The organism is Hydrogenophaga sp., from assembly GCF_019264445.1.
Lineage (GTDB): Bacteria > Pseudomonadota > Gammaproteobacteria > Burkholderiales > Burkholderiaceae_C > Hydrogenophaga.
This window is the reverse complement of the sequence record NZ_JAHVAB010000067.1, coordinates 1-55653: the sequence shown is the minus strand read 5'-3', so window position 1 is coordinate 55653 and position 55653 is coordinate 1. Positions and strand designations below refer to the sequence as shown.

The window sequence follows — 55653 nt, the reverse complement described above, 5'->3', positions numbered from 1 at the left end:
GCGCCGAGCAGCTGAACCTGAGCTGGGTGCTAGAGGGTGTTCGCTGCTACGAGGCAGGCGCCCTTGATCCGGCTGCGGCCATTCCGGGTCGGATTGACGCAGCGGCTGGCGCTTCAGCAGTGGCATGTGCCACCGCGGCCATTCAGGCGGCATAGGCGGGCACTTGCGACGCTGTCATTGCCTGCCCGCACCATGAGACAGCGATCGCGAAGGCAGGCATCACATTCAGCGGATAGCCTCCACTTCTTCGGAGATGCTCGTCAACCCTAGGAGAACTGGTCGAGCGCAAGCGGCGACACAAGAGCAGATCGCTAAGCTTGAACGCGAGACGGCCAACCTACATGAGCGCTATCGCATAGTGGAGCAAAATTACGGAGATGACGTGCTGAGCCTCTCGCTCGTCAGGGGCTACATCAAGAAGCTTCTCGAGAACCAGGCGATCGCAGGGTTTTTGCAGAAGCGTCACCCGGACTTCTTGCAGGAGTTCAACGCCTTGGCTCAAGTTGCTGCTCTTGACCAATGAAAGTGAACTTCCCAGATCTGACCTTGCGTCAATCAACTTCTAAGATGGCGGAGTGGTTGAGCCGCCGTATGATGTCCTCCGTGAACTTACCGCCCGGGAATCCCACATTGCTCCGGCACCCCGTGCCGGATGGGATTCCATTCCCGGTAGAGACGGTGCTCAAACTGCCAGCAGCTGAGTATCAAGTTGAGCAACACGGTAATTGGTGGATCGTACGGGTCGTGACAACCGGCGAAGCCGTTTACCAAGGTCCAGGCCCGGTCGAAGTTTTAGTATCCGAGGTTCCATTCTGATGGCCGAGCACCCCACGTTGCTGTGGCATCCAACGGCTCACGGCTTGCACAGCTTCCGCGAGGTATCTCTTCCAAGGGAGCCAGCTGACTACCACGTCATCGAATTGAACAGCCTGAAGATCGTGATCGTGGTTGCGGTTGCAAACGGGGAGGTGGTCTATAAGGGCCCAGGGCCAGCGAAGGTTTATCGCTCGCCTACCCCCTCAGCAAATTGACGGAGTCACTTAGCTTGGCTCGTAATTCTGCTTATAAGTTTCCCGTGCTTTGTGAGGTCTCAACCTAGAAACTTCGCGCTGCAAATTTGACGAGCATTCGTCGGTGGCCCATAGGCAGCGGGATAGTAGGGACCAATACGGTTGACTACTGTCATCTCCTGAGCGAGACGCGCTACTTTGTAGCCTTGGTCATGACGTTGTTGATCCTTCTTGTGGGTGTGGCGGGATGCTTGTGGATGTATCTCACGTTTGGGCAGTGACTTCGGAGCGCGGACCATGCGTTGGGCAATAGAGATTCAGAGCACGAAACTAGAACGCAGAAATCTGGAGGACCTGCTGGAGAGGCTGGGACTTGTTGTCGTGGACGAGGCGCCACATGTCGCGTTCACATCCGGTCAGATAGATCAGTGTGCGACGGCTTCCGAGGCGTTTCAAATTGCCAAGAAGGTGCAAAGTGCTTTTGCCGGAGCAGCAAACATCGATACCTCATTTGCCTTGGGATCTGTTATTGACTACTCAAGACGTCCCGCCAGCCGGCATGCATTCTTGGAGATCCACGAAGCCATTCACTTTCATGCGACCTCCGACGCCACGTTGACGGTGAGTCCAGGCCCAGGGCTTTCAGAGGACGCACTGAGGATATGGTACGAGCAGAGAGCCGAGGCTGAGTACCAAGCGAAATTGGAGTCACAGCTTTCTTTGCTCGAACCCGCCTACTTCAGTCCAAAGGGTGCGAAGGTCTTGGAACTTTTGGCCGCGGAGGTTCCAACCGGCGAGACACTATTCAAAATCTACGAACTTATGAGAGGGCCAAGGGCGAATGCCGCCGCTTTTGGGCAGCAGTATGGGATCACTGCTGAACAGTATCGACGCTTCAGTGACGTCGTGCACAACGACACTGTGAGCGGCGATTGGGCACGACACGCCCATGGCGATCCGCCATCGACGAGCAATCCAATGACGAGGGTGGAAGCAGAGTCGTTCGTTAGAACGATTGCCCAGCAGTGGCTTCAAAACAACCGCTCAGCAAGGGGTTCTTAGCCTGTGGACGACGATCATTGCGACGTCACTACGCATTCGGTGACAACATCTGCGCCTTCCTCAAACGTCACGATCTAGCTCTTATGCCCGCTCGCACAAATGCGTTTCAGCGACTTGTTGCACTGCTGACAGCGACTTTCGCTGGACAAGCGAAGGTTTCTGAATCCGCCATGTTGCTTGATCGTGTTACAGGCGAGTTGCGTGAGGTCGATGTCATCGTCATTTCCAACACCGCGAGCTATCAAGTTCACTTGAGCTTGGAGGTGGTTGCTTGGAGCCGGCCTGCGGACACGCCTTGGATCGAGAAGATGCATGCGAAGCACCAGAACCTCGCAACAGACAAGCTGATCCTTGTGTCTGAAAGTGGCTTCTCCAAACCGGCTCTCCGAAAGGCGCAATTCTTGGGGATCGAAACCCTCACCGTTGAAGAGGCTTGTGGCGCCGACTGGCCCATGATCGCTGCTCTAGAAGGGTTGGGCGTGTTTGATGTGGTGACGATGAATTTTGATGTCGCTGCTTTGTGTCAGTTTTCGAACGGAGCAAAGGAACATTTGCCAATTCCTGCGACGGACGTTCTTCCCACGCGCATCGGCCCCATGTCTATGGATGCGTTCGTGCGTCGCCTTCTGAATACAGACCTCGTGCAAGAAACAGTTCGCGCGCACGTGAAAGGAGGCGAGGAGCGTGTTTGTCATCTCACCTATACCGACTCCAACGGGTTGTGGAAGATTGACGATGGTGCGCGGTCGGGGGAAATTCTTGAGCTTGTCATCGCTCTGAAGGTTGTGCGAACCACGTCACCAGTGCGCTACGCGGCTGGGAAATTTCGATCGGTTCCGTTCGTGTCTGGTATCACTACTGAGCCTGCCGGCCAGTTGCAGTTTGTACTTGCGCGCAACCCTGATGGAAGTACATCAGGGTATTTAATCAACTCAAGCGGAATGCAGGCGTTGTCCGCTTAACCGTAGCGCTCCACCAGTGCCGACTGCGCCGATTCGCCAATCAATGGCTGGCCACGGGAGCAACGCGGACACGTGCCATTGGGGTGGCATGGCCGAGCGCCGGCGGCGTCCCCTCGAGCCAACCTAGGGCGCCCTCAGGCACCACCCGCGCCGGACCTTGGCACCTACCCCGCGCCCTGGACTCGAATGCGCCTCGCGATGTCCTTTAAGAAATCTGAGGGGGCTTTGGCCTTAGGCCGAGCTGATCTCTCCTGTAGCCACTTCTTCGTACTCGTTAAGCACAGCATCCTTTAGCATATTGAGATGCTTTAGCTCGCTTGAAGTCCCCTCGATTTCTTGAGCCAGTCAGAAGTAGAGGTTGGGGAACAGTTTGACCCGTCCAGCTGTAGGTGAAGTCGGCCACCCACTTCGGGTTCGGGCCGTCGGCCTGGAACTGGCGGTCCAGCACGTTGTCGGTCACAGCACTGCGCACGCTACGGTCCTTGGGACGCCATCGCCGGCGGGGTCCGGCGCGCAGCGCCTGTTCTCGCATGAGCCGCTCGACGCGATGCAAACCACAGGTCTGGCCTTGCCCCAGCACGTCGTGCCACACGCGGCGTGCGCCGTAGGTACGGTCGCTGCGAACGAAGCTTTGGCGCATCTGCGCACTCAGGATCTCATCGCCGAGGCTACGTCGGCTCCCGGGACGCGTGCGACCTGGCGCCCGAGCGTGCAGCGATAAAATCCTCTCTACAGCAACCTCGTGGTGCAAATGCGAGGGGCTTAGCCGGTGGCTCATAGTGAGTAGGAGAGTTGGGGTCAATCCCCGCCAGCAGCACCATCTCTATCTCGGGTCCAGCATGGAACCGCTAACGGCAGTCAGTCTGCTCTGATCTTTTGGCGGCATCCGATCTACTTGCGCAGAATTCGAACCCGACCAGATGCACCCACTGGCGCACTCTTGTTGAACTTGAGAAGCCATTGCCGCACATCGCCTACTCGCCACGCAGTCACCCGTTCTGAAAGCTTGACTGGTGCGGGAAATGTGCCAGCGCGGACATGACGCCAAAGCGTTGACTTGCTGAACGGTAGGAGAGCGGGGTCGTTCTCTCTTGGTCTTGTGACGAGATCTGATTCGCGAACATAGGCCGAGTCGGGAAGTTGATCAAAAGAACGATTGGATTGGACCACGCGATACCTCCCGTTGTCTGTACGTTTTACTGCCTTAATGCGCGTCCGAGAAGGTCGCGCTCTTCAAGATTCGAACCCGCTTTGTTGTCTCTGCGGGTGCGAAGGAGGGTTGGATTGGCTTTGCAAGTATGCGCACTCGGTGGCCTCGGACCTCGACCTTCTGCGCACCTTCTTTTTGGGCATCTAGGTAGTCGGCCCAACGCTGCATCATGAGTTGCCTTGCCTCAAGGTGACTCGTACGGTTGTAAGCCCGCCCGTTAGGGTCTTTGACTGCGTGTGCAAGCTGATGCTCAATTAGATCAACCCGTTCGCCCAGAATTTCATCAAGCATCGTCCTGGCGGAGGCACGAAAACCGTGCGCAGTATGGGTGTTACCTGGATAACCTAAGTTGCGGAGCGCAGCGTTCAGCGTGTTGTCGCTGATGGGACGCGTCCGAGTTCTGAGGCCTGGGAAAAGGTACTTCCCGTTCCCCGAAATCGGCATCAAGTTTTTTAGGAGTTCACAGGCTTGTCTGGACAAAGGGACGAGGTGAGGCAGCTTCATCTTCATCTTCTCCGCGGGAATTCGCCATTCCCGCCTTTCTAGATCGACTTCACTCCACTCTGCGTGGCGCAGTTCACCGGGACGTACAAACACGAGCGGCGCGAGTTTCAGCGCAGATGCAACCACAGGATTTCCTCTGTAACCCTCAATGGCTCGAAGCAAGGCCCCAAACGGGGCGGGATCCGTGATGGCCGCGTGGTGATTCTTGGGGACTGCACTCAGAGCACCTCGCAGATCCACAGTGACGTCTCGATCGGCTTGCCCTCCCGCGACTGCAAACCGAAAGATGCGGCTGCAGAGTTGAAGAATACGATGGGCTGTATCGATTGAGCCCCGATCTTCGATTCGCCTGACAACCGCCAGCACGTCACGCGGTCCTAACTCCGAGATCGCACGGCGGCCTAGCGAGGGGTATACGTCGCGTTCAAGCCAGCCGACCAGCTTGTCATCAGTAATTGCTTTTCTTGTGGCTTTTGTCTTCTTTAGCCATGCACGCGCAACCGACTCAAACGTGCTGTCCGCTGCTGCGACTGCTGCTTGTTTGCGTTCGCGCTTGGCGGCCATGGGGTCGATGTTTTCGACGAGCAGTGACTTTGCCTCGTCTCTCATGCGTCTTGCCTGCGCCAAGGACACTACGGGATAAACGCCCAATGCGAGCGTTTTTCGTCTCTGTGCGTATGTGTAGTCAAGGCGCCAGTAGCGGCCTGGTCCATCGATGAGGAGGTATAGGCCGCCAGAGTCAGCCAATTTTTGTCGGCGCGCGTGCGGATTTGACTTCAGCTGTCGAAGAGCGGTGTCAGTGAGTGGCATGTTGCCCTTTACGGTATCTGGATACCGCTAAGGCACATACCGTTAGCGGTACCGCAAATATATCGGGCTGGCGGGGGCCGAAGTGACACCCTTAAGTGGCGTTCTCATAGGGGAAACGCCGAGATGGGCGGCCCAATGAGACGATAAGGATCGCTTGGAAACGATCACTTGGTGCCCGGGGTCGGAATCGAACCGACACTCCTTTCGGAACCGGATTTTGAGTCCGGCGCGTCTACCAATTTCACCACCCGGGCTGCCAGAAGGGAGACTCGAAATTATGGCACAGTGCGGGCATGAACTACCCGACGATTGAAGACGCCATTGGCAAAACGCCTCTGGTGGCGCTGCAACGCATTGGTGCAGCGGGCAACCAGGCACGCGGCAATGTGATCCTGGGAAAGCTCGAAGGCAACAACCCCGCGGGCTCCGTGAAAGACCGGCCTGCGGTATCGATGATCAAGCGCGCCGAGGAGCGCGGTGACATCAAGCCGGGCGACACGCTCATCGAGGCCACGTCGGGCAACACCGGCATCGCGCTGGCGATGGCCGCAGCCATCAAGGGCTACCGCATGGTGTTGATCATGCCGGAGGACCTCTCCATCGAGCGTGCGCAGACCATGAAGGCCTTCGGTGCGGAGCTGATCCTCACCTCCAAGAGCGGCGGCATGGAGTCCGCCCGCGACCTGGCCGAAAAGATGCAGGCCGAAGGCAAAGGCCGCGTGCTCGACCAGTTCGCCAATGCCGACAACCCGCGCATTCATTACGAGACGACCGGGCCGGAAATCTGGGAGCAAACCGGTGGACGCATCACGCACTTCGTGAGCGCCATGGGCACCACCGGGACGATCACGGGCGTGTCGCGTTTCCTCAAGGAGAAGAACCCTGCGGTGCGCATCGTGGGTGCGCAGCCCAGCGAGGGCTCGCGCATCCCCGGCATCCGCAAGTGGCCCACCGAATACCTGCCCAAGATTTACGACCCGAGCACGGTCGACGAACTGGTGTACGTCAGCCAGGGCGATGCGGAGGCCATGTGCCGCCAGATGGCACGAGAGGAGGGCATCTTTGCCGGCATCTCGGCGGCTGGCGCGTGCTGGGTCGCGCAGCAGATCGCCAGCCAGGTCGAGAACGCCACCATCGTGTTTGTGGTGTGCGATCGCGGCGACCGCTACCTCTCCACCGGCGTTTTCCCGGCCTGACGGCCTGCGGTCGAACATGAGCACCGAATTCCGGTTCTGTCCCGCCTGCGCCACGCCCCTGGCGCTCATTGGCCAGGAAGAAGACGGTGGCTTCACGCAGCGCTTGCGCTGCCCGGCATGCGGCTTCACGCACTGGAACAACCCGACCCCCGTGCTCGCGGCTATTGTGGAGATGGATGGCCAGATTCTGCTGGCGCGCAACGCCGCCTGGCCCAGCAAGATGTTCGGGCTGATCACCGGCTTCATGGAGGCGGGCGAGACGCCGGAAGAGGGTATCCGGCGCGAGATCGCAGAAGAAACCTCGCTGGCGGTTGACACCCTGGAGCTTGTGGGTGTGCACGACTTCCAGCGCATGAACCAGATCATCATCACCTACCACGCGCGTGCCCATGGACAGGTGCGGCTGTCGCCGGAGCTGGTTGAGTACAAGCTGATGCCACCCGACAAGGTGCGTTGCTGGCGCGCGGGCACCGGGCTGGCGCTGGCGCAATGGCTGCGCCAGCAGGGCCATGAACCGGTGTTCATGGAAGATTTGCGACAGAAACCCGCCGTGGGTCCGACCGAAGGCGCCGGCTAGCGAGGAGGGCCGCGCACGCAGCCCCTGCGCTGTGCGGCCTGACCCTTAGAATCACGACAACCCAGGAATACCCCCCACCCCATGACTGCCGACAAAGAACTCGACGCCCGTGGCTTGAACTGCCCCTTGCCCATTCTCAAAGCGAAGAAGGCGCTGGCCGACATGCTCAGCGGGCAGACGCTCAAGGTGATCGCCACCGACTCGGGTTCCGTGCGCGACTTTCAGGCCTTTGCCAAGCAGACGGGCAACGTGCTGGTGCAGCAGGAGACGGTGGGCGGTGATCACATTTCCATTCTGAAGCGCCGCTGAACGCTCACAGGCGCGATCCGGTTTTTCCACTTCTTTCAACGCCCCACTCACCCGACATGGAAGTCCTGCTCCTGGATCCGCTCGTGCCCGAGGCGCTGGCCTGGTTGCAGGAGCGTCATGAGGTGAGTTTCCGGCCCGAGCTGGCCGACGATCCCGCCGAGCTGCGCAAGAGCACCTACAAGACGCGCGCCATCGTGCTGCCGCCGCATGTGGTGGTGTCTGGCGAGTTTCTGGACTTCGCGCCCAAGCTGGAGATCGTGGCGCGCATGCAGATCTCCAGCGACAACACCGATCTGGACGCATGTGCGCGGCGCAATGTGCGCGTGTTGCAGGCCCGCAGCGCCACGGTGCGCTCGAACGCTGAGTACCTGCTCTACGGTCTGCTGATGCTGTACCGCCGCGGCATGATCAGCGCGCTGCTCGGGCGCAAGATTTCCCAGGTGCGCATGGGGCGCGAACTCTCTGGCAGCACGGTCGGTTTGCTGGGCCTGGCGCCTGTGGCGCACACGCTGGCGCCCATGCTGCGCAGCCTGGGCGTGCGCCTGCTCGGCTACGACCCCGCCATTCACCACGCCGCCGACATCTGGGACAAGCTCAAGGTCGAGCCGGTATCGCTGCAGGAGCTGCTGGGTCATTCGGACGCCATCTCGTTGCAGATGGTGTATGCCTCGCGCTTCCGGGGCTGGATCAACGAGCGCATGCTCAACCACTGCAAGCCCGGTCAACTCTGGGTGGGGGTGAGCCGCAGTTCGCTGTTTGACGCCGAGGCGCTGGCGCTGGCCTTGTGCGATGGCCGTATCGATGCCTGTCTGCTGGACGGCGCCAACCCGCAGTTTGCCGCTGAAGGCACGCCGCTGCATGGCATTCCCAATCTGCACCTCACACCGCGCCTGGGCTCGCACACGCGAGAGGCCAAGCTGCGCGCCAGCTGGTATGTGGCGCATCGCATGCACGAGACCCTGTCTCCGGGCGCCGCGCACCAGGAGACCCGCGTGAGCGACTTCTCGGTGCTGGACAACCTGGACTTTCAGGAAACCAGCGATCCGCAGGCGGTCTCACCGTCGCAGTGGAGTTCGATCGCGATGCATCGCGGGTGATTGGGCCCCCCCCGCGCCGCACCTGCGGTGCGTCACCCCCCAGGGGGCAATGCCTGCGGGCTGGCGGAGCCAGACCCGCGGCATTCTGGACCAGGAACCCTTCCGCCGGCTTCGCGTCTTGCTCAGGCGCCCAGCCGTTGCAGCTGCTCCCGCACCTTGGCCAGCGTGGCGCTGAAGTCGGCCACGCGTTTCTTTTCCTGGTCGATCACGGCGGGCGGTGCCTTGGCGACGAAAGCCTCGTTGGAGAGCTTGCCGTTGGCCTTGGTGATTTCGCCCTCCAGGCGCGCGGCTTCCTTGCCCAGGCGGGCCTTCTCGGCAGCGATGTCGATCTCCATGAAGAGGCACATGCGCGCTTCGCCCACCACCGCCACAGGTGCCGCCTGTGCTGCAGCGGCCCACGCGCCCTCGTCTTCAAACACGCGCACTTCGCTCAGCTTGGCCAGCGCCTGCAGCACCGGTCCGGCGGTTTTCATGAAAGCGGTGTCTCCCAGCACGTAGAGCGGCAGCCGGGTGGCGGGTGACACGCTCATCTCGCCGCGCAGGTTGCGGCAGGCGTCCACCAGGCCCTTGAGTTTGACGACGTGGGCGATGGCCGCTTCGTCGATCTTGTTGGGCTGCGCTTGCGGATAGCGCGCGATGCTCACCGACTCGCCAGGGAGGCCGGCCACAGGCGCGACCTTTTGCCAGAGTTCTTCGGTGATGAAGGGAATGATCGGGTGCGCCAGCCGCAGGATGGCTTCCAGTGTGCGGATGAGCGTGCGCCGTGTGGCCCGCTGCTGTGAGGCGTCCCCGGTCTGGATCTGCACCTTGGCGATTTCCAGGTACCAGTCGCAGAACTCGTTCCAGACGAAGTCGTAGATGGCGTTGGCGACGTTGTCCAGGCGGTATTCCGCGAAGCCCTTGGCCACTTCGGCCTCCACCTGCTGCAGCACCGAGCTGATCCAGCGGTCGGCCTGGCTGAAGCTCAGGTAGCCGTGGAAGGGTTGGCCCACCGCGCATTCGGCTTTGGTGTGTTCCTGCAGGCCGCAGTCGTGGCCCTCGCAGTTCATCAGCGTGAAACGCGTGGCGTTCCAGAGCTTGTTGCAGAAGTTGCGGTAGCCCTCGCAGCGCTTGCTGTCGAAGTTGATGCTGCGGCCCAGCGAGGCGAGAGCCGCAAAGGTGAAGCGCAGCGCGTCGGCGCCATAGGCAGGAATACCTTCGGGAAATTCCTTCTCGGTCTGCTTGCGCACCTTGGGGGCGGTTTCGGGCTTGCGCAGGCCGGTGGTGCGCTTCTCGAGCAGCGGTGGCAACGCAATGCCGTCGATCAGGTCGACCGGGTCGAGCACGTTGCCTTCGCTCTTGCTCATCTTCTGGCCCTGCGCGTCGCGCACCAGACCGTGGATGTAGACGTGCCTGAACGGCACGCGGCCGGTGAAGTGGTTCGTCATCATGATCATCCGGGCGACCCAGAAGAAGATGATGTCGTAGCCGGTGACCAGCACCGTGCTGGGCAAGTAGAGGTTGAAGTCCTCGGTGGCGCCGTTCTTCTGGTTCGGCCAGCCCATGGTGCTGAACGGCACCAGCGCCGAGGAGTACCAGGTGTCGAGCACGTCGGGGTCGCGCGTGAGCGTCTGGCCAGGTGCCTTGGCCTGGGCTTCGGCTTCGTTGCGCGCCACGATCACGTTGCCGGCTTCGTCGTACCAGGCCGGGATCTGGTGGCCCCACCAGAGCTGGCGGCTGATGCACCAGTCCTGAATGTTGTTCATCCACTGGTTGTAGGTGTTCACCCAGTTCTCGGGCACGAACGTCACCTGGCCCGACTGCACGGCATCGATGGCCTTTTGCGCAATGCTCTTGCCGCTGGGGTCGGATTCGCTCACCTTGCTCATGGCCACGAACCACTGGTCGGTGAGCATGGGTTCAATCACCTGGCCGGTGCGCGCGCAGCGCGGCACCATGAGCTTGTGCTTCTTGGTCTCCACCAGCAGGCCGGCGGCTTCGAGGTCGGCCACCACGGCCTTGCGGGCCACGAAGCGGTCCATGCCGCGGTACTTCTCGGGCGCGTTGTCGTTGATGGCGGCGTCGAGCGTGAGCACGCCGATGATGGGCAGGCCGTGGCGCTGGCCGACAGCGTAGTCGTTGTTGTCGTGGGCGGGCGTGACCTTGACCACGCCGGTGCCGAAGGCGCGGTCCACGTAGGCGTCTGCAATGACGGGAATCTCGCGATCGCACAGCGGCAGCTTCACCTGCTGGCCGATCAGCGCGGTGTAGCGCTCGTCTTCCGGGTGCACCATCACGGCGACGTCGCCCAGCAGCGTTTCGGGTCGGGTGGTGGCCACGGTCAGCGAGCCCGAGCCGTTGGCCAGCGGGTACGCAATGTGCCAGAGGAAGCCGTCTTCTTCCTCGCTTTCCACTTCCAGGTCGGAGACGGCGGTCTTGAGCACCGGGTCCCAGTTCACCAGCCGCTTGCCCCGGTAGATCAGGCCCTGCTCGTACAGGCGCACGAAGGTTTCGGTGACCACGGACGAGAGCTTGTCGTCCATGGTGAAGTACTCACGGCTCCAGTCCACGCTGTCGCCCATGCGGCGCATCTGCGTGGTAATGGTGTTGCCGCTGTGCTCTTTCCATTCCCAGACCTTGGCCACGAAGTTCTTGCGCGCTTCGGCGGGCGTGGGGCCCATGTCGTGGCGGCTGATGCCCTGGGCCTGCAGCTGGCGCTCCACCACGATCTGCGTGGCAATACCGGCGTGGTCCGTGCCCGGCACCCACACGGTGTTGGCGCCCGCCATGCGGTGGTAGCGCGTGAGGCTGTCCATGATGGTCTGGTTGAACGCATGGCCCATGTGCAGCGTGCCGGTCACATTGGGCGGCGGCAACTGGATGGCGAACGAGGGTGCGTCGGCCTGGGGTGCGCCCGTGCCACGAAAGCCGGCGGCGCCGTAACCGCGCTGCTCCCACTCGGGTCCCCAGCGGGCTTCGAGCGGTGCGGGTTCGAACGATTTGGCCAGGGATTGCAAGCCAGGCTGGTTCAGGGTGTCGGTCATGGGCGCGCCAAAAATGGAAACGGCATCCCGCAGGATGCCGTCTGGGAGATCAGGGAAGGTCCTGATTTTAGCGAGGCGCCTGCGCCGCCGCGTCGATGCAGGCCTTGAGCACGCCTGGGTCGCCGATCTGGTTGGCCAGCAGCAGGATCAGGCGCGCGTTGAAGAGCTCGGCGTCTTCCCGGCTCAGGCCCTCGTGCGCGTCGAGCAGCTGTTCATAAAACGTGTCCGCGTCCTGGAAATTCAGTTCCTGTTTCATGCGGTTTCTCCCTGCAGACTGAGCGCGCGTTCGATGGCAGTGAGCAATGAGGCGTTGATCGATTCGCCTGACGCTGCGAGGTAGCCGTCGGGGCGCACCAGCGCCCAGGCTTGTCCAGTCGCGTGACAAGCGCCCTGCAATTGCCCTTTCGGGTCACGCACATGCTCCTGGGCTTGCGCGGGCGTCGGCGCATTCAGCACCTGCACGCTGCGCACGGCGTGGTTCAGGCTGAGGTGTCGCAGGCGCTTCAGCGAGGCGGGTGACTGTGCGCCGAACACCAGCAGCAGCAGGTCGCCCTTGGCCCAGTTCAACAAATCGTGCAGATGGCCGCGTCGGCCATTGGCCCAGGTCAGCGCCACGTTCTGCACCGACTCGCCGGCCGCCGAGCCCGGCCTGTACGTGCAGACGGCCGATCGGCTGTAGGTGTTGGCCACCGCCATGCGGCCGGTGTTGATGAGACTTCGCGCAAACGGATACTGCTTGGCCAAGCCGATGGCGGCGTGGCGGAACACGCGCTCGCTGCCGTCGGCCGGGCGCAGGAAGCGCGCGGTGCGATTGGTGACGCACACGTTCTGTTGCGCCGCCTCGAGACGCTCGTCGTGGTAGCTCTGCAACAGGGTCGCACCAGCCTTGCCGCGCAGCACGGCTGCCAGCTTCCAGGCCAGGTTGTCGGCATCCGAGACACCGGTGTTGCCGCCGCGGGCGCCGAACGGGCTGACCACTTTGGCGGAATCGCCCATCAGGTAAACACGACCGTGACGCATGGCGTGCACACATTCGCTGCGGTAGGCATAGGGGCCCACCCACACGATCTCGACGTCGACATCCTTGCCGAACTGCCGCGCGAGACGCTCGCGCACGACGTCTTCGCGACTGACGTATTCCGGATCGGCGTTGGGTGCCATCTGGTAGTCGATGCGCCAGACGTCGTCGGCCATGAGGTGTTGCCACACAGCGCGGTTTTCATTGAAGGGCGCTTCGATCCAGGTGTGGCGTTCGGTGGGAGGCTGGGTGGTGAATCGCACATCGGCGATGCACCAGCGGTCGTCGCCGCGGCGCGAGTCGAAAGGCACCTGAAGCCACTTGCGAAGCGGGCTGTGTGAGCCGGTGGCATCGATCACATGCTCGGCCTCGATGCGGTAGCTGCCCGCGGGGGTCTCGACAGTGAGCGTGGCAAATTTGTCGTTCTGCTCGAAGGCCGTCAGGCGGTTGTTCCAGCGCAGCTCCACGCCGCCGAGCTCCTGGATGCGATCCACCAGAAACGCTTCGATGTAGAACTGCTGGATGTTGATGAACGGGGGCTGGCTGGACAGGTGGAAGTTGCCTTGTTGGCGAAGGTCGAAGTTGTAGACCTCGTCGTCACCCGCAAACGTACGGCCCACGCTCCATTGCGTGCCCTTGGCCGCGATGCGCTCGAAGATGCCCAGGCGTTCGAAGATTTCCAGCGACTTCTGCGTGTAGCAGATGCCACGGGAAGAAGCGCCTTTCACGCCCACCGTGTTGTCCTCGTCGAGCAGCACCGCCTGCACGCCCAGGCGCGCCAGCGAGCAGGCAAGCGTGAGGCCTGAGATACCACCGCCCACGATGACGATCGGGTGGCGCACGGTGGCCGTGCTTTGCAGCTCGGGCGGTGCGAAGAAGGGGTATTCAGGCAGGACATAGCCCGCCCCGCTGGTGAACTCGTAGTTGTTGGTGAGCGCGGTTTCGCGGTAGGTGGTCATTCGCGAGCTCCGTTCAGGCTTTGGCGCGAGCGACCACTTCCGGGCGGTCGTTCTGCTGGGGTTTGAGCGGCGCTGTGGTGTTGCCCTCGGCGCGCTCGCGGCGCCATTGCTCCTTGCGGGCGTTCCATTCGGCCAGACGCGCGTGCGCGGTCTTGCTTTCCTGGAGCATGGCGAACTCGTCGGCCAGTTGCGCAGTGAGTTCCAGGCGGATGCCGTTGGGGTCGAAGAAATAGATGCTCTTGAAGATGTGGTGGTCGGTGACGCCCAGCACCTCGATGCCGCTGGCCTCCAGGCGCGCTTTGGTGTTCTCTAGTTCCTGCACGGTGTCCACACGAAAGCTGATGTGGTTCACCCACTTCGGCGTGTTCGGGCTGGGCAGCGCGGCTTCGTCGTCGCCGAGATCGAAGAACGCGATGAACGAGCCATCCTGCAGGCGGAAGAAGAAGTGGGTGTACGGGCAGTACTCGCCCGTGCTGGGCACCACGTCGCTCTGGATGATGTGATAGAGCGGAAGCCCCAGAATGTCTTCGTAGAAACGCCGCGTTTCCTCGGCGTCCTTGGCCCGGTAGGCGTAGTGGTGCAACTGCTGGATGGGCGCCGGCGGCGGCAGGGTGGCGGGGGTGGGCATGTCGGTCTCCTGTGTGGACAAAAGCGGGCCTTGCGATTCACCATTATGCAACGAATTTCACTTATCGTAATTTAAAAGGCCTTCGGCGCACTCCGGTTTGTCGGGGAGATGGCGCGCGTGTATGGTCTCGCACGCTATTGGAGTGTTGTCAACCATGTCTATTTTCAAAAGCGCCCACGCCGCAGCCCCAGGAACGCCAGCGGCACCCGCCGCGCGAACGCCGGCACATGCCCCTCTTTCTCAGGGGCGCCTGTGGCTCAACCTCAGTTTTGCGGCGGACTGGGGGCGCGACAACCCATTTCTGGATGTGATGCGCTACGCGCGCGAATGGCGCGCGCAGACCGCCTCCGCCTGGAGCGACGCGGCTGCGCTCAAGCGCATGCAGGCGAACGTGGACGCCGATGGCTACCCCACCGTGCTGCCCGCCGGTACATCGGCAGGCACCCTGGTGCTGACCGAACAAGCCCCCGAGACCGCACCGCTGTTTGGTGGCCGGTACCGACTCGAATGGCAGGGCTCGGGCACGGTGGTGGTGAATGGCGTGCAGGGCCAGACGCGTGGCGCCAACTGGATCGAGTTTGACTACATGCCCACCGGCAACAACATGGTGGACATCCAGATCACGGCCACCACCGCGGGCAACCACGTTCGTGGCATGCGCTGCTACATGACGGCGCACGCCAAGCTGGTGGCAGAAGGCAGACGGGTGCACCCGGGCTTTGCGGGCGTGTGGGGCGGCGTGAAGTTGCTGCGCTTCATGGATCCGATGAGCGCCAACACGGCACCGTATGTCAACTGGAGCGAGGCTCCGACGCTCACGTCCATCGGCCGCGGGCCTGCGCTGGCCGAACTTGTCGACATGTGCAACGAACTGGGTTGCGACGGCTGGTTCACCCTGCCTTACCAAGCCAACGCCGACTACGTGACTCGGGCCGCCACGCTGGTGCGCGACCGGCTCAACCCGGCGCTCAAGGCGTATGTGGAGTACTCCAACGAGTGGTGGAATTTCGGCTACGGGTTCAACACCTCCGCCTACCTGGAAGCGCTGCGCAAGACCAAACGCTACAACTGGGCCGAGCAAGCCGGCGGGCGCAGCACCGAAACCATGTTGGCCTGGTCAGCGGTGTTTGCCGGCCAGATGCACCGCACGGTGCGTGTGGCAGGCCTTCACACCGGGTGGCAGGGGCTGGAGCACAGCTTCCTGCATGCGCCTGGCTGGGTGGCCGAGGTGCCGGGCCGCGTGGTGCCGCACACCGTGCACGATGCGATTGCGATCACCGGCTATTTCTATGTGCCTGGTGAGAAATGGCCCGAGGTGATGAAGGCCGCGGCGTCCAACTACGAAGCGGGGCGCGCCCTGCTGGTGGACAAGCTCAACGACAACATTGGCCAGCTGACGAAGTCGACGTTCCCGTACTTCCGCGGTGTGGCCAACGGCCTGCGCAAGAAGCTGGTCATGTACGAAGGCGGCACCCACCTGCAGGCCCCGGGCGATCTGCCCAACATGGCGCTGGCCAACCGGCTGGTCAACGACGTGAACAACGGTGCGCTCATGTACCCGATGTACGCCCGCGTGATGACGGCCTGGGACAAGGTGGGCGACGGTGGTTTCAACCAGTATTCGTCCGTCACAAGGCAGGCAGATGCCGGCACCTTCGGCGCCCAGTTCCACCTGCGCGACGTGAGCCAGTCGCGCTTTCGCGCCTGCCAGGACTACAACCAGCGCAAGCTCGTGGTCTCGGGTGTGGAAGGCACGCCGGTCGGCGGCAAGACGGTGCATGCCTACGCGTACCTCAACAGCCTGCACAACCACGCGCACCCCACGTCGGCGCAAAACGCCAGCACCCGCGTGTCCAACTGGGTCGCCCGCATGGCGGCGCGCGCGCCGGGCGGCGGCAACACCTACACCGTGGGTGCGCAGTTCGGCTACTTCACGCAGTGGACGGTGCCCCCCGCCGCCGGCAACATGTTTGAAGAGGTGTCCACGCCGCACCTGGACCCGTGGACGCCCGGTTGGGAGGGGGCTTCGAAGATCGATGTGGTCGAGATCGTGCCGGACAACTTCGATGCGCCGCACGTCGATCCGGCGGCTTGCACGCGCATGGGGGCGTCCTACGAAACCCGGTTGCTGCAGCTGATCGACGAGTGGGAAACCCACGCGCCGAATCCGGAGCGGCGCTATGCCGTTTTCGCCGGCTGGCCTGCCTTGCGGCCGGACAGCGGCAGCGGTGCGTGTGCCATCTCGCCGGCCATGTGTTCGGCCTGGGTGGCTGATGGCCTGGGGGCTTACCAGCAATGGATGGAGCTGCTGGTGGCCCGCCTGCAGGCCGCCCGCCCCGCGCTCGACATCCGGCTGCACGCGATCAGCAAGGCGTCGCTGATGGCCTACCGCGACACGGTGCTGGGCACCGTGCCACCCGAGGAGTTGTTTGAAGAACTGGCGCCCCATGGCAGACCTTCGATGTACTTCATCGCCGCCGTGGCCGACTACATCGAACTGTTCGATGAAAAGCCGCCGGCCGATTTCGCTTTTGACCCGGCCTGGGGCGTGTCGCCCGTGATTGCCGATCACTACCCGCGGATCGTCGAGCGCATCTGGAGCGCGCTGCGCGCGTGAGCGGCGCGCGGGGAGCGGTGATAGGCCATGGCAATTCAGTGGATAGCCCAGAACAATTAGACGACCACCGCCGCCAGGCGTAAGTTGCGCAGGTCCTGCCAGGTTCGGAGCCTGCCGTCCGGGCCGCAAGGGCGCTTTTTCCACCCCACAAGGAGACACGCATGCCCGCACTGAAAGGCTCGAAGACCGAGCAATGCCTCAAGGACGCCTTCGCAGGCGAATCGCAAGCCAACCGGCGCTACCTGTACTTCGCGAACAAGGCCGATGTGGAAGGCCAGAACGACGTGGCGGCGCTGTTTCGTTCCACGGCCGAAGGCGAAACGGGCCACGCGCACGGCCACCTGGAGTTCCTCGAGCAGTCGGGTGACCCGGCCACCGGCCTGCCCATTGGCTCCACCCGCAACAACCTCGCCTCGGCCGTGGCGGGTGAAACCCACGAGTACACCGACATGTACCCCGGCATGGCCAAAACCGCGCGGGAAGAAGGCTTTGACGAAGTGGCCGACTGGTTCGAGACCCTGGCCAAGGCCGAGCGCTCGCACGCCAACCGCTACCAGAAGGCCCTGAACGAGTTGCAGGACTGAGCCGGCGGCGAGGGCCCATGGCCACCGAAGGCAACCTGCAGGCGCCCACGCGCCATGCGCTCGACTGGAAGAACCCGGACTTCCACGACGAAGCGAAATGCTTCGAAGAACTCGAGCGCATTTTCGACATCTGCCACGGCTGCCGGCGCTGTGTGAGCCTGTGCGGCTCGTTCCCCACGCTCTTCGATCTGGTGGACGAAAGCCCGTCGATGGAGGTCGATGGCGTGAACAAGGCCGACTACTGGAAGGTGGTCGACCAGTGCTACATGTGCGACCTCTGCTACATGACCAAATGCCCCTACACCCCGCCGCACGAGTGGAACCTGGACTTTCCCCACACCATGCTGCGGGCCAAGGCCATCAAGTTCAAGAAGGGCGAGGTGGGGCTGGCCGAGCGTTTCCTGGCGTCGACCGACGTGCATGGCCAGTTTGCGGGCATTCCGGTGGTGGTGCAGGCGGTGAATGCCGTGAACAAGACGAAGGCGGCGCGTGGGCTGCTCGAGCGTGTGGCCGGTGTGGACCAGAACGCCTGGCTGCCCGAGCTGGCGACGAAGCGGTTCCGCTCGGCGGCGCCGCAGGCGGCCTCCACGCAGGTGGTCGACGGCGAGCGGACACCGGGCAAGGTGGCCATCTTCTCCACGTGTTACATCAACTACAACGAGCCCGGCATCGGCCTGGATCTGCTCAAGATCCTCGACCACAACGGCATTCCGTACACCCTCGTCGAGAAGGAGTCGTGCTGCGGCATGCCCCGGCTGGAGCTGGGCGATCTGGACGCGGTTGAGAAGAGCCAGCAGGCGAACATTCCGGTGCTGGCGAAGTACGCGAGAGAGGGCTATGCCATCCTGGCGGCGGTGCCCAGCTGCGCGCTGATGTTCAAGCAGGAGATCCCGCTCATGTTTTCCGACGACGCCGACACGCAGCTCGTGAAAGCGCACGTGTGGGACCCGTTCGAATATTTCATGGCGCGCAAGCGCGATGGCCTGCTCAAGACCGAGTTCCCGCAGAAGCTGGGCCATGTGAGCTACCAGATACCCTGCCACGGCCGCGTGCAGAACATCGGCCGCAAGACCGAGGAAATGCTCAAGCTGATTCCCGACACCACGGTCAACACCATCGAGCGCTGTTCCGGGCACGCGGGTACTTTCGGCGTGAAGAAGGCCAGCCACCAGCAGGCCATGAAGATCGGTAAGCCGGTGTTCAAGGCCATGGCGACCATGAAGGACGGCAACCTGCCCGACTACATCAGCTCGGACTGCCCGTTGGGCGGTCATCACATCGCGCAAGGGTTTGAAGTGAATGGATTGGGCGCGCCCGAGTTGCAGCATCCGCTGAGTCTCGTGGCGCGTGCCTACGGCCTCAAGTAAGGACGCGCCATGCAACTCACCGGACACATCACGCCGGACAACCTCATGAGCCTGGAGGCGTACACCAAGTGGCGCAAGGTGCACAAGCCATCGGTGATCGCGCACCGGCGGTTGCGCAGCGCGGTGCTGGGCGAGCACCTGCATGTGCAGTTCGAGAGCGAGACCACCATCCGCTACCAGATCCAGGAGATGCTGCGCATCGAAAAGGTGTTCGAGGAAGAGGGCATTCAGCAAGAGATCGACGCTTACGCCCCGCTGGTGCCCGACGGCACGAACTGGAAAGCCACGGTGCTGATCGAGTACACCGATGTGAACGAACGCAAGCGCGAACTCGCAAGGCTGATCGGTGTGGAAGACCGCCTGTTCGTGGAGGTCGAAGGCCATGCGCGGGTGTATGCGATTGCCGACGAAGACCTGGACCGCGAGAACGACGAGAAGACCTCCGCCGTGCACTTCGTGCGCTTTGAATTCACCGCTCCGATGCGCGCGGCCATACAGGCTGGCGCGGGCGTGAAGCTGGGCTGCGACCACACCCATTACCCGGCGCACGGGCAGCTGTCGGCCGAAACCCTGGCGAGTCTGGCCGGTGACCTGAAGTAACGCGCATCGATGGTGATAATCAAGGCTTCCCGCGGGAAGCCTTGTTCATTTCCGCCTCTGCTGTTTCGCCGGTTCACACCCGCAACCCACCCCACATGCTCTTCCTGATTTCGCCCGCCAAGGCCCTGGACTACGACACGCCGCCTCATGTCACCACGCACACGCAGCCGTTGTTTGTGAAACAGGCGGCCGAGCTCATCGATGTGCTGCGCGAGAAGACCCCTGCGCAGATCAGCGAGCTCATGAGCCTGTCGGATGCGCTGTCGGGTCTGAACGTGGCGCGTTACCAGGCCTGGGCCCGCAAGTTCACCGCCAAAAACGCCAAGCAGGCGGTGCTGGCCTTTGATGGCGATGTGTACGGCGGCCTGGACGCCAAGACCCTGCCGGAGGCCGACCTGGACTGGCTGCAGCAACACCTGTGCATTATCAGCGGCCTGTATGGCGTGCTGCGCCCGCTCGACTGGATGCAGCCCTACCGCCTTGAAATGGGCACGCGCCTGAAAACGCCCAAGGGCAAAAACCTCTACGAGTTCTGGGGCAGCGAGGTGGCCGAGTACCTGAACCAGCGCGCCCAGGCCGATGTGAGCCCCGTCGTGATCAACCTGGCCAGCGAGGAGTACTTCAAGGTGGTGGACCGCAAGGCGCTGCGCCCGCGCGTGGTCACCTGTGCCTTTGAAGAGCGCAAGGCCGATGGCTACAAGGTCATCAGCTTCATGGCCAAGCGCGCGCGCGGCCTCATGGTGCGCTACGCCGTGGCGCACCGCGCCACCACACCCGAGCAGCTCAAGGGCTTCGACCTTGAGGGCTATCGATTCGTGCCCGCCGCGTCCTCGGTCGACCGGCTGGTGTTCCGCCGCGAACAAAAGGCCTGAGGCCTCGACACACCACCATGAGCCAGACCATCACCCCCGAACTGCGCCGCTGGATCATCGAACAGGCCACCGCCGGCTTCACGCCCGAAGCGGTGCTCGCGTCCATGGTGTCGTCGGGCTGGCAGGAGTCGGTGGCGTTGCTGGCGTTGGAAACCACGCTGCGCGAGCACCTGCGCACGCAGGCTGCGGCCAAGCCTGCAGAGCCCGTGGCGACCGCGTCGGCCGGTGACACCGTGCCGGTGCCCGACCTCGACCTGAGCCAGTCGCCGCGCCAGATCGACGCCGGGGACCGCATGGTCGACGTGATCGCCACGCTGAACCACCCCCGCGTGGTGGTGCTGGGCAACCTGCTCAGTGCCGAAGAGTGCGATGCGCTGATCGAGGCCGCGCGCCCGCACCTGGCGCGCTCGCTCACGGTGGAAACCAAGACCGGTGGTGAAGAGCTCAACCCCGACCGCACCAGCAGCGGCATGTTTTTCACGCGCGGCCAGACGCCCGAGGTGGCGCGCGTGGAAGCCCGCATCGCGCGGCTGCTGAACTGGCCGCTGGAAAACGGTGAGGGCTTCCAGGTGCTGAACTACAAGCCCGGTGCCGAGTACAAGCCGCACTACGACTACTTCGACCCGAATGAACCCGGCACGCCCACCATCTTGCGCCGCGGCGGCCAGCGCGTGGCCACGCTGGTGATGTACCTCAACGAGCCCACGCGCGGCGGCGGCACCACGTTCCCCGACGTCGGCTTTGAAGTGGCGCCGGTGCGCGGCAACGCCGTGTTCTTCAGCTACGACCGGGCCCACCCCGCCACGCGCACGCTGCACGGCGGTGCGCCCGTGATCGAAGGCGAGAAGTGGGTGGCCACCAAGTGGCTGCGCGAGCGCGAGTTCAACTGATCACCTCTTCTGCGTCCCCATGACCCCCAACACCCCTGAACAATCCCAGCTGGGCCGGGCCTCGGCCTACGTCGACCAGTACGACGCCACGCTGCTCTACCCCCTGCCGCGCGAAGCCAAGCGCCGCGAGATCGGCGTCACCGGCAGCGTGCCATTTCTGGGTGCCGACCTCTGGACTGCGTTTGAACTGAGCTGGCTCAACCCCAAGGGCAAGCCGCAGGTGGCGCTCGCGCACATCACCATTCCCTGCGAGAGCACGCACATCGTCGAGAGCAAGTCGTTCAAGCTCTACCTCAACAGTTTCAACAACACGGCATTTGCCAGCGCCGACGCGGTGCGCGACCGCATCCGCGCCGATGTGAGCGCGGCCATCTGGTTCGGTGGCCCGGTGCAGGCCAGCGCGGGCGTGAAGCTGCTGTTGCCCGAGCAGTTCGACCGCGAGCCGGTGCAGGAGCTCAGCGGCCTGTCCATCGACCGGCTTGACGTCGAGTGCAGCCAGTACCATCCCGCCCCCGAGCTGCTCACCGCCGCGCTGCACGAGCAACCCGTGACGGAAACGCTGGTGAGCCACCTGCTCAAGAGCAACTGCCTGGTGACGGGCCAGCCCGACTGGGGCAGTGTGCAGATCAGCTACAGCGGCCCGCAGATCGACCAGGCTGGGCTGCTGCAGTACATCGTGAGTTTTCGCAACCACAACGAATTCCATGAGCAGTGCGTCGAGCGCATTTACATGGACATCTCGCAGCGCTGCAAGCCCACGAAGCTCACGGTGTATGCGCGCTACACGCGCCGTGGCGGGCTGGACATCAACCCCTGGCGCAGCAGCCACCCGCAGTCGCCGCCGGCCAACGTGCGCACGGCGCGGCAGTGAGGGCCGCGCGGTTCAGAGCATCTTCTGAATCAGCGCGCCCTTGAAGAGCACGGGCCCGGTCGGGCCGCGTTCGCTGGGCACACCGCCCTTGGGCTCCAGGCTCACCGCCAGCGCCGGCACCTCGCGCACGTCGCGCTCGCCTGCGGCGAGCTGCAGCAGGCGCTCCTGGGTCAGCACACCGAGCGAGCGCGGACCGCCCGAAGGTGGCAGTGCCCAGAGCTGCAGCGACTTGTCGCTGGCTTCCTGGAAGCCGCCCACGCGCTGCAGCGTGAGCTTTTTGCTCTTGGGGTCGAAGGTGACCAGCATCGATGCGCTGGCCTTGTCGTCGTTCAGCACGGCGACGTACTCGATGGCGGGTGTGGCCTCCAGCTTTGCCTGCAGCTCACCAATCTGAGCGCCCAGGTTGTCGCGCAGGCCCACGGCGGTGACGACCGCCAGCACGGTGGCCAGCGCACCGGCGGCGGTGGTGCCGCGCCACAGCGCCAGGCTGCTCAGCCAGCCGCCCTGGCGGGGTGCGGGCGGTTTGGCACGGGCGGCGGCCATGGCCTGTTGCTCGCCTTCGGCGCGCACCAGGTTTTCGATGCGGGTCCACACGGCAGGTGCGGGATCGCGGGGCGCCTGCAGTTCGTTCATGCTGGCCACGCGGCTTTGCCACACCAGGGCGGCGGCGCGCACGGGAGCTTGGTCGCGCGCCATGGCTTCGAAGCGTCGTCTTGCCCCACCACGCAGCGTGCCCAGCGCGTGGGCAGCGGCGAGTTGGTCGAGCAGTTCGGGGTGTCGGATGAGGTTCATGGTGAGGTGGTCACGCGTAGCGCGACATGCAGGTGCGCAGCTGGTCCAGCCCGCGTCGGATCCAGGTCTTGACGGTGCCCAGCGGCAGCTTGAGCTGTTCGGCCAGTTCGCTGTGGCTCAGGTCGCGCAGGTACGCCAGGCTGACCACCTCGCGCTGGCGGTTCTCCAGCTTGCCCAGGCACTGATGAAGCGCCCAGGCCTGCTGGCTGGCCAGGCTCACGTCCATCGGGTTGGGTGAGGTGCCTTCCAGGGTGTCGGCCATCACGTCGTCGATCTCGTCGGTGAGGTGCGCGCGCTCGGCGCTGCGGCGGCGCAGGAAGTCCAGCGAGCGGCTGCGCACGATCAGCCCCAGCCAGGCCATGGGAGGGCTCAGGCTGGCGCGATAGTCGCCCGCCGAGCGCCAGATCTGGAGGAAGGTTTCCTGCAGCACGTCTTCGGCCCATTCGTGTTTGGCGACCACGCGCAGCGCCAGGCCGTAGAGCTTGGACGACACGAGGTCGTAGAGACCTTTCAGGGCCGCTTCGTCGCGCTGGGCGATGCGGTCGATCAGGGCTATCAGGGTGTCGTCGGGTTGGTCGCTCATGCACGCATTGTGGGGCAGGGCCGGTGTTTCCGTCCCGCTGGGCGGATGCGAGGGGCGGCTCCATGCCAGATGCAGGTGGCCTTCGGCCCGCGCCACCCGGCGACGGTCGTCTGGGTGTCGAGCGGGGTGCTTCATGGCCGCCTCCTGCGAGGCTGGATCTGGGTGGGCACGCTCAACGCCGTGACACTGGTCACCGTGAGCGCACCGGGCGGCTGCTCCACGATCTGCTCGCCGTGCCACACGCGCAGGCGCGCGGCGCCCTCGGGCACGTCCTGCAACATGGCCACGCCCTGTGCATCGGTCTTCACCGCCCACGGAGAGTCGGTCACGAAAACAAAGCCGCGCATGGAGCTGTGCAAGTGACAGCCCAGTTGCATGGGACCGGCTTTGGCCAGGGTGACGTCGGCCGTCGCGGGTTCCTTGTTGAGCACCTTGCCGTCCAGCCGCAGCTCAAAGCCCGCGCCTGGGCCGGCATTCAGGCCGGCGAGGCCAGCGGGCACGCCACGCACATGGTGTTCCCAGCCGTCGAGGTTGACGAAGCTCACGCGCGACCCCACCGGGAGCACGCTGGTGGCGGGCACGAACTGCATCTTGAGCTGCTGGATCGTGGCCTGAACGGGCGGGGGTGCAGCGGGCTTGTTGCCGGAAACTGGTTCAACCACCACCACGGCGTCGGCAAGTGGCTGGCCGTCGCGCGCAAGCACGGTCACCTGCACGGTGGCAGCGGGCGCCGCCATGGGCAGCAGTGCCAAGGCGAGCAGTGCGGCGGCGGTGCGGGTGGTCATGGCGAACCGGTCTTTCATTGTTTTCAGCGCACGGTGATGGCGTCGCGGTGCATGGGCGCGAGCAAGGCCAGCATCTGGTTCTGACGTGCGAAAGGAATGCCGCGTGCGTTCATGCTGTCCTGCAGCACCTCGACAAGGGCGTTGAAGTGCGCCTTGGTGATGTCGCGGTCCTGGTGCGCGGTTTTCATGTCCGCACCCTTGTAGACGCAGGGGCCACCCGAGAGCTGGCAGAGCTGGTCGCCCAGGGATTTGGCCAGGTTGGGAAGGTTGGTGTTCTTGAACTGGTCGCCGATGCGGGCGTCGGAGCGGAGCCGCTGCACGAAATCGTCCATCAGACTGCGGATGCCGGCCTGTTCGCCGAAGGCTTCGTACAGGCCGGGCGCGGGCGCCACGGGGTAGGCGCTGGCGGCCGACGGTGCGGGCTGCATGGCCTGTGCGAGCGCGGCGCCGCCGCTGAGGGCCAACAGGGTCAGGACGGTGGAAGCGATGAGGGTTTTCATGGTGGTGTGCTCGGGACGTGGATGGGGTGGAGCGATCAGAAAGCGATCTGCGCGGAGGCGTACACACCGCTTTGGCGGCGGCTGTTGGTGGTCGCGGGCACGATGCGGCCCAGGTCCACATAGGCGGCGGTGAGGGACACGTTTTTGCTCGGCGCCCAAGCGATGAAGACGTCCATCCAGTCGTCGGAGCGAAGGCCGCCGCCCAGGCCGGCGGCCCGGCCGGCGCGCTCGAGCTTGTTGGGCATGGCGCGGTATTCAACACCCACCGCCACCTTGCTGCTGAGCAGGTACGCCACCGAGATCTCGGGTTGCAGTTCGTAGCCGTTGTCGGCGCCACCCAGCCGGGCACCGAAACCGAGCAGTCCGCCCTGGTTGGCCTTCGTGGCGCGCAATGTGCCGTTGACCACGATGCCCTGCGCGAGGAAGAGTTTGGTGGCGCTCACATACACGTCAGTACCGCTGCGCTTCGCGCCCAGCGCGTCCAGCGTGCTGTCCAGCCCGCTTGACTGCAGGTTCTTGTACTGCACGCCCACGGCGATCTGGGGCATCAGGCTGTCGCTGTCGAGCACGGCGTCACCCGCCACGCGCAGCTTGGCGCCCACAATGTTTTGCTTCAGCTGCAGGCCGGGCAAGCCCAGACCGACGCCTGTGATGCCCGTGTTGAAGTCCTGCCGACCCAGGGAGAGTTCCAGCCGGTCGTTGATACCCACCGCCACGCCGTAGGCGCTCAGGCGGTAGTCCCGCGTGACGGCGCGGCTGGCGTAGGCCGACACGCCCACCTCGCCCTCGGTGGCCTGGCTGCCAATCACCGCCCAGGGCGAGATCCCGCCACCGGCCGCGCCCTCGACACTGCTGACACCGCCGGTGAGCAGCAACTTGCCGGTGTCTGCGCGCGCGGGTGTGGCGAGCAGCAACGCTGCGGCAGCGGCCAAGGGCAACAGGCGCAGGAAGTTGCGGCTGGGAGAGGCGGTCTGGAAGTGTGTCATGGGGTGGTGCTGCGTTGGGAAGGAGGGGGGTGGACATTGCTGTCCTCGCCTTCCGGATACGCCCACCACGCGTGCCTGGATTCAACTTTTGACGGCAAAAAGGCCTTTGTTGAATCCGCCCCGGCCTCTTTTCACGTACCCAGCGTGAAGGCTGTCACACCTGATGCCGAGCGCCCGATCTCCGAGGACGGGGGCGGTCTTGAAACGCCCTCCGCCTTTTTGCTGTCACTTTTTTTCAGTTGCCTGCTGAAAGCCTTCCAGCAGGTTCACCGCGTTGGTGCCCACCGCATCCACGGCGTAGCCGCCCTCGAAGGTGAACACGGTGGGCAGGCCGAGGCGGGCCAGTGCCGCACCCACGCCGGCGTAGTCGGCACTCTTCAGGGTGAAGCCGGAGATGGGGTCGCCCTCGAAGGTGTCCAGGCCCATGGGCACGACCAGCGCGCTGGCGCCGAAGTCGCTCACCGCTTGCAGCGCGGTGTCCAGGGCAGCGCGCCAGGTGGCAAGGCCGGTGCCGCGGGGCAGCGGCAGGTTGAGGTTGAAGCCCTCGCCCGCCCCCGCGCCGCGCTCGTCCGCGTGCCCGAGGAAGAAGGGGTATTCGGTGGCCGGGTCGCCGTGAACGGAGAGGGTGAGCACATCGGCGCGCTCATAAAAGATGGTTTGCGTGCCGTTGCCGTGGTGGTAGTCCACGTCGAGCACGGCCACTGTGGCGTGGCCGGCATCGCGCAGCGCCTGCGCGGCAATGGCGGCGTTGTTGAGGAAGCAGTAGCCGCCCAGAAAGTCCGGACCGGCATGGTGTCCGGGCGGGCGGGTGAGCGCGAAGGCGCTGCGGTCGCCCTGGGCCACGGCTTGCGCAGCGGCGAGCGCGCAGGCGGCACCACCGCGCGCGGCGGCCCAGGTGCCGGCGGTCAGCGGCGAGCCGGAGTCAAACGAAAACAGGCCCAGCCGTGCGGCGAAGTTGCGGGGCAGCACGTCGGTGCGAAAGGCGTGCGGATTGCCGATGGGCCACACCGAAGGCAGCGCGTCGCGCTCGGCGTTGGCCGGGTCCATGGCGACCCAGTCGCTCCAGGCGCTGGCCAGAAAGTCCAGGTAACGGGCGCTGTGCACGCGGGCAATGGCGGCGTCCAGCGCGGTGCCATCCACCGAGGGTGGGGCGATGTCGCCCAGCGGGCGGCGTTGCAGCTCGGTGAGCACGAAGTCCAGCCGGGCCGGCACTTCGTGGCACGGCACCATGCGGCCGCGAAACATTTCCTGCTGGCCGGCGTGGCCGGCGTGGTGGGGGTTGTGAAAAGTCTTCATGGGCAGCCTCTTGGGGGAGGCCATGGTAGCGAAAGCCGGGGTGTCAGGCCGCCAGGGCCAGGCGCGCGGCCTGGGGCTTGGCGTGCGTTGTGTTCTGGGGCGCGGTGGCGCGCAGCAGGCTGAAGAGGTCTTTGGGGTCGGCGAGTGCGGGGATGAGGGGCAGCGCCTGGCCGAGGCCGAGTTCGCCTGCGGCCTGCCGCAGGAAGCGCAGCGCCGAGTAGTCTTCCAGCGCGAACCCCACGGAGTCGAACAGCGTGACCTCGGTGGCGCGGGTGCGGCCTGTGGCATGGCCCGCCAGCACCTGCCAGAGTTCGGTGACGCCGAAGTCGGCGGGCAGGTGTTGCAGGTCGCCTTCGATGCGGGTCTGCGGTTCGTATTCCACGAACACCGAGGCGCCGCGCAGCACGTCGGGGTGCAGCTCGGTCTTGCCGGGGCAGTCGCCGCCCACGCCGTTGATGTGCATGCCCGGCTCGATCATGTCGGGCGTGAGGATGGTGGCGTTGGTCTTGTCGGCCGTCACGGTGGTGACGATGTCGGCGCCGCGCACGGCTTGCGCCACGCTGTCGCAGGGGATGAGCCGCAGGCCGGGCAGGGCGCCCAGGTTGTGCAGGAGCTTGGCGGTGGCGCGGGCGTCGGTGTCGAACAGGCGGATTTCGTCGATGCCCATGAGGTGGTGAAAGGCCAGCGCCTGGAACTCGCTTTGCGCGCCGTTGCCGATCAGCGCCATGCGGCGGCTGTCGGGGCGGGCCAGGGCGCGTGCGGCCACCACCGACATGGCGGCGGTGCGCAGCGCGGTGGTGAGCGTGAGCTCGCTCAGCAGCACGGGCACGCCGGTGTCCACGTCGGCCAGCACGCCAAAGGCCATCACGGTGGGCAGGCCGGCCTGGGTGTTCTTGGGGTGGCCGTTGACGTACTTGAAAGCGTAGGTGGTGTCGTCGGCAATGGGCATGAGCTCGATCACGCCGTCGGTCGAGTGGCTGGCCACGCGGGCCGATTTGTCGAAGTCGGGCCAGCGCAGGTAGTCGGCGTACAGGGTGGCGGCCAGGCGCTCGAGCGTGGCGGGCAGGCCCAGGCGGTGGACGAGGTGGGCCACGTCCTGGGCGCTGAGAAACAGGGTGGGGAGGGTGTTGGAAGCGGCTTGCATGGGGTGTCCTTCGGTGTCCCACCAGTGTCGCCAGCCGCCGATTCAATGTAAATCGCCAACTCTGCTTGAATTTCGTCAGAAAACTGCCAAAACGTCAGGCTTGAATAGCAAAATGCGCTCATGGATGCCCTCGATCAGCAACTCATCGCCCTTTTGCGCAAGGACGCGCGCACCAACGTGGCCGCGCTCGCAAAGCAGCTTGGCGTGTCGCGCGGCACGGTCACCAACCGCATCACCCGGCTGGAAGACAGCGGCCTGATCGTGGGCTACACCGTGCGCCTGCGACCGGATGCCGAGCCCAGCGAAATCAGCGCGTGGATGAGCGTGGCGGTGGAAGGCAACCAGACGCGCGCCGTGATCGCCAGCCTTCTGGGCGAGCCGGGCGTGGCCGAGCTGCACGACACCAACGGCCGCTGGGACCTGCTGGCCGAACTGCGCGCCACCAGCCTGGCCGAGCTGTCGCAGGTGCTGGAGCGCATCCGCTTGATCCGCGGCATCAGCAGCACCGAAACCAGCCTGCACCTGGCCACCTACCGCCTGTCTTGAAGTTGCTCGAATATTATCAGCCGTTGATAATATTCGAGCATGAAAAAAGAAGAGACAGGGATTGGCACGCTGATCGATCTTCACGATCAGATCATCGACCAGGGGAATGGCTACTGGATCAAGATCGAGGCATGGCGGGTCGAGCCTACCCGTTTCGTTCCGCACGGTGTCCGCTACTCGCTCACCTTGCATGAGCCCTATGGAAGGCGCATTCTGGGATACGACAACGCGCATGCGGTCAAGCCGCCCAAGAAATTCAAGTACGCCGGCACGCGGTTGGCGTACGACCACAAACATCGGCACGTCAGCGACAAGGGCGTGCCTTACGCGTTTCAAGACGCCTACCAATTGCTGAGCGACTTCTTTGCAGAGGTTGATCAGGTGCTCAAGGAAATCCAGACATCATGAAATCCATGGTCATCGGCATCATGCCCCAGGAGAAGATTCGCGCTCGAGTCCTGTCCATTGCACGTGGAGAGTACAAACCCAAGGCCTCGGAGCCCAAGATCTGGTTCACGTCCATGCGCTCGTTGGCTGAGGTGCTGAGTGATGAGAACCGCGCACTGCTCAGACTCATTTCGGAAATCCATCCCGAGTCGATCACGTCGCTGGCTGAACTCACTGGCCGCAGGACGAGCAATCTGTCGCGCACGCTCAAGACCATGGCCAACTACGGCCTGATCGAGATGCAGCGCGAGAAAAACCAGGTGAAACCGGTGGCCAAAGCGACCGAGTTCCGAATCGTGGCGTGAGGGCATGAAAACCGCCCTGCTCATCATCGACATGCAGCAAGGCCTTTGCGAAGGCGAAGGCCGCGCCTGGCAGTCGGACATGGTGATCGCGCGCATCAACCACGTGGCGGCGCGGCTGCGCGCGGCGGGTGCGCCAGTGGTCTTCATCCAGCACGAGTCGACGGCGGGTTATCTGGAGCACGGCACACGCGAGTGGCAGCTGGCCGACGGCCTGCAGGTGCAGCCCGGCGACCTGCGGGTGCGCAAGAAGACGCCGGACGCTTTCCTGAACACCGACCTGGAGGCGCTGCTCAAGGCGCGGGGCGTGGAAGAGGTGATCGTCTGCGGCATGCACACCGAGTTCTGCGTGGACACCACCACGCGCCGTGCGCTCGCGCTGGGCTACCCGGTGACGCTGGTGGCCGATGCCCACACCTCGGCGGGCAACGAAGTGCTGGGCGCGCCGCAGGTGATTGCGCACCACAACGCGACGCTGACCAACATCTCCAGCTTCGGCCCGCGCGTTCGGGCGGTGAACAGCGCGGACGTGGGGCTCAACCCAGCGTGGTGAACGGCTGCAACCGCGTGAGCGGCGTGAAGTCGCCCGCGCGCTGGTCTTTCATGGCGGCAATGGCTTCGCGCACGTGGGCGTTGCTCCACACCGCGCCTTGCAGCCAGCCCATCTGCCGCAGGCTGTCTTCCACCGAGTGGTCGCGTGCGTAGGTCACTGCCTGCTTGGTGCCCCAGATCGCCACCGGCGGCTTGGCCGCGATCTCTTTCGCGCACTGCAGCGCGGCGGCGAGCGTGGCCTCGGCGCTGTCAAACACCTCGTTGACCAGGCCATACGCCATGGCGCGCGCGGCCGGCAGGCGGCGGCCGGTGTAGGCCATCTCCTTGACCACGGCAAACGGCACGAGCTTGGGCAGGCGCTGCAGCGTGCCCACGTCGGCCACCATGCCGATGTTGATTTCCTGAATGCAGAAGAACGCGTCGGCCGAGGCGTACCGGATGCAGGCGGCGGTGACCATGTCCACCGCGCCGCCGATGCAGCCGCCCTGGATCGCGCAGATCACCGGGATGCGCAGGTTCTCGATCTTGGTGAAGGTGGCCTGCATGTCGGTGAGCAGGTCAAAGATGGCGGCGCGGCCTTCAGGGCTCTGGTCGTCCATCTGGATCGCGCCGGCAAACGTCTGCAGCGACATGCCCGCGCTGAAGTGCTTGCCGGTGCTGCTGATGACCAGTGCGCGTGCCGTGCCTTCGCGGTGCATCTGCGTCAGCAACTCGTCGAGTTCGCGCCAGAACGTCGGGTGCATGGTGTTGAGCTCGCCGGGGCGGTTCATCACCAGGTGGGCCACGTGGTCGGTGGTCGTGAGGGAGAAGCAGGTGGGTGCGGTCATGGGCGTTGTCTCGTGGGGTGGCGACGAGGCACTGTAGTGCGTGCCCCTGCGCCCGGCTGTCACGGGCCGGACGGTGCAAGCGTCAGAACAGCTGCGCGAGGTCGGGCGCCGGCTCGGGCGCGGGCGGCACCTCGCCCACCTTGGCCAGCGAGCCCACGCGCACGCCGAGCAGCCGGATGCGCCGCGTCAGGTCCACGCGCTTGAGGCACAGGCCGGCATGGCGGCGGATGCTGGCCGCGTCGCTGGTGAAGTGGTCGATGGTGCTGTCGCGCGTGACGATCTGGAAGTTGTCGTAGCGCAGTTTCACGCCGATCGTCTTGCCCACGTAGCCCTTGCGCTGCAGGTCGTCGGCCACCTGTTCGCACAGGCGGGTGAAGATGGCGCCGAGCTCGGTGCGGTCTCGGCTGGCGAGCAGGTCGCGGTCAAAGGTGGTTTCGCGGCTCATGCTCACCGGCTCGCTTTCGGTCTGCACGGGGCGCTCGTCGCGGCCCCAGGCCACCTCGTGCAGCCAGGCGCCGTAGCTCTTGCCGAAATGCTCGACCAGCCAGGCGCGCTCGCGCTGCGCCAGCTCGCCTATGGTGTGGATGCCGTGGCCCTGCAGCTTGGCGTCGGCCTTGGGGCCCACGCCGTTGATCTTGCGGCACGGCAGCGGCCAGATGAGCGCCTCCAGGTCTTCGGTGTGGACCACGCTGATGCCGTTGGGCTTCTTGAACTCGCTGGCCATTTTGGCGATGAGCTTGTTGGGCGCCACGCCCAGCGAACAGGTGAGACCCGTGGCCTGGAAGATGCTCTTCTGGATCAGCCGCGCCAGCACGCGACCGCCTTCACGCTGGCCACCGGGCACGTCGGTGAAGTCGATGTAGACCTCGTCCACGCCGCGGTCTTCCATCACCGGCGCGATCTCGCGGATGGTGCTCTTGAACAGGCGCGAGATACGGCGCACCTCGTCGAAGTCCACCGGCAGCAAGATGGCTTGCGGGCACAGCTTGGCCGCCTTCATGAGCCCCATGGCCGAGCCCACGCCGAACTGGCGTGCGGCGTAGGTGGCGGTGGTGGCCACGCCGCGTCCCACATACGTTTCCAGGCGTGGAAAAAATTCCACGGGAATGCGCGAGAGGTCATCGCCGGTCCACTCGCGCTCGGGGTAGGCCTCGCGCAGGCGCGCAAACATGTCGTCTTCGCGCCGGCGCCCTCCGCCAATGACCACCGGCAGGCCCTTGAGCTGCGGGTAGCGCAGCAGCTCGACCGACGCAAAGAACGCGTCCATGTCGAGGTGCGCAATGCGCCGCAGGAGAGGGGGGGAGCCGGTCACGCCGGTGAGCATAGCGGGGACGCCACCAGCCGCAGCGTCAGAAGCCCATGCGCTCCACCAGCCACACCGTGCCGATCACGGCAATGGCCAGCGAGCCACCGACCACCACCACCCACCGGTAGAAGCGCGTGTGACGCAACAGCCAGGCCAGCGGCAGGAAGGTCAGCACGATGGCCAGCTGCCCGATCTCCACACCCACGTTGAAGCCACCGAGCGCCAGCGCCAGCTGCTGGCCGGGCAACGACAGGTCGAGCAGCACATTGGCGAACCCAAAGCCGTGGATGAGGCCAAAGACGAACGCCAGTCGCCAGCGCTTGAGTGAAAACCACCCCAGCAGGTTGTTGAGCGCGGCCAGGACGACCGAGAGCGCAATCACCGATTCGATGATGGCCACCGGGGGCGTGAGCCAGCCCAGGATGGACGACACCAGCGTGATCGAGTGCGCCACGGTGAAGGCCGTCACCACCGCCAGCACATCGACCAACGCTGTGCGAAAACCCGCCACAGCAGGCCATTGCGTGACGCGCTGGCGAGATGGCACCAGCGGTGCAAGCACGAGCAGGCTGAGCAGGAACAGGATGTGGTCGATGCCGATCCATATGTGCCACACGCCTTCCACGACATAGCGCCCGAAGACCGACCAGCCTGAAGCTTCCTCGGTGAAGAGCGGTGCCTCGGGCCGATCCGGGCTGAGGATGGCGCTGCTCTGCGAGTCCGGCAGGTCCACCTTGAGCAGGCCGCGGTGCAGGTTGTCCTGGTCGAACATGAGGCCGTAGGCCACGGTGAGCGCACGGCTGGCCACGTCCTGTGCGTTGGGGCAGGCGACGCGCCACTCGGCGCTGAGATAGAAACCGTCTGAATGCGGACTGGCCATCACGTCCAAGGGTTCAAGCTCGCAGGCTGCTGACGCCCCGCGCACCGTGATGCCTTGCTGCATCCAGGCTTTGAGCTCGTTCAGGCGTGCTGCCGTTTCGCCCCAGCTCACCTTGCCATCGCGGTCGGTGTCGAGGTCGAAAACGAGGTCGACATCGCGCAGGTTGATGTCGGTGCGCAGCACGAGGTCGTCGCCCCGCTGCGACAGCGTCAGGTAGGCGTTGCTGCTGGAGTGGGCGAAGGCGGTGCCCGCCAGCGACGCCAGCAGGGCGAGCAAGGTCAGGCGCCTGACCAGGCGTGTAAGAAGGTCGTTCATCGCGATGTGCCCAGCCGGGTTTGCAGTTCGGTGGCGAGTGCCTTCAACACGGGGTCGGTGTAGCCGGTGGCCGTCATCCACGTGAGCACGGGCTCGGCCAGTTTGGGCTGTTGCGCCTTGAGCGCGGCCTGAACCAGCAACACGGCGTCGGCCGGCTCGTTCTGGGTGCTCCAGTTGTCGGCGGCGAGCTTGAGGCCTTGCGCGTTGTCGCGCCCGTAGGTGATGAGGTAGACCATGGTCGGCCGTTCAATCAGGCTCTCACCGCGCAGGGCCTGGTTGTTCATCCGGTTCTCGAACTGCTCGGCCAGCCGCTGGGTCTGGCCATCGTTCAAGCCGCGACTCGCCAGCAGCGACTGGACCAGCAAGGCGTCGGTGGGCGATGGCGCTTCGGCGAGCCGCCGCGCCTTTGAAAACTGCGACTGCTGGTTCAGCAGTTCGACCAGGGTGAGCCGGATCAGGTGCGAGCTGGGCCGCGCCTGCAGGTGCTTCTCCCATACCGCGATGGCCTGTTCGTATTGCCCCGCCACGCGGTAGGCCTCGCCCTGGTGGTACCGCAGCCAGTCCTGCGTGTAGGGGCCTTGGTAGTCGGGCAGGTCAACCAGACGGTTGAACAGCGGGATGGCTTGCTGTGGCTGGCCGGTGCGGTAGAGCAGCGTGGCTGCACAGGCCTGCCCTTCATCGCTGCCAAAGCGCTGGGCGATGGCGGCGCAGTCGGCGCGCGCGGCCTCCATGCGGGAGGTGAGCAGCTGCAGCGAGAAGCGCCACGACCAGTATTCCGACTGGGTGGGGTCCAGCTCGATCGCCGCGCCGAGATCGTCAATGCCGCCCTTGAAATCGTGAAAACCCTGCTTCACCAGCGCGCGAAGAAAGTGCGCGTCAGCGGGCAATGTCGTGGCACTCCACCACGGCTGCAACGCGGCTTTTGCCGCGCCGTACCAACGCAGGTCGCCTTCCGTCAAACCCAGCAGGAACACCGCTCTCGCATAGCGCAGCGCCACGGGCATGTCGTTGCGGTTCTGGCGCCAGGCCTGCTCCAGCTCGCGCAGGGATCTGGCTTGAGGGTTCTGGGCATGGACCGATGCGGGCAACACGATCGCATCGTTTGAAGGCACCAGTCTTGGCTGTGCCCAGGCGCTCGACGTGAGGCCTGCTACAAGCAACAACAGGCCGTTGCAACAGGGTTTCCACCTGAATCCACCCAATACCCGATGCCGTTTCATGGGAACACACTTTGTAAGGTTCTGGCGCATTGAACTCGATATCCTTGCCAACGGCAGCAGTGGGCGATTCCTCATTGTGTGCCAGTGTCAATAGACAACTCAACCGCAAAGGTAATCTATGAAAACGCTCCTCTCCGCAATGATCGCTGCATTCATGATGGCTTCGGTTCCTGCGTTTGCTGCCAGCCATGCGGGCGGCAAAATGGACGACAAGAAGATGGATTGCATGAAAGACGAAAACAAGACCAAGGACGAGTGCAAGAAGAAGTGACCGGCTTCGCGCCGCACGAAAAGAGCCCGCGTCTGCGGGCTTTTTTTTGTCCTCTCGCTGGCCTGCCCTCGCTGGTCCAAGGGGTATTGGACTGGATTGAATCCAGTGTGAACGGGTGCACGTAGTGGTGGAGCAGATTGCTGCAACCACAACCCAGGAGCACCCCATGAAGATGAAACCCGCATCCATCGCCAGAGGATGTTTGTTGATGGCCGTCGCCGGCGCGGCGCTGGCCTCGAGTCACCGTGAAGCCCCGTTCATTGCCACCGTGCCCAAAGTCGACGGTACCGACTTCTACATGTTTCGCAGCTACGAAGGCGTGAATGCCGCAGGCACCGGCGGGCGCTCCGAGTACGTGACGATGATCGCGAACTACCAGCCGCTGCAAGGCCCCTACGGCGGCCCGAACTATTTCTCGATGGACCCCAACGCGCTGTACGAAATCCATATCGACAACAACGGCGATGCGCGCGAGGACATCACCTTCCAGTTCCGCTTCAACAACCGCCTCAACAGCGCAGCGCTGCCCATCGGCACGCAGAACGTCCAGATTCCGCTGATCCAGGCCGGCCCCGTGTCGGCCATCAACGACCCCAACCTCAATCTCAACGAAACCTACAGCCTGACCGTGGTGCGCGGTGATCGACGCCGGGGTGTGGCCCAGACGGTGGCGACCTCGCTGCCCAAGCCGGTGGACTACATCGGCCAGAAAACGCTGGGTGACGCAGCCGCCTACAAAGCCTACGCCGACCGGCACATCAACACCGTGAACATTCCTGGCTGTGCCATGCCCGCCAAGGTGTTCGTGGGCCAGCGTCAGGAAGGTTTTGCCGTCAACCTCGGGCGCATCTTTGACCTGGTCAATGCCCCAGCCGCGCTGCTCCTCAACCCCGCGGCCATCGATGCCGAGGGCGCCAACGGCAACCACTACATCCAGCGGCAGAACGTGACTTCGCTGGCGCTGGAAGTGCACCGCAGCTGCCTGACCACAGGCGGTGATCCCGTGATCGGTGGCTGGACCACCGCCAGCCTGCGCCAGGCGCGCCTGCTCAACGGCGCTCCTCCCTCGGGTCACCAGGCCAGCGAAAGGGCCGGTGGTGCGTGGACCCAGGTCTCGCGCCTGGGCAATCCGCTGGTCAATGAAGTGGTGATCGGCCTGGGCGACAAAGACAAGTTCAACGCCTCGGCACCCAGGGACGACGGCCAGTTCCTCTCTTACGTGACGAACCCGACCTTGCCTGCGCTGCTCGGCCTCGTGCTCGCGGGCAACGCCACCGCGCTGGCGCCCACCAACCTGCCGCGCACCGACCTGGCCACCACCTTCCTGACCGGCATCACCGGCGTGAACAAACCCGTGAACACCACGCCTTCCGAAATGCTGCGCCTGAACACCGCTGTGCCACCGGTGCCGTTTGCCAACCAGAACCGTCTGGGTGTGGCCGGCAACGCGCTCAACACCGACCCCAACAAGGTCAACGACAACGCTGGCTTTCCCAACGGCCGGCGCCCGAAGGACGATGTTGTCGACATCGCGCTCGTGGCCATGGTCGGCGGTTTGTGCGTGATCAACGGCGACAACAACGCGCTGGGCCTCAACAGCGTGCCGGGTGTGCCGTCGCTCAACTCGGCGTGCCGCGCTTCGAGCGTGCCGCTGGGGGCAACGTCGGCGAACATCCACGACGCCGTGGACCAGGCGGTCGTGCCCTTCCAGGACGCGTTCCCGTACCTGAACACGCCGAATCCGGGCGCGTCGAACCTGTGATGTCCTCTCCATCCACCAAGGACACACCATGAGACACGAACTTGCCAAATGTGCGATGGCTGCCGCCGTCGTGGTCGCGGCGCTGGCGGGCTGTGGCGGAGGCGGCGGTGATGCCTCTTCAACGGCCCAGCCCCAGCAACCATCGGGCCCGGCGCCTTTCATGGGCGCCACGGTGCAATCGTTGCTGGACTACATGAACCAGTTGATCGCACAGACCGACGAAACCAGCGAGCCGCAGCCGCTGGCCGATCGGCCGCTGCCAGTCGACGACGCGGTCTGACCCCCGCGCTCCTTTCAACTGTCCAGGGACGGACCGGCACCTGGGGTGCCGGTCCGTTGTGCGCATGAACAAATGGCTGCTTCTCTTCTCCCTGTGGCTGGGCGCTTCCGCCCAGGCCCATGAGTTCTGGATGGCACCGGACCGCTTCGCCTTGCCCGTGCGCAGCGAGGTTGCGCTGGCCCTTCGGGTGGGTGAGCACTTCAGCGGCGACCCGGTCGGTTTCGGACGACCCATCACCGAAGCGCTGCGCTGGGTCAGCCGGTCGGGCACGGTCGACCTCACCGCGCAATTGCCCGATCAACTCAACCAGGACCGCATTTCATTGGCCTTCGAGCGACCCGGCACCCAGATGATCGTGCTCGACACCAGGCCCTTCACCGTCACGCTGGCGGCCGACACCTTCAACGCCTACCTGCGAGAAGAAGGGCTCGATCGTGTAGTGGCGCTGCGCGAAGCCGCGGCGCGCCAGGCCGAGCCCGGGCGTGAGCGCTACCGCCGGCACGTCAAGACCTTGCTGAACGTGGGAGGCCTCAGCGACGCGAGCCACGCCGTGCGCACCGGCCAGACGCTGGAGATCGTGCCGCTGTCCGACCCTGCGGGCGTGAAGCCGGGCGGCACGCTGTCGCTGCAGGTGCTGTTTGATGGCCAGCCGCTGCAGGGGGCGTTGGTGAAGCTGTGGAACCACAGCGGCACTCAGCTCAATGTGCTGCGCACCCGCACCGATGCGCAGGGGCACAGCACCACGGTGTTGCCGTGGTCCGGCGTGTGGATGGCCAGCGTGGTGCACATGGTGCCCGCCACCGATCAGGCGGGCTGGGACTGGGACAGCCACTGGGGCAACCTGACCTTCGAGCTGCCAGCCCCGCGGCGCAAGACGCCCCGGTAACCGTCAGCGCTCAGGTCGGGAACGTACCCGGCAGCAGGATCGACTTGTCCACGTTCTCGATCTGCGTATGGCCGCAGAAGGCCATGGTGAGGTCGAGCTCCTTGTGCAGGATCTCCAGGCACTTGGTCACGCCGGCTTCGCCCATGGCGCCCAGGCCGTACAGCATGGGCCGGCCGATGTAGACACCGCGTGCGCCGAGCGCGCGGGCCTTGAGCACGTCCTGTCCGCTGCGGATGCCGCCGTCCATGTGCACCTCGATCTGGCTGCCCACCGCGTCCACGATGGCCGGCAGCGCCTCGATGCTGCTTTGTGCCCCGTCGAGCTGGCGCCCCCCGTGGTTGCTAACGATCAGCGCGTCCGCACCCGAGGCCACGCCCAGCTTCGCGTCTTCCACGTCCTGGATGCCCTTGAGGATCAGCTTGCCACCCCAGCGCTTCTTGATCCACTCCACGTCGCCCCAGTTGAGCGCCGGGTCGAACTGCTTGGCGGTCCATTCGCTGAGGCTGCCCATGTTTTCCACACCGGTCACGTGGCCCACGATGTTGCCGAACTGGCGGCGCGGCGTGCCCAGCATGCCCATGGCCCAGCGCGGCTTGCTGGCGATGTTGATGAGGTTGGCCAGCGTCATCTTGGGCGGCGCGGAGAGGCCGTTCTTCAAATCCTTGTGGCGCTGGCCAATGATCTGCAGGTCCAGCGTGAGCACGAGCGCACCGCAGCGTGCGGCCTTGGCGCGGTCGATCAGGCGTTCGATGAAACCGCGGTCGCGCATCACATACAGCTGGAACCAGAAGCCTTCACCCGCGTGCTGCGCCACGTCTTCAATCGAGCAGATGCTCATGGTCGAGAGCGTGAAGGGAATGCCGAACTTCCTGGCCGCGCGCGCGGCCAGGATTTCGCCGTCGGCGTGCTGCATGCCGGTGAGGCCCGTGGGCGCGATCGCCACCGGCATGGCCACGGGCTGGCCGATCATGGTGCTGCGCGTGCTGCGGTTTTCCATGTTCACCGCCACGCGCTGGCGCAGCTTGATCTTCTGGAAGTCCTCGTTGTTCGCGCGGTAGGTGCCCTCGGTCCAGGAGCCGCTGTCGGCGTAGTCGTAGAACATGCGCGGCACGCGCTTCTGGGCGAGCACGCGCAGGTCTTCGACGTTGGTGATGACGGTCATGTCCGGGGTCTCCGTTGTGTGTAGGGTGAAGGCGTTGCCGCGCGGGGGGCTGGCCCGGCGTGGCACGGATGTTAGCGGCGCGTCCCTGAAATGGCTTGTGAAAGCGGGACAGCGCGGTTTGAAATTTTTGCTGCGGTGCACAGCGGGCTGGCCGGTGGCTGGCGGAACTGCGGGGGCGCTGGCAAACTCCCAGCACCATGAAACTGCACAAAGCGCCTTTCGCACTGGCCCTGACCTGGGTCCTGGCGTTGCCGGGCGTGGCCTCGGCGGCCGAGATGTACCGCTGGGTGGACGACTTCGGCCAGCTGGTGTACGGCACCGAGGTGCCGCCGCACCTGCGCTCGCGCGCGGTGCCGGCCAATGCGCCGCTGCCACCGGGCACCACCGCCTGCCAGGCGCGCTGGCACCGTTACCTGGCCAGCGCGGCTTGTTTCGACCAGTACCGCGTGGTGCGTGGCGGCCTCAAGCCCGAGGCTTTCCAGCGCTGCACCGAAGTGCCCCAGCCCGAACCCTGCTCCTGAAGCCGGCGCGGCGGCGCTCACTGCGCGGTGATGCCCTGCTCGCGGATCACCTTGCCCCACTCGGCCGATTCCCTGACGATGTCGGCGGCCAGCGGACCCGCTGGCATGTAGGCCGGCACCGCGCCCTGCTGCGCAGACACCTGAGCGATGTCGGGCGCGTCCATCACGGTGCGCAGGGCGTCGCTGAGTTTGTCCACGATGGGCGCGGGCGTGCCGGTGGGGGCCAGCACATACAGGCGCGGCACAGCCGAGAAACCGGGCAGCGCGTCGGACAGCGGCGCGATGTCTTCGGCCCCCGCCAGCTTCACCGGGTTCATCACCGCCAGGGCGCGCAGCTTGCCTGCACGCGCCTGCGCAATGGCCGAGGTGGCGCTCACCACCCCGATGGGCACCTGCCCGCTCATGACATCGGGCACGATCTGTGAGGCGCCGCGGTACGGGATGTGCACCACGAAACTGCGCGCCTTGGCCTTGAGCATCTCGAAGCCCAGGTGGTGCACCGTGCCCACGCCGGAGGTGGCGTATGAAAAGCGGCCAGGTTGGTCGCGCAGCAGCTTGACGAACTCGGCCGGCGTCTTCGCGGGCACATCGTTGTTCACCACGATCACCAGCGGCAGCGTGAACACGCCGGCCACCGGCGTGAAGCTCTTGATGGGGTCGAAGCTCATGCGCGGCTGCAGGTGCTGCGCGATCAGCAGCGAGCTGTCGCCCAGCATCAGCGTGTACCCATCGGGCGCGGCGCGGGCCACGGTGTCGCCCGCGATCAGGCCGGCCGCGCCGGTGCGGTTCTCCACCACCACCTGCTGGCCCAGCACGGCCGAGAGACGCGGCGCGAGCAGCCGCGCCATGGCATCCACCCCGCCACCGGCGGAGTAGCCCACCACCAGGCGCACGGGCTTGGTGGGCCAGGCCTGCGCCCAGGCGCCGGTGCTCGCCGTGGCGGTGGCAGCGATCGCCAGCAGCAGCGCTGCGCGGCGGCTCATTGAGGGGGAACGGGTTTTGCGTTGCATGTTTGTCTCCTTCTTTTTTGTGGGGGTGCGTCAGGCCTTGCCTGCGCCGCGCGATCCGGGGCGCCGGGCGAGTTCGGCCAGCCGCCCGGGGTTGGGCGCGAAGCCCAGGCCCGGTGTGTCAGGCAGACGCAGCACGCCGCGCTCGGGCTTGGGCAGGTCGTCAAAGACGAGTTCGCAGCATTGCACGGCCACCGAGTGGTATTCCACCAGCGAGCCGTTGGCCAGGCCGGCGTGCAGGTGCATGTTGTGGTGCGGCCAGGCGCCGCCGTTGGCAAAGCGCGTGTTGAACGCGGCGGCCATGCCGGCAATGCGCCCGCACTGGGTGAAGCCACCGGTGATGCAGGCGTTGGGCTGCACCACGTCCACCGCCTGGGCCACCAGCAGGTCGCGAAAGCGCGAGGCCAGGCCTTCGTTCTGCCCGGCGGCCAGCGGGATACGCGTCTTGCCGCGCAGCTTCACCAGGTTGGGAATGTCGTTCTGCGACACCGGCTCTTCGAAGAAGCTGATGTCGCAGGCCTCGACCCGCTGGGCCAGCCACAGCGCGTGGAAGTAGTCGAGGCTGCAGTTGGCGTCGATGTAGATCTGCACGTCGGGCCCGACCGCTTCGCGCACGGCGCGGATGCGCTGCACATCTTCGGCGATCACCTGGTCGAGCGGGCGCGGCTCGTCGCGGCGCTGCAGCGCGTGGTGGCCGACCGTCATCTTCAGGCGCGTGAAGCCGCGCGCCACCCAGTCTTGCGCGGCGGCGGCGATTTCGTCGCGGTCGAAGAAGGCGAAGCCGAACGTGGCGTACACCGGCACCTCGGCACGCGCGCCGCCGAGCAGGCGCCAGCAAGGTTCGCCGAGCGCCTGGCCCTTGATGTCCCACAGCGCGAGGTCGATGGCGGCGATGGCGTGGCTGGCGTAGCCCGACTGCCCGCGCGGCGTGAGCAGCCAGTACAGCCGCTCCCAGATCTGTTCGTGGCGCATCGGGTCCAGGCCCACCAGGTGGTGCGCGGCGATGTCGTTGACGATGCTGCCGATCACCTCTTCTTCGGTGATGGCGGTCATGCCGGTGCCCACCAGGCCGGTATCGGTTTCGATCTGGACGATGCACACCGACAGGCTGGTGCTCTTGGTGCCGTTGGCCATGGGCACGGTCACAGGCAGGTTCAGCGGCGTGGCGCTGACGCGAACGATCTTCATGCGGTCTCCTGCGCTGCGGGGGTGGCAGCGCTTGTGTTTGTGGGGTCTGGGCGCAGTGTAGGAACCGCGCTGCGTGCTCCGCAATGGCGTGCGGCAAACGCCGCTTTCGCCAAACGCGAAAGCCAGGTCAGTTCGTGAGCGCGCGGATCAGCGTGAGCGCGGCGGGGGCCGGTGGTGCGTCGGTGCGCGTGGCGATGTGGTGGGTGCGCTGCGCCCACGCGTCGGAGAGCGGCACCGCGCTCAGCGGCAGGTGCGCCAGCTGCGGGGCCACCGCTTCGAGCGGCAGCACGCCCACGCCCAGGCCAGCGGCCACCATGCGGCAGACCGCATCGAAGCCGCGCATGCGCATGCGCACGTTCAGCGCGCGGCCCGCGTCTGCTGCCGAGGCCAGCAGGCGGTTGGACAGCGCGGTGCCGTCGGTGAGCGTGATGAAGGGTTCGTCCAGCGCGTCGGCCAGGCGCAGCCGGCGCCGGCTCGCCAGCCGGTGCGTGCGCGGCGTGAGCAGCACCAGCGTGTCGGTGAAGAAAGGCGTGAACGTGAGCCCGGCGGGCGGCACCGGGAGGTCGACCACGCCGAAGTCGGCCCGCCCCTCGATGAGCGCCAGCGGAATCTCCGGGCTGCCGCGCTCTTCGAGGTCGATGCGGATCAGCGGGTGTGCCTTCATGAATTGTTCGAGCCGCTGCGGCAGCACTTCGAGCAGGGCCGAGGTGTTGGCCAGCACGCGCACATGGCCTTGCAGGCCTTCGCTGTAGCCGCGCAGGTGCTGCGCGAGGCGGTCGGCGTCGGTCAGCAGCGCGCGGCTGCGCTGCACCAGCATCTGGCCGGCGGGCGTGAGCTGCACCCCGCGCGACGAGCGCTCGAACACCCGAAAGCCGAGCGACTCTTCCAGCGCCGTGATGCGCGCGCTGGCGGCGGCCACGGCGAGCTGCAGGCGCTCGCTGGCCGCGCTGATGGAGCCGAGGTCGGCCGCGGCGATCACCACGCGCAGGGTGCTCAGGTCAATGGTTTCTTGCATGCTCTTTCACTCCGGCCCCGCGCACTTCAAACCGCACTTCATCCAGCACGCGGCCGCGCGCGTCGGTGAGCTGCATCACATGGCGGCCCGGCCACGGCAGCCATTGCACCTGGGTGCCCTGTGCGAGGGGCTTGCCGTCGAGGCGCCAGCGGCCACCGGCGCCGCTGGCGGTGAAGGTCAGGCGCTGGCGCTGGGGCGGGATGTCGGGGTCCAGCGCCACGATGGTGCCGTTGGCCGGCGAGCGAATGTGCAGGGCGGCGCCGGCTCGCGGCGTGGAGGCCCGTTCGGGCGAGTCCACCGCGAAGCGGGCCTGCTCGGTGCCGGCGATGAACCACTCGGTGCGCGCGGCCTCCAGTGGCGGTTGACTGGTGCTGGCCGCGCTCTCGAACGATGCGCTGGCGTGCACCAGCCCGGCAGGCGCGCGCGGTGCGCGGCTGGGGGTGGTGCTGTGAAGGTGCTGCATGACGGCCGCCCACACGGGCGCCGCGCCGCTGGTGCCGCTGACGTCCCACATCGGCGCGCCGCTGGCGTTGCCCACCCACACACCCACCGTGTAGCGCTCGGACCAGCCCACGGCCCAGTTGTCGCGCATGTCCTTGCTGGTGCCGGTCTTCACGGCGCTCCAGAAGCGCGTGGCGAGCAGGCTGTCGCTGCCGAAGGTGCGGGCGCGTGCCTGGGTGTCGCTCAGGATGTCGCCCACGATGAAGGCCGCGCGCGGGTCGATGGCCGGCCTGGCCTGCGGCGCGGCGCCCACCGCGCCGTAGCGCCCGCCGTTGGCCAGCGTGCGAAAGGCGTTCGTGAGCGAGAGCAGGGGCACTTCGGCGCTGCCCAGCGCGAGGCTGTAGCCGTAGTAGCCGGCGGGCTCCTGCAGGGGCAGGCCGATGGCGCCCAGCTGCTGGTGAAAGGCATCGGGCGAGACCATGACCAGCGTGCGCACGGCCGGCACGTTGAGCGAAGAAGCCAGCGCGGTGCGCGCCGACACCCAGCCCTTGAAGCGGCGGTCGTAGTTCTGCGGAATGTAGAGGCCGCTGGCGGTGGGAATCGCGGCCGGCGAATCCTCCAGCAGCGAGGCCGCCGTCATGCGCCGCTCGGCGATGGCCTGCGCGTACAGAAAGGGCTTGAGCGTGGAGCCGGGCTGGCGCAGGGCGGTCACGCCGTCTACTTCCGGCGCGGCACTCATGTCGCCCGATGAACCCACCCAGGCCAGCACCTCGCCGCTGGCGTTGTCGAGCACGAGCAGCGCGCCGTCCTGCACGTGGCGGCCCTGCAGTTCGCGCAGGTGGCGCTGCAGCGTGTGCACGGCAAAGCGCTGCAGCGGCGCCGAGAGCGTGGAGCGCAGCGGGCGCGCGCCGCCCTGCGCGGGCTCGTTGGCCAGCAGGCGGCGCGCGTAGTGCGGGGCCATGCCTTCGCTGGCGGCAAAGTCGCGCTGGCTCAGCGCGCTGGTGGCGAAGAGCTGCAGCGATGCGCAGTCGGCCGGCGTGCCGGGCTGCATGAGCTGCAGCACACCGCAGGCGCGCTGGGCGACCTGGCGCGGGCTGGCGTTTGGACCGCGCACCAGCGCTGCAGCCAACGCCGCCTCGCGTTCGTCCAGGCCGTGCGCGGCCTTGCCAAACAGCGTGCGCGAGAGCGCGTCGATGCCGATGAGCTCGCCCCGAAACGGCACGAGGTTGAGGTAGGCCTCCAGGATCTGGTCTTTGCGCCAGCGCCGCTCCAGGCTTTGCGCGGCCACCGCCTGCCCGAGCTTTTGCGGCAGGCGGCGCCCGCCCGCGCCACGCTGCAGGTCGCCATCGGGCTCATCGAGCAGGGCGGCGAGCTGCATGGTGATGGTGGAGGCGCCGCGCGTGCGCGTGTTCCACAGGTTGCCCCAGGCGGCGGCCGAGACGGCGCGCCAGTCCACGCCGCTGTGTTCAAAGAAGCGCTTGTCTTCGCTCCACACCATGGCGGTGCGCAGCGCGGGCGATACATCGGCCAGGGCGATCCATTCACCGCGGCGCGCCTGGTGGTCCACACGCAGGCGCTGCAGCAGTTCGCCGTGGCGGTCGAGCACGCGCACCTCGGACGAGCGCCAGCCGGCGCGCACTTCGTTGAAGGCCGGCAGGGCCTGCGCGGCGTGGGCCATGCCCAGGCCCAGCACACACGCCGCGAGCGCTCGCCGCAGCGTCACCGCGCGGCCTCCACCTTCACGCGGGCGTTGGGCAGGGCGCCAAACATTTCGGGGGCGTACATGGCTTCCACGCGGCTGGGTGGCAAGGCGAACTCGCCCACGTTGTTCAGGCGCACGGTGTATTCCATGCGGATCACGCCTTTGGGCACGTATTCGTAATAGCTGCGGTAGGCCTCGAAGCTGCGTTCCTCGAAGGCGGGCCAGGCGTTGCCCGTGGTGCCGCGCTGGCCCGCGGTGGCGATCTGGGAGTCGCGGCCCAGGCCGCCACCCAGAATGGTCGCACCGCCCGGTATGGGGTCGGTCACCACGACCCAGGTCATGTCGGCCGACGCGTTGACCTCCAGCGCCACACGCCACACATCGCCACGCGTGTGCACGCCGGGCACCGCCTGCTCCACCGGGGTGATGGTCTTCTTGAGCGTGTAGCCCGCGCTCAGCGGCGCCTGCAGCGGCACAGCGGCGATGGACTGCAGCGTGAGCCAGGGCTTGCCCGCGCCCTGGTGGATCACGCCCAGCGCGCCCTTGCCGCCGTTGGCAGGCCACGGCAGAAAGCCGGTGTTGTTCTTCAGCTGGCCCGGCGCAGCGGGCGCGCCGAAGCCGGTCGTCTGGTGCGCCGCGCCCGTGGCGTCGCTGGCCTTGGCCCGCTCCACCTTCGCCCAGTCGACGGCTGCCTTGCCGCTGCCCAGGGTGGCGCGTGTGATGCCGGCCACCGCCACGGCTTCGAACCTGGCTGAGAACTTCTCCAGCGCCAGACCGCCCCACAGGTTGGCCGTGGTGGTGTGCCAGGCGCCGTTCTGCTGGCGGCCCATGAAGCCGTTGGCCAGGCGGCCCATGTCGGCCTGCCAGGCCGGGTCGTCCATCACGGTGAGCATCAGGCGCGCGGTGTTGACGTCGCCGTTGGCCATGAGCCACCACCAGTAGTCGTCCTGCTCGGTGCTGAACATCACCTTGGTGCCCTGGAAGCTCAGGCGTGCGCGCAGCACCTGCATGGCCTCGGCCAAGCGTTGCTCGCGCTGCGGCACATCGGTGACCCGCTGCAGGATGTTGACCCAGTCGATCACCGCGCTGGTGGGCCACTGGTTGGGGGCAATGGTCACGCTGCCCAGCATGCGCCCGCGCGCCTTGCCGTAGCGCGACAGCGCTTCGATGGCGGCGAGCTTGCGCGCGTCCAGGTCTTTGCGCGGGCTCCAGAAGTCGCGCGCAATGCGGCCTTCCACAAAGGCGATCAGCCCGCGCTCCATCGGCGCGCGCACGTCATCGGGCAGGGCGAAGGCCGGGTCGATGCCCGCGGCTTCGTGCGTGGCCGCGAGCAGGTAGGCGGTGAGCGTGTCGCTGCCCCGGTTGCCATCGCCTTCGCGCGGCGGGAAGTAGCTGGCCAGGCCATCGGCGTCGAGGTAGGTGGGCAGCTGAGACACCACGCCCTGCCAGAGACGGGCATCGCGCAGGCCCACGGCCTTGCTGGTTTTCTGCTCCAGGCACACAAAGGGGTAGTTGGCAAACCAGTCGCGCACGCCGGGCAGGCCTTCGGCCAATTTGGGTTGCAGCGCCAGCTTCAGGCCACCGCGCCCGGGCAGCGCGCTGGCGGGCGCGCTCACGTCCAGGCTGAACGGCCCATCGAGTTGCACCAGCGTGGCCTGCTGCACCGACAGCGGCACGGCGGGCACGATGCGTTGGCGCAGCTTCAGGGCGTCCTTTGCACCACCCAGCGTGTCCCGCGCCTCCACCTCCCACAGGATGGCTTCGGCCCGGGTGAGCGCGAGTTGCGCGGGCGCTGTCACGGTCCAGGCCACCTCGCGCGCTTCACCGGCGGGAATGTCCACCGTTTGCGGCGCGAGTTCGAGCAGGGTGGCGCGCGGTGTCACCGCCACCTTCATGGCCTTGGCGGTGGTGTTGCGCAGCGTGAGCTGGGCGCGGAACTGGTCGTCCTCGCGCACCAGCGGCGGCAGGCCGCTGATGATCTGCAGGTCTTGCGTGGCGCGCACGCTGGCCTGTCCGGTGCCAAACAAACCGATGCCCATGTCGGCCACGGCGACGATCTGGAAGGTGGTGAGCGCGTCGTTCAGCGGCACGGTCACCACGGCCTGGCCCTTCGCGTCCAGTGTGATCTTCGGGTTCCACAGCAGCAGGGTGTCGAGCAGCTCGCGCGTGCCGCTCTTGCCGCCACCGCCGCCCGCAGGCACCGCCTTGCGGCCGTAGTGCCGCCGGCCAATGATTTCCATTTGCGCGGTCGACGTTTCCACGCCCCAGGCGCGCGGCTGCAGCATGGCCTCCAGCAGGTTCCAGCTGCGGTTGGGCATGAGCTCCAGCAGGGCCTGGTCGACCGCGGCGAGCGCCACTTCAGCCCCTGCCGCGGGCTGGCCGTTGGGCAGCTTCGCGGAAATCGTGACCTGCGCCTTGCCGCGCACCGGGTAGCTCGCCTGGTCGGTCGTCACGCGCACATCGAGCTGGTGGGCCTGCGTGCCCACGCGGATCTCGGCCACACCCAGCCGGAAGGCCGGCTTGCTCAGGTCCACCAGCGCGGTGGGGGCCACGTACTCGCGGCCTTCGACCCAGAACGAAGTCCACCACTCGCGCGGCGCCTTGTAGCCCCAGGTGAAGAACGAATACCACGGCACCTCGCGCAGGCGCCCGCGCAAGGCCAGCACGCTCACGTACACATTCGGCCCCCAGCCCTCCTGGATCTTGAGCCGCACGGTCGGGTCCTGCCCGTTGAGCTGCACCACCTGCGTGTCCAGGATGCCTTCGCGCTCCACCGTCAGCAAGGCCGTGGCAAAGCGAAACGGCATGCGCACCTGGAACTGCGCGGTTTCGCCGGGCTGGTAGCTTTTCTTCTCGGGCAGCAGGTCGATGCGGTCGTGGTTCTCGCCGCCAAACCAGAGCTCGCCCTGGCGCGTGACGTACACCGAGCTGGCGGCCTGAATGCCTCGGCCATCGGCGTCGCGCGCGGTGACCACCAACTCCACCTCCCCGGGCTGGCCCAGCTGCGCCTCGCACAGCAGCAGGCCGCGCGCATCGCTCTTGCCGCTGCACACAACGCCCAGCTCTTTCACCTGCTTCTGGTTGTCGTAGGTGTAGAAGCCGCCCACCATGCGCTTGCGGCTGGTGGTGGTGATGTGCGCAAACGCCGTGACGCTCAGCGACACGTTGGACGCGGGCTTGCCGGCCAGGTCCAGCGCCAGCGCCTGAAAGCGGATCTTCTGGCTGGCCGACACCCAGCCCTCGGTCTTGATGCCCGTCACCACGCTGGCGGGCCACACGGTGGAGACGCTGCGCAAGGTTTGCACCTCGCCATTCGGGTCGGCGTAGCTGGCCTCGAGCAGCAGCTCTTGCGGCCTTGGCGCGGCGGGGACGTTCTCGATGGTGACGGCACCCGCGCCATTGCGGTCGAGCGTCACGGGCAGCTTGTCGGCAATGACCCGCTGGTCCTCGGAGGCCGTGGTCTCTTCCTCGCCTTCATCGCTGGTGGGTGCGCCGTCCAGCGAGGGCGCGCGCGGCGGCTGGAAGCTGAAGCCTTCAAAGTCGCGAAAGCCCAGCGCCTTGTCGCGCACCAGGGCCGACACGCGCACCGGCAGGTTGGCCGCACCGCCGCCCGACACGTAGTTGACCTGCAGCTGCGTGGGCACGCTCTTGACGTTGACCAGCGCCTTGGGCTCCTGCGGCGCGATGCGACCTTCGAGCACCGGGAGCCGGAATTCCTCCACCCGGAACTCGCCGCTGCTGTACTGGCGCTGGCGTTCGTCGGCACTGCGCAGCGTTACTTCGTAGAGGCCCAGCTTGGCACCGCCGGGCACGGCAAAGCTGCTCTGCGCGCTCTGGCCACCCGTGGCCGTCTTGCGCCAGGCCACGGGCTGTGTGAACTGTTGGCCGCTGCCGGTGTGCGTGACCACCAGCGTGTCGGGCAACACCTCGGGCAGGCCGAAACCCTGGCTGGTTTCGGTGCGGATCAGGTGCTTCATCGACACCGTTTCGCCCGCGCGCACCAGCGTGCGGTCAAACACCGTGTGGGCGCGTGCATCGGGCCGCGCTTCGCGGCTGGTGGGCAGGTTGAAGCGCCAGGGCTCGATGCCCCGGTTCCAGTCGCTCCAGGTGAAGGCCATGTCTTCCGTGGCACCGTCCTTGTACCGCGCGCTCACGAAATAGGCCGCCGTGCCGTCACCCCCGTCGCGGCAGCGCGGCGCTTCGGGCGGCACGCCTTTGAAGTTCACCACGCCCTGCGCGTTGGTGGTGCCGGTGGCCACTTCCTTGCCGCTGCAGTCGGACACGCGAACGCTGGCGCCGGCGGCCGGTTTGCCCTTGTCCAGCGTCGTCACCCAGGCCAGCGCGTTCTCGCGACCGAGTTTGAAGTGCACACCCAGGTTGGTCACCAGCGCCGAGGTGCGCACGTACATCGTGCGCTGGTTGCCGTAGCGCGCGTCCAGCAGCGCGTCCCCCAGCGCGGGCGATGCGATTTCGAGCACATGAAAGCCGGGCGTGAGCGGAATGCCGACCACCTCGAACGGCCGGGGGTCGTTGCCGGCCGGGCGCGGCAGGTCCAGCGCTTTCACGCCCGGCTGGCCCTTGAGCAGCGACACCGCGCGCGACTCGATCCAGCGCTTGTCCTGGTCGGGCAGCACGCGGGGCAGTGGCCCCACGCCGTCGGCCTGGGCCTGCTGGCGCTGCACGTGGAAGCCGTGGTAGCGCTGCACCTTGCGGAACCACGCAATGATCTGCCCGTCCGTGCGCGGTTGCAGGTCGCTCACCTGGCCGGCGGCCAGTCCCTGCACCTGCAGCACCGCCTCCACGTTGCGCAGCGTCACCGGCAGCAGCGGCGTGCCGCCCGGTTCGGCCAACCGCTCGACGATGCCAAAAGGCGCCGCCGCGAATTTGGCGAGCGGTGGCATCGCGCCGGTGGACACCTTCAGCGGAAAGCTGTCGGCATTGACGGGTGTGCGGCCCGCCGCGTCCTGGAACGCGCGCGGCAGTTCCACCGCGTATGCGGTCTGCTCGGCAAACGGGGGCTTGAACGTGACTTCGTTGACCACGCTGTCGCCGTCGGGGCTGTCTTCGTCGAACACCGGCTTGTGCGTCTGCTGGGCCGAGCTCAGGCGCAATCCCTCGGCCACCTTGCGTGGCACGGGGGCGCTGAAGTTCAGCGTCATGGGCCGGATCGGCAGGCAGGCCGCCTGCGCGTTCTCGCGCTCGCAGCTGAAGTTCACGGTCAGCGCCTCGCGCACCTGAAAGCCCAGGCGCCGCTCCACCGTGCTGGCCACACCCGAGGGCGTGGCCACGCCTTTGCCGATCACCAGGGCGACCTTGGCGTCGGGCGTGAAACGGCGGTTGCAGGCCAGCGTGGCATAGCGCAGAGGCTCCTGTGCCGCAGCCTTGTCCCAGCCGTTGGCCTTGAGCAGCGCGGCGCGGTCCTGGCCTTCAATCAGGCGGATCGCCACCCGCTCGCCCAGACCCTCCACCGCGCACCACACGCTGGCCTGCAGGCTGGCGGGGGTGGCCGAGCCATTGAACCGCAGCACGAAGTACTGCTCTTCGTCGATGCGCGAGGACGTGCCCGGGCGCACCTGCTGCACGAAGGGCCCACCGGTGTTGAACGCAAAGCGGCCGGTGGCCAGCTCGGCGCCCTTGGGCGACTTGAAGCCGCTCTTGACCTGCACCGCGCAGCGCACGCCGGGCGGCAAATCGTTTTCGAATTCGAACGCCCATTCGCGGTCGCTGGTCCAGCGGCCGTTGCCCCGGGTGGCCTGCGCGTCGCTGCAGCTCAGCGTCACGGGCGCGGCGGCCTGGGCATCGCCAAAGGCCACGGCGCTCTCGTTGAACTTCACCACGAGCTGCCGGACCTGGGCCACCTCGCCCTGGGGCGACACGTTCGTGACCTGCAGTGCGGAAGCCGGGAGGGCAAGCGCCAACAGCGCGGCGGCAACAAGGTGGGACAGAACGGTCTTCAAGGCTTCCTCCATGGCAGACGCCAAGGGTAGCGGAAAGACCACGGTTGCCCCAGTGTGGCGCCCCACTTTGGGGCGGGACGGAGTTCGGGTCAGGCGGGAGTGCGAGGTGCCAGCAGTTGCCGCACCGATCGGCGCAGCTCGGGCGCTTGCAGCGCAATGTCCAGCCCGGCGAGCGCAGGGTGCGCCAGCGCCATGCGAAGCGGCTGCATGTCGGGCGATTCGTCTTCGGCCACGAGGTAGCCGTCGAGTGACGCTAGCTGGCCCAGCGCCAGGCGCTCGCCGAGTCGGGCGCACAGCGCGGCCAGAGCCAGCCGGGGCGATGGCTCGGCCGTGCCGGCGGGCAATGGCACCACCTGAAGGCGGCCGGCGTCGCGCACGGTGTCCACCAGGGCGCTGGGCAGGCCCCAGTGGGTCATGAGCAGGTGGCCCACTTCAGCGGCGCTCAGGCCAAGCAGGTCTTGCTCAAGCCGCGCGCGTGCCTCGGGCTCGCGCTGCAGCCATGCCGGCAGACCGGTGGGTGGGATCAGCGAGGCGGTGGCCAGCGACCCGACAAACCCCAGCACCACGGGCGTGTTCAACGGGCCGGCCGACGGCAGCCCGGGCATGCGGTCCAGCCGCACTGCGAGTTCGCTGGCGAGCGCCGAAGCGTTCCACAAGGTGTGGAAGGTCTTTCGCACACCCGCCAGGCGGCTGGGAAACGACGCCGCCAGCATGTGCTGCAGACACAGCCCGCGCACGCTGGCCGCGCCCAGGTACGTCACGGCCTGGCCGATGTCGTTGACGGGGGATTGCAGTCCATACATCGGGCTGTTGATCGACGCGAGCACGCGCGCGGCCACCAGGGGCTCACCGCCGACCAGCTCGCGCAGTTCGGCGGTGCTTGCGCGCGCCATGAATTCGGGCTCCAGGAGGCGCTGAAGCGCATGCGGAGGGCGCGGGATGTTGCGGATGCCCGCCAGCAGCCGGGTGCGCCGGTCTTCATCGAGTTGGTCGGTGGTGCGCCAAACCAGGTCGGTTCGCACAGCAGTGGAGGGACGGAGCAGTGGCTGCGGTTGCGCCAGTGGCGCGGTGGGGCACGGTGTGGTCTGCGGCTGAATGGGTATCGCCACCGGGCGAGCCCAGCGCCAAAGGGCGGCCAGGGCCAGCGACGCCAGTGCCAGGGAGCAGATGAGCCATTGGGACATGGGGAGCCTCCGCGCAGGGACAGGCACCACCACGATAGGCAGAACCTGTCGGCTCTATCGGCCCGGCGCGGGCATTACTTGAGCCCGGTGGACTCAGCCGAGGCGCGCACGGTGCCGGGCGATTTGCGTGCGCACCTGCGCGGGTGCGGTGCCGCCCAGTGTGTTGCGCGCTTCCAGGCTGCCGCGCAGGCTCAGGCACTCGTACACGTCTTTTTCAATCGACGGGTTGAAGCCCTGCAACACGGCCAGCGGCAGCTCGGAGAGGTCGCAGTTGTGCGACACGGCGGCTTTCACCGCGTGCGCCACGGTTTCGTGCGCATCGCGGAAGGGCAGGCCCTTCTTCACCAGGTAGTCGGCCAGGTCGGTGGCGGTGGCGTAGCCTTTTTTGGCCGCCTCTTCCATGGCCACGGCGTTCACCGTGATGCCGCCTTCCTTGGCGCCCGTGGCGGGGTTGGGCTGGCCGCCCACCATTTCGCCAAAGATGCGCAGCGTGTCCTTCAAGGTGTCCACGGTGTCAAACAGGGGTTCCTTGTCTTCCTGGTTGTCCTTGTTGTAGGCCAGGGGCTGGCCCTTCATGAGCGTGATCAGGCCCATGAGGTGGCCGACCACGCGGCCGGTCTTGCCGCGCGCGAGTTCGGGCACGTCGGGGTTTTTCTTCTGCGGCATGATCGACGAGCCGGTGGTGAAGCGGTCGGCGATCTTTACGAAGCCGAAGTTCTGGCTCATCCACAGGATCAGCTCTTCAGAGAAGCGGCTCACGTGCACCATGCACAGGCTGGCCGCAGCGGTGAATTCGATGGCGAAGTCGCGGTCGCTCACGCCGTCCAGGCTGTTCTGGCACACCTGCGGTTCGCCGCGCTCGTCCACCATGCCCAGCGTGCGCGCCACGCGCTCGCGGTCCAGCGGGTAGGTGGTGCCGGCCAGCGCGGCCGAGCCCAGCGGCAGGCGGTTGGTGCGGCGGCGCACGTCGGCGAAGCGTTCGGCGTCGCGGCTGAACATCTCCACATAGGCCAGCAGGTGGTGCGCGAAGCTTACGGGCTGCGCCACCTGCAGGTGCGTGAAGCCGGGCAGGATCACGTCCACGTTTTTCTCAGCCACTTCCACCAGCGCGGTCTGCAGTTCGTTGAGCAGCGGCACGATCAGGTCGATTTCGCTGCGCAGCCACAGGCGCACGTCGGTGGCGACCTGGTCGTTGCGGCTGCGGCCGGTGTGCAGGCGCTTGCCGGCGTCGCCCACGAGCTGGGTCAGCCGTGCCTCGATGTTGAGGTGCACGTCTTCCAGGTCGAGCTTCCATTCAAACTCGCTGGACGCGATCTCGGCGCTGATCTGCGCCATGCCGCGCTGGATGGCCTCGTGGTCAGCCGCGCCGATGATGCCCTGGTGCGCCAGCATTTCCGCGTGCGCAAGGCTGCCGGCGATGTCGGCCTGCCACAGGCGTTTGTCGAAAAACACACTGGCGGTGTATCGCTTGACCAACTCGCTCATGGGCTCCGAGAATAGGGCGGACCAGGCTTCGGATTTCTTGTCGAGTTGGTTGGTGGACATGTTGTTGCCAGCGGCTGGATGGGAAATGGAGGGAGCGGAAGTCCGCCAGGGATGGGGCTTGGGGCATGACCCCGGGGCCGGTTGACGGCGCCACAGTGCCCAGTAGAGGCCTCACGGGTTCGACCCGAAAGACGGATAGGTTCCCATGAAAGACTCCAGAATTTTATCGAGCTTCCAGGAGCTGGCGCATGCGGCCGGTGCGCGCCCGATTGCCGAGATGCCCGAGCACCTGCGTGCGCGCGTGCAGGTGTTTGACACCTGCCAGGTCGGCACGGTGCTGCGCGCGGTGCTGTTCGTGCAGGCCATCGTCGCGGTGGCGGCGCTGTTTGGCGCGCACAGCTTCGTGGCCTGGGTGACGCAAATGGCCATCTACACCGGGGCGGCCCTGCCGGCGGTGCTGGCCTGGCTGCTCTGCGTCTGCGGGCTCAAGCGCCAGCTGGGTTTGCTGCCGATTCCCGGCCAGTGGGCGGCGGCCATCGCCTTTGGCGCGCTCGCCGGCCTGTATGGCTGCGGCCTGCTGGTCTGGATGGGCCTGGCCGACCCCTCGCCGTGGCTGGCCAGTGCGGCTTCGGGCGCGCTGGTGTCGGCGGTGCTGGTGGCCGCGCTCATGTGGCGCTCCAAAGCCCGCGGCCCGGCCGGTGCCACGGCGCGTCTTGCCGAGCTGCAGGCGCGCATTCGCCCGCACTTTCTGTTCAACACGCTCAACAGCGCCATCGCGCTGGTGCGCGAAGAACCCGCCAAGGCCGAGAACTTGCTTGAAGACCTGAGCGAGCTGTTTCGGCACGCGCTGGCCGACCCCAAGGAAGCGGTGCCCCTGTGGCAGGAGCTGGAGCTGGCCGAGCACTACCTGGCCATCGAGGGTGTGCGTTTTGGTGAGCGGCTGCGCGTGGAGTGGAGCGTGGACGAGACCGCGTCCAAGGCCAAGTTGCCCCCGCTGATCCTGCAACCGCTGGTGGAGAATGCGGTGAAACACGGTGTGGAGCCCAGTGCCACGGGGGCGGTGGTGCGCATCAGCACCCAGCGCCGGGGCAGCGTGGTGGTGATCAAGGTCACCAACACCGTGCCGGCGGGCAGCGGCAAGCCCGGCAACGGGCTGGCACTCGACAACGTGCGCCAGCGCCTGACGCTGCTGCACGACGTGCAGGGTCGTTTTCAGAGCGCATTGGTGAATGGCGTGTTTCAAGTGAGACTCGAAATACCGGTATAAGCGGGGTTTGAACCGAAACGGATCTGGCAACGGAGCGTGACATGGCACTGAAGGTACTGATCGTTGACGATGAAGCGCTGGCGCGGTCGAGGATGCGCACGCTGTTGGGCGAATGCACCGAGCCACGGGCCGACGTGGTCGGTGAGGCTTCCAATGCCGTGCAGGCGATGGAGCAGATCCAGCGCATGAACTGTGACCTGGTGATGCTCGACATCCACATGCCGGGCGTGGACGGCATTGCACTGGCCAGCACCTTGCGCCAGATGGCGGCACCGCCGGCCATCGTGTTTGTCACCGCGCATGCCGAGCACGCGGTGCATGCGTTTGAGCTGGAGGCCATCGACTACCTCACCAAGCCGGTGCGGCGCGAGCGTTTGCAGCAGGCCTTGCAGAAGGTGGTTCGCCTGCGCAGCGCCGCCGACGGCGCGCAGGAGCCGGGCCTGCCCGAGAGCCTGATCATTCAGGAGCGGGGCCGCAGCGAGCGGGTGGCGCTGGCCGATGTGATCTACCTCAAGGCGGAGCTGAAGTACATCACCGTGCGCACGGCGGACAAGGAACACATCTTCGATGGGGCGCTGAGCGATCTGGAGCAGCGCTACGCCCACCTGTTTGTGCGGGTGCACCGCAACGCGCTGGTGTCGCGCCGCGCGGTGCGTGCGGTGGAGAAGCACAACGATCCGGTCGAGGGCGAGGGCTGGATGGTGCGGCTCGATGGCGTTGACGAGCGCCTGGCGGTTTCCCGTCGTCAACTGGCCGCTGTGCGCGAAGCCTTGATGAGCTGAGCGGTTGCTTCGTTGGCGGGGCGCCGGGCGCCGCCGGCCGGGGTGACCGCCTCCGCGACTGTCCCCCGGGCCGGCTTTGCCGGCCCTCCTCCTTTT

At 66.1% G+C, this 55653-nt stretch carries 51 protein-coding genes, 1 tRNA gene and 1 pseudogene (1 of these 53 only partly in view); 26 read left to right on the top strand and 27 right to left on the bottom strand.

Translation table 11 applies throughout. The annotated features are described in order from the left end of the window. The 4 genes from KXJ60_RS14445 to KXJ60_RS14430 form a co-directional block, all read left to right on the top strand. On the top strand, window positions 1–155 hold the 3' portion of the coding sequence (locus KXJ60_RS14445; RefSeq protein ID WP_291129265.1) for a hypothetical protein. It extends 145 nt beyond the left edge of the window; only the last 155 of its 300 coding nucleotides appear in the window; the start codon falls outside the window, past its left edge; it ends in the stop codon at window positions 153–155. A 68-nt stretch (window positions 156–223) separates the two neighbouring features. Continuing rightward, window positions 224–523 carry a plasmid partitioning protein RepB C-terminal domain-containing protein gene (locus KXJ60_RS14440; protein ID WP_366018545.1) on the top strand — a complete coding sequence of 100 codons (300 nt, stop codon included), beginning with the start codon at window positions 224–226 and terminating at the stop codon, window positions 521–523. A 784-nt stretch (window positions 524–1307) separates the two neighbouring features. Beyond that, a complete protein-coding gene (locus tag KXJ60_RS14435) occupies window positions 1308–2072 on the top strand; it encodes a hypothetical protein (protein WP_291129262.1) in 765 nt (254 codons plus the stop codon). Window positions 2073–2155: 83 nt separating this feature from the next. Then, window positions 2156–3034 carry a hypothetical protein gene (locus KXJ60_RS14430; protein WP_291129259.1) on the top strand — a complete coding sequence of 293 codons (879 nt, stop codon included), beginning with the start codon at window positions 2156–2158 and terminating at the stop codon, window positions 3032–3034. A gap of 370 nt (window positions 3035–3404) precedes the next feature. On the opposite strand, the pseudogene KXJ60_RS14425 reads toward KXJ60_RS14430, so the two are convergent. The 4 genes and pseudogenes from KXJ60_RS14425 to KXJ60_RS14410 all read right to left on the bottom strand — a co-directional run. Further along, window positions 3405–3695 (bottom strand): annotated as a pseudogene (locus tag KXJ60_RS14425) (IS3 family transposase); the annotation flags it as partial. A 230-nt stretch (window positions 3696–3925) separates the two neighbouring features. Next, window positions 3926–4204: an AlpA family phage regulatory protein gene (locus KXJ60_RS14420; protein ID WP_291129250.1), complete on the bottom strand. Its 279-nt coding sequence runs from the start codon at window positions 4202–4204 to the stop codon at window positions 3926–3928. A gap of 34 nt (window positions 4205–4238) precedes the next feature. After that, complete coding sequence (locus KXJ60_RS14415; protein ID WP_291129248.1) at window positions 4239–5558, bottom strand: integrase arm-type DNA-binding domain-containing protein; 1320 nt, start codon at window positions 5556–5558, stop codon at window positions 4239–4241. 169 nt (window positions 5559–5727) lie between these two features. After that, window positions 5728–5812: transfer RNA gene (locus KXJ60_RS14410), tRNA-Leu, on the bottom strand. A 39-nt stretch (window positions 5813–5851) separates the two neighbouring features. On the opposite strand from KXJ60_RS14410, the gene cysM reads away from it, so the two are divergent. The 4 genes from cysM (at window position 5852) to KXJ60_RS14390 (ending at window position 8737) form a co-directional block, all read left to right on the top strand. Further along, on the top strand, window positions 5852–6754 hold the full coding sequence (gene cysM, locus KXJ60_RS14405) for a cysteine synthase CysM (protein WP_291129246.1): 903 nt from the start codon (window positions 5852–5854) through the stop codon (window positions 6752–6754). A gap of 16 nt (window positions 6755–6770) precedes the next feature. Continuing rightward, window positions 6771–7331: an NUDIX hydrolase gene (locus tag KXJ60_RS14400; protein ID WP_291129204.1), complete on the top strand. Its 561-nt coding sequence runs from the start codon at window positions 6771–6773 to the stop codon at window positions 7329–7331. A gap of 81 nt (window positions 7332–7412) precedes the next feature. Then, on the top strand, window positions 7413–7640 hold the full coding sequence (locus KXJ60_RS14395; protein ID WP_291129202.1) for a sulfurtransferase TusA family protein: 228 nt from the start codon (window positions 7413–7415) through the stop codon (window positions 7638–7640). A gap of 56 nt (window positions 7641–7696) precedes the next feature. Further along, on the top strand, window positions 7697–8737 hold the full coding sequence (locus tag KXJ60_RS14390; RefSeq protein WP_291129200.1) for an NAD(P)-dependent oxidoreductase: 1041 nt from the start codon (window positions 7697–7699) through the stop codon (window positions 8735–8737). 122 nt (window positions 8738–8859) lie between these two features. On the opposite strand, the gene KXJ60_RS14385 is transcribed toward KXJ60_RS14390, so the two are convergent. From KXJ60_RS14385 to KXJ60_RS14370, 4 genes are all read right to left on the bottom strand, one after another. After that, window positions 8860–11760 (bottom strand): valine--tRNA ligase, encoded by a 2901-nt coding sequence (locus KXJ60_RS14385; protein ID WP_291129197.1) that lies wholly within the window; start codon window positions 11758–11760, stop codon window positions 8860–8862. A gap of 67 nt (window positions 11761–11827) precedes the next feature. Beyond that, window positions 11828–12016, bottom strand: coding sequence for a DUF2783 domain-containing protein (locus KXJ60_RS14380; protein ID WP_291129194.1), 189 nt, complete (start codon window positions 12014–12016; stop codon window positions 11828–11830). Beyond that, the gene (locus KXJ60_RS14375; protein ID WP_291129191.1) at window positions 12013–13737 is read right to left on the bottom strand and encodes an FAD-dependent oxidoreductase; all 1725 of its coding nucleotides are present in this window, start codon (window positions 13735–13737) and stop codon (window positions 12013–12015) included. Before KXJ60_RS14375 ends, KXJ60_RS14380 begins: the two co-directional genes overlap by 4 nt. 13 nt (window positions 13738–13750) lie before the next feature. Beyond that, window positions 13751–14365: a VOC family protein gene (locus tag KXJ60_RS14370; RefSeq protein ID WP_291129188.1), complete on the bottom strand. Its 615-nt coding sequence runs from the start codon at window positions 14363–14365 to the stop codon at window positions 13751–13753. A gap of 154 nt (window positions 14366–14519) precedes the next feature. Here KXJ60_RS14370 and KXJ60_RS14365 point away from each other — a divergent pair, with 154 nt between their 5' ends. The 7 genes from KXJ60_RS14365 to queF all read left to right on the top strand — a co-directional run bounded on the left by KXJ60_RS14365 (window position 14520) and on the right by queF (window position 22166). After that, on the top strand, window positions 14520–16982 hold the full coding sequence (locus KXJ60_RS14365) for a hypothetical protein (protein ID WP_291129185.1): 2463 nt from the start codon (window positions 14520–14522) through the stop codon (window positions 16980–16982). Window positions 16983–17143: 161 nt separating this feature from the next. Next, window positions 17144–17566: a rubrerythrin family protein gene (locus KXJ60_RS14360; protein WP_291129184.1), complete on the top strand. Its 423-nt coding sequence runs from the start codon at window positions 17144–17146 to the stop codon at window positions 17564–17566. 17 nt (window positions 17567–17583) lie between these two features. Then, entirely contained in the window at window positions 17584–18933 is a 1350-nt protein-coding gene (locus KXJ60_RS14355) for a heterodisulfide reductase-related iron-sulfur binding cluster (protein ID WP_291129181.1), read from the top strand. Window positions 18934–18942: 9 nt separating this feature from the next. Beyond that, window positions 18943–19533 carry a DUF3501 family protein gene (locus KXJ60_RS14350; RefSeq protein ID WP_291129178.1) on the top strand — a complete coding sequence of 197 codons (591 nt, stop codon included), beginning with the start codon at window positions 18943–18945 and terminating at the stop codon, window positions 19531–19533. 95 nt (window positions 19534–19628) lie between these two features. Continuing rightward, on the top strand, window positions 19629–20405 hold the full coding sequence (gene yaaA / locus KXJ60_RS14345; protein WP_291129176.1) for a peroxide stress protein YaaA: 777 nt from the start codon (window positions 19629–19631) through the stop codon (window positions 20403–20405). 17 nt (window positions 20406–20422) lie between these two features. After that, window positions 20423–21295: a 2OG-Fe(II) oxygenase gene (locus KXJ60_RS14340; protein ID WP_291129174.1), complete on the top strand. Its 873-nt coding sequence runs from the start codon at window positions 20423–20425 to the stop codon at window positions 21293–21295. 19 nt (window positions 21296–21314) lie between these two features. Continuing rightward, window positions 21315–22166 (top strand): NADPH-dependent 7-cyano-7-deazaguanine reductase QueF, encoded by an 852-nt coding sequence (gene queF / locus KXJ60_RS14335; protein WP_291129172.1) that lies wholly within the window; start codon window positions 21315–21317, stop codon window positions 22164–22166. A gap of 12 nt (window positions 22167–22178) precedes the next feature. On the opposite strand, the gene KXJ60_RS14330 is transcribed toward queF, so the two are convergent. From KXJ60_RS14330 to KXJ60_RS14300, 7 genes are all read right to left on the bottom strand, one after another. After that, on the bottom strand, window positions 22179–22958 hold the full coding sequence (locus KXJ60_RS14330) for an anti-sigma factor (RefSeq protein ID WP_291129169.1): 780 nt from the start codon (window positions 22956–22958) through the stop codon (window positions 22179–22181). Window positions 22959–22968: 10 nt separating this feature from the next. Beyond that, window positions 22969–23541 carry a sigma-70 family RNA polymerase sigma factor gene (locus tag KXJ60_RS14325; RefSeq protein ID WP_291129166.1) on the bottom strand — a complete coding sequence of 191 codons (573 nt, stop codon included), beginning with the start codon at window positions 23539–23541 and terminating at the stop codon, window positions 22969–22971. A 131-nt stretch (window positions 23542–23672) separates the two neighbouring features. Continuing rightward, a complete protein-coding gene (locus KXJ60_RS14320; protein ID WP_291129165.1) occupies window positions 23673–24326 on the bottom strand; it encodes a plastocyanin in 654 nt (217 codons plus the stop codon). A gap of 23 nt (window positions 24327–24349) precedes the next feature. Further along, on the bottom strand, window positions 24350–24754 hold the full coding sequence (locus KXJ60_RS14315) for a group 1 truncated hemoglobin (protein ID WP_291129441.1): 405 nt from the start codon (window positions 24752–24754) through the stop codon (window positions 24350–24352). A 107-nt stretch (window positions 24755–24861) separates the two neighbouring features. Next, a complete protein-coding gene (locus KXJ60_RS14310; RefSeq protein ID WP_291129161.1) occupies window positions 24862–25812 on the bottom strand; it encodes a DUF3034 family protein in 951 nt (316 codons plus the stop codon). Window positions 25813–26037: 225 nt separating this feature from the next. Then, the gene (locus KXJ60_RS14305) at window positions 26038–27108 is read right to left on the bottom strand and encodes a histone deacetylase family protein (protein WP_291129158.1); all 1071 of its coding nucleotides are present in this window, start codon (window positions 27106–27108) and stop codon (window positions 26038–26040) included. Window positions 27109–27151: 43 nt separating this feature from the next. Beyond that, on the bottom strand, window positions 27152–28252 hold the full coding sequence (locus KXJ60_RS14300) for an ornithine cyclodeaminase (protein WP_291129156.1): 1101 nt from the start codon (window positions 28250–28252) through the stop codon (window positions 27152–27154). A 120-nt stretch (window positions 28253–28372) separates the two neighbouring features. Between KXJ60_RS14300 and KXJ60_RS14295 the strand changes: the two genes are divergently transcribed. From KXJ60_RS14295 to KXJ60_RS14280, 4 genes are read left to right on the top strand one after another with little or no spacing between them, the layout of a single operon-like run. Next, window positions 28373–28798: an Lrp/AsnC family transcriptional regulator gene (locus KXJ60_RS14295; RefSeq protein WP_291129154.1), complete on the top strand. Its 426-nt coding sequence runs from the start codon at window positions 28373–28375 to the stop codon at window positions 28796–28798. Window positions 28799–28837: 39 nt separating this feature from the next. Next, complete coding sequence (locus KXJ60_RS14290; RefSeq protein ID WP_291129152.1) at window positions 28838–29206, top strand: DUF6516 family protein; 369 nt, start codon at window positions 28838–28840, stop codon at window positions 29204–29206. Then, on the top strand, window positions 29203–29550 hold the full coding sequence (locus tag KXJ60_RS14285; protein WP_291129150.1) for a transcriptional regulator: 348 nt from the start codon (window positions 29203–29205) through the stop codon (window positions 29548–29550). Before KXJ60_RS14290 ends, KXJ60_RS14285 begins: the two co-directional genes overlap by 4 nt. Window positions 29551–29554: 4 nt before the next feature. Continuing rightward, complete coding sequence (locus KXJ60_RS14280; RefSeq protein WP_291129147.1) at window positions 29555–30100, top strand: cysteine hydrolase family protein; 546 nt, start codon at window positions 29555–29557, stop codon at window positions 30098–30100. Here the strand turns inward: KXJ60_RS14280 and KXJ60_RS14275 are convergent. The 4 genes from KXJ60_RS14275 to KXJ60_RS14260 form a co-directional block, all read right to left on the bottom strand. Beyond that, window positions 30084–30926, bottom strand: a complete 843-nt coding sequence (locus KXJ60_RS14275) for an enoyl-CoA hydratase-related protein (RefSeq protein ID WP_291129144.1) — start codon at window positions 30924–30926, stop codon at window positions 30084–30086. The genes KXJ60_RS14280 and KXJ60_RS14275 overlap by 17 nt on opposite strands. 82 nt (window positions 30927–31008) lie before the next feature. Next, the gene (locus KXJ60_RS14270; protein ID WP_291129140.1) at window positions 31009–32250 is read right to left on the bottom strand and encodes a DNA polymerase IV; all 1242 of its coding nucleotides are present in this window, start codon (window positions 32248–32250) and stop codon (window positions 31009–31011) included. Between the two features lie 25 nt (window positions 32251–32275). After that, a complete protein-coding gene (locus tag KXJ60_RS14265; protein ID WP_291129138.1) occupies window positions 32276–33427 on the bottom strand; it encodes a HupE/UreJ family protein in 1152 nt (383 codons plus the stop codon). Then, window positions 33424–34518 (bottom strand): tetratricopeptide repeat protein, encoded by a 1095-nt coding sequence (locus KXJ60_RS14260; protein ID WP_291129137.1) that lies wholly within the window; start codon window positions 34516–34518, stop codon window positions 33424–33426. Before KXJ60_RS14260 ends, KXJ60_RS14265 begins: the two co-directional genes overlap by 4 nt. 247 nt (window positions 34519–34765) lie before the next feature. Between KXJ60_RS14260 and KXJ60_RS14255 the strand changes: the two genes are divergently transcribed. From KXJ60_RS14255 to KXJ60_RS14240, 4 genes are all read left to right on the top strand, one after another. Beyond that, window positions 34766–34918: a hypothetical protein gene (locus KXJ60_RS14255; RefSeq protein WP_291129134.1), complete on the top strand. Its 153-nt coding sequence runs from the start codon at window positions 34766–34768 to the stop codon at window positions 34916–34918. Window positions 34919–35084: 166 nt separating this feature from the next. Then, window positions 35085–36680: a DUF4331 domain-containing protein gene (locus KXJ60_RS14250; RefSeq protein WP_291129132.1), complete on the top strand. Its 1596-nt coding sequence runs from the start codon at window positions 35085–35087 to the stop codon at window positions 36678–36680. Window positions 36681–36708: 28 nt separating this feature from the next. Next, window positions 36709–36960, top strand: coding sequence for a hypothetical protein (locus KXJ60_RS14245; protein WP_291129129.1), 252 nt, complete (start codon window positions 36709–36711; stop codon window positions 36958–36960). A 64-nt stretch (window positions 36961–37024) separates the two neighbouring features. Continuing rightward, the gene (locus KXJ60_RS14240) at window positions 37025–37846 is read left to right on the top strand and encodes a DUF4198 domain-containing protein (RefSeq protein WP_291129126.1); all 822 of its coding nucleotides are present in this window, start codon (window positions 37025–37027) and stop codon (window positions 37844–37846) included. 10 nt (window positions 37847–37856) lie between these two features. Here KXJ60_RS14240 and KXJ60_RS14235 read toward each other — a convergent pair whose 3' ends face one another. Next, the gene (locus KXJ60_RS14235; protein ID WP_291129125.1) at window positions 37857–39008 is read right to left on the bottom strand and encodes an alpha-hydroxy acid oxidase; all 1152 of its coding nucleotides are present in this window, start codon (window positions 39006–39008) and stop codon (window positions 37857–37859) included. 197 nt (window positions 39009–39205) lie between these two features. Here KXJ60_RS14235 and KXJ60_RS14230 point away from each other — a divergent pair, with 197 nt between their 5' ends. Further along, the gene (locus KXJ60_RS14230) at window positions 39206–39529 is read left to right on the top strand and encodes a DUF4124 domain-containing protein (RefSeq protein WP_291129123.1); all 324 of its coding nucleotides are present in this window, start codon (window positions 39206–39208) and stop codon (window positions 39527–39529) included. A 17-nt stretch (window positions 39530–39546) separates the two neighbouring features. On the opposite strand, the gene KXJ60_RS14225 is transcribed toward KXJ60_RS14230, so the two are convergent. From KXJ60_RS14225 to argH, 7 genes are all read right to left on the bottom strand, one after another. Next, window positions 39547–40539, bottom strand: coding sequence for a tripartite tricarboxylate transporter substrate binding protein (locus KXJ60_RS14225; protein ID WP_291129121.1), 993 nt, complete (start codon window positions 40537–40539; stop codon window positions 39547–39549). 30 nt (window positions 40540–40569) lie between these two features. Further along, a complete protein-coding gene (locus KXJ60_RS14220) occupies window positions 40570–41724 on the bottom strand; it encodes a mandelate racemase/muconate lactonizing enzyme family protein (RefSeq protein WP_291129120.1) in 1155 nt (384 codons plus the stop codon). 127 nt (window positions 41725–41851) lie between these two features. Beyond that, entirely contained in the window at window positions 41852–42739 is an 888-nt protein-coding gene (locus KXJ60_RS14215; RefSeq protein ID WP_291129118.1) for a LysR substrate-binding domain-containing protein, read from the bottom strand. Continuing rightward, complete coding sequence (gene pbpC / locus KXJ60_RS14210) at window positions 42723–44858, bottom strand: penicillin-binding protein 1C (protein ID WP_291129439.1); 2136 nt, start codon at window positions 44856–44858, stop codon at window positions 42723–42725. The genes KXJ60_RS14215 and pbpC overlap by 17 nt, the downstream gene beginning before the upstream one ends. A 41-nt stretch (window positions 44859–44899) precedes the next feature. Then, window positions 44900–50851: an MG2 domain-containing protein gene (locus KXJ60_RS14205; protein ID WP_291129115.1), complete on the bottom strand. Its 5952-nt coding sequence runs from the start codon at window positions 50849–50851 to the stop codon at window positions 44900–44902. Between the two features lie 77 nt (window positions 50852–50928). Beyond that, complete coding sequence (locus KXJ60_RS14200) at window positions 50929–52023, bottom strand: HDOD domain-containing protein (protein ID WP_291129112.1); 1095 nt, start codon at window positions 52021–52023, stop codon at window positions 50929–50931. Between the two features lie 93 nt (window positions 52024–52116). Then, window positions 52117–53568: an argininosuccinate lyase gene (gene argH, locus KXJ60_RS14195; RefSeq protein WP_291129110.1), complete on the bottom strand. Its 1452-nt coding sequence runs from the start codon at window positions 53566–53568 to the stop codon at window positions 52117–52119. Between the two features lie 145 nt (window positions 53569–53713). Here argH and KXJ60_RS14190 point away from each other — a divergent pair, with 145 nt between their 5' ends. Both KXJ60_RS14190 and KXJ60_RS14185 read left to right on the top strand, forming a co-directional pair. Next, the gene (locus KXJ60_RS14190) at window positions 53714–54775 is read left to right on the top strand and encodes a histidine kinase (protein ID WP_291129107.1); all 1062 of its coding nucleotides are present in this window, start codon (window positions 53714–53716) and stop codon (window positions 54773–54775) included. Between the two features lie 41 nt (window positions 54776–54816). Continuing rightward, window positions 54817–55557: a LytTR family DNA-binding domain-containing protein gene (locus tag KXJ60_RS14185; protein WP_291129104.1), complete on the top strand. Its 741-nt coding sequence runs from the start codon at window positions 54817–54819 to the stop codon at window positions 55555–55557. The last annotated feature ends 96 nt before the right edge of the window (window positions 55558–55653 follow it).

What these genes read in the sequence shown, in the direction of transcription:
- KXJ60_RS14435 (WP_291129262.1), top strand. Translation starts at nt 1,308, where the DNA reads ATGCGTTGGGCAATAGAGATTCAGAGCACGAAACTAGAACGCAGAAAT.
- KXJ60_RS14430 (WP_291129259.1), top strand. Translation starts at nt 2,156, where the DNA reads ATGCCCGCTCGCACAAATGCGTTTCAGCGACTTGTTGCACTGCTGACA.
- KXJ60_RS14415 (WP_291129248.1), bottom strand. Translation starts at nt 5,558, where the DNA reads ATGCCACTCACTGACACCGCTCTTCGACAGCTGAAGTCAAATCCGCAC.
- cysM (WP_291129246.1), top strand. Translation starts at nt 5,852, where the DNA reads ATGAACTACCCGACGATTGAAGACGCCATTGGCAAAACGCCTCTGGTG.
- KXJ60_RS14400 (WP_291129204.1), top strand. Translation starts at nt 6,771, where the DNA reads ATGAGCACCGAATTCCGGTTCTGTCCCGCCTGCGCCACGCCCCTGGCG.
- KXJ60_RS14395 (WP_291129202.1), top strand. Translation starts at nt 7,413, where the DNA reads ATGACTGCCGACAAAGAACTCGACGCCCGTGGCTTGAACTGCCCCTTG.
- KXJ60_RS14390 (WP_291129200.1), top strand. Translation starts at nt 7,697, where the DNA reads ATGGAAGTCCTGCTCCTGGATCCGCTCGTGCCCGAGGCGCTGGCCTGG.
- KXJ60_RS14385 (WP_291129197.1), bottom strand. Translation starts at nt 11,760, where the DNA reads ATGACCGACACCCTGAACCAGCCTGGCTTGCAATCCCTGGCCAAATCG.
- KXJ60_RS14380 (WP_291129194.1), bottom strand. Translation starts at nt 12,016, where the DNA reads ATGAAACAGGAACTGAATTTCCAGGACGCGGACACGTTTTATGAACAG.
- KXJ60_RS14375 (WP_291129191.1), bottom strand. Translation starts at nt 13,737, where the DNA reads ATGACCACCTACCGCGAAACCGCGCTCACCAACAACTACGAGTTCACC.
- KXJ60_RS14370 (WP_291129188.1), bottom strand. Translation starts at nt 14,365, where the DNA reads ATGCCCACCCCCGCCACCCTGCCGCCGCCGGCGCCCATCCAGCAGTTG.
- KXJ60_RS14365 (WP_291129185.1), top strand. Translation starts at nt 14,520, where the DNA reads ATGTCTATTTTCAAAAGCGCCCACGCCGCAGCCCCAGGAACGCCAGCG.
- KXJ60_RS14360 (WP_291129184.1), top strand. Translation starts at nt 17,144, where the DNA reads ATGCCCGCACTGAAAGGCTCGAAGACCGAGCAATGCCTCAAGGACGCC.
- KXJ60_RS14355 (WP_291129181.1), top strand. Translation starts at nt 17,584, where the DNA reads ATGGCCACCGAAGGCAACCTGCAGGCGCCCACGCGCCATGCGCTCGAC.
- KXJ60_RS14350 (WP_291129178.1), top strand. Translation starts at nt 18,943, where the DNA reads ATGCAACTCACCGGACACATCACGCCGGACAACCTCATGAGCCTGGAG.
- yaaA (WP_291129176.1), top strand. Translation starts at nt 19,629, where the DNA reads ATGCTCTTCCTGATTTCGCCCGCCAAGGCCCTGGACTACGACACGCCG.
- KXJ60_RS14340 (WP_291129174.1), top strand. Translation starts at nt 20,423, where the DNA reads ATGAGCCAGACCATCACCCCCGAACTGCGCCGCTGGATCATCGAACAG.
- queF (WP_291129172.1), top strand. Translation starts at nt 21,315, where the DNA reads ATGACCCCCAACACCCCTGAACAATCCCAGCTGGGCCGGGCCTCGGCC.
- KXJ60_RS14330 (WP_291129169.1), bottom strand. Translation starts at nt 22,958, where the DNA reads ATGAACCTCATCCGACACCCCGAACTGCTCGACCAACTCGCCGCTGCC.
- KXJ60_RS14325 (WP_291129166.1), bottom strand. Translation starts at nt 23,541, where the DNA reads ATGAGCGACCAACCCGACGACACCCTGATAGCCCTGATCGACCGCATC.
- KXJ60_RS14320 (WP_291129165.1), bottom strand. Translation starts at nt 24,326, where the DNA reads ATGACCACCCGCACCGCCGCCGCACTGCTCGCCTTGGCACTGCTGCCC.
- KXJ60_RS14315 (WP_291129441.1), bottom strand. Translation starts at nt 24,754, where the DNA reads ATGCAGCCCGCACCGTCGGCCGCCAGCGCCTACCCCGTGGCGCCCGCG.
- KXJ60_RS14310 (WP_291129161.1), bottom strand. Translation starts at nt 25,812, where the DNA reads ATGACACACTTCCAGACCGCCTCTCCCAGCCGCAACTTCCTGCGCCTG.
- KXJ60_RS14305 (WP_291129158.1), bottom strand. Translation starts at nt 27,108, where the DNA reads ATGAAGACTTTTCACAACCCCCACCACGCCGGCCACGCCGGCCAGCAG.
- KXJ60_RS14300 (WP_291129156.1), bottom strand. Translation starts at nt 28,252, where the DNA reads ATGCAAGCCGCTTCCAACACCCTCCCCACCCTGTTTCTCAGCGCCCAG.
- KXJ60_RS14295 (WP_291129154.1), top strand. Translation starts at nt 28,373, where the DNA reads ATGGATGCCCTCGATCAGCAACTCATCGCCCTTTTGCGCAAGGACGCG.
- KXJ60_RS14290 (WP_291129152.1), top strand. Translation starts at nt 28,838, where the DNA reads ATGAAAAAAGAAGAGACAGGGATTGGCACGCTGATCGATCTTCACGAT.
- KXJ60_RS14285 (WP_291129150.1), top strand. Translation starts at nt 29,203, where the DNA reads ATGAAATCCATGGTCATCGGCATCATGCCCCAGGAGAAGATTCGCGCT.
- KXJ60_RS14280 (WP_291129147.1), top strand. Translation starts at nt 29,555, where the DNA reads ATGAAAACCGCCCTGCTCATCATCGACATGCAGCAAGGCCTTTGCGAA.
- KXJ60_RS14275 (WP_291129144.1), bottom strand. Translation starts at nt 30,926, where the DNA reads ATGACCGCACCCACCTGCTTCTCCCTCACGACCACCGACCACGTGGCC.
- KXJ60_RS14270 (WP_291129140.1), bottom strand. Translation starts at nt 32,250, where the DNA reads ATGCTCACCGGCGTGACCGGCTCCCCCCCTCTCCTGCGGCGCATTGCG.
- KXJ60_RS14265 (WP_291129138.1), bottom strand. Translation starts at nt 33,427, where the DNA reads ATGAACGACCTTCTTACACGCCTGGTCAGGCGCCTGACCTTGCTCGCC.
- KXJ60_RS14255 (WP_291129134.1), top strand. Translation starts at nt 34,766, where the DNA reads ATGAAAACGCTCCTCTCCGCAATGATCGCTGCATTCATGATGGCTTCG.
- KXJ60_RS14250 (WP_291129132.1), top strand. Translation starts at nt 35,085, where the DNA reads ATGAAGATGAAACCCGCATCCATCGCCAGAGGATGTTTGTTGATGGCC.
- KXJ60_RS14245 (WP_291129129.1), top strand. Translation starts at nt 36,709, where the DNA reads ATGAGACACGAACTTGCCAAATGTGCGATGGCTGCCGCCGTCGTGGTC.
- KXJ60_RS14240 (WP_291129126.1), top strand. Translation starts at nt 37,025, where the DNA reads ATGAACAAATGGCTGCTTCTCTTCTCCCTGTGGCTGGGCGCTTCCGCC.
- KXJ60_RS14235 (WP_291129125.1), bottom strand. Translation starts at nt 39,008, where the DNA reads ATGACCGTCATCACCAACGTCGAAGACCTGCGCGTGCTCGCCCAGAAG.
- KXJ60_RS14230 (WP_291129123.1), top strand. Translation starts at nt 39,206, where the DNA reads ATGAAACTGCACAAAGCGCCTTTCGCACTGGCCCTGACCTGGGTCCTG.
- KXJ60_RS14225 (WP_291129121.1), bottom strand. Translation starts at nt 40,539, where the DNA reads ATGCAACGCAAAACCCGTTCCCCCTCAATGAGCCGCCGCGCAGCGCTG.
- KXJ60_RS14220 (WP_291129120.1), bottom strand. Translation starts at nt 41,724, where the DNA reads ATGAAGATCGTTCGCGTCAGCGCCACGCCGCTGAACCTGCCTGTGACC.
- KXJ60_RS14215 (WP_291129118.1), bottom strand. Translation starts at nt 42,739, where the DNA reads ATGCAAGAAACCATTGACCTGAGCACCCTGCGCGTGGTGATCGCCGCG.
- pbpC (WP_291129439.1), bottom strand. Translation starts at nt 44,858, where the DNA reads ATGGCCCACGCCGCGCAGGCCCTGCCGGCCTTCAACGAAGTGCGCGCC.
- KXJ60_RS14205 (WP_291129115.1), bottom strand. Translation starts at nt 50,851, where the DNA reads ATGGAGGAAGCCTTGAAGACCGTTCTGTCCCACCTTGTTGCCGCCGCG.
- KXJ60_RS14200 (WP_291129112.1), bottom strand. Translation starts at nt 52,023, where the DNA reads ATGTCCCAATGGCTCATCTGCTCCCTGGCACTGGCGTCGCTGGCCCTG.
- argH (WP_291129110.1), bottom strand. Translation starts at nt 53,568, where the DNA reads ATGTCCACCAACCAACTCGACAAGAAATCCGAAGCCTGGTCCGCCCTA.
- KXJ60_RS14190 (WP_291129107.1), top strand. Translation starts at nt 53,714, where the DNA reads ATGAAAGACTCCAGAATTTTATCGAGCTTCCAGGAGCTGGCGCATGCG.
- KXJ60_RS14185 (WP_291129104.1), top strand. Translation starts at nt 54,817, where the DNA reads ATGGCACTGAAGGTACTGATCGTTGACGATGAAGCGCTGGCGCGGTCG.